General features: G+C 39.2%; 34 protein-coding genes and 5 pseudogenes. 14 read left to right on the top strand and 25 right to left on the bottom strand.

All coding sequences use genetic code 11. From position 1 onward, the window contains the following. Nucleotides 1–134 precede the first annotated feature (134 nt). The 4 genes from FIM44_RS02680 to hopE all read right to left on the bottom strand — a co-directional run bounded on the left by FIM44_RS02680 (nt 135) and on the right by hopE (nt 3,573). Nucleotides 135–1,037, bottom strand: coding sequence for an SAM hydrolase/SAM-dependent halogenase family protein (locus tag FIM44_RS02680; RefSeq protein ID WP_140578989.1), 903 nt, complete (start codon nt 1,035–1,037; stop codon nt 135–137). A 245-nt stretch (nt 1,038–1,282) separates the two neighbouring features. Next, a complete protein-coding gene (locus tag FIM44_RS02675; RefSeq protein WP_140578988.1) occupies nt 1,283–1,627 on the bottom strand; it encodes a hypothetical protein in 345 nt (114 codons plus the stop codon). 19 nt (nt 1,628–1,646) lie between these two features. Then, a complete protein-coding gene (rsmH, locus tag FIM44_RS02670) occupies nt 1,647–2,573 on the bottom strand; it encodes a 16S rRNA (cytosine(1402)-N(4))-methyltransferase RsmH (RefSeq protein WP_140578987.1) in 927 nt (308 codons plus the stop codon). A gap of 178 nt (nt 2,574–2,751) precedes the next feature. Further along, nucleotides 2,752–3,573 (bottom strand): Hop family outer membrane protein HopE, encoded by an 822-nt coding sequence (gene hopE, locus FIM44_RS02665; RefSeq protein ID WP_029567863.1) that lies wholly within the window; start codon nt 3,571–3,573, stop codon nt 2,752–2,754. 174 nt (nt 3,574–3,747) lie between these two features. Between hopE and uvrA the strand changes: the two genes are divergently transcribed. Next, complete coding sequence (gene uvrA, locus FIM44_RS02660) at nt 3,748–6,573, top strand: excinuclease ABC subunit UvrA (protein WP_194148681.1); 2,826 nt, start codon at nt 3,748–3,750, stop codon at nt 6,571–6,573. 368 nt (nt 6,574–6,941) lie between these two features. Here uvrA and FIM44_RS08795 read toward each other — a convergent pair. The 16 genes and pseudogenes from FIM44_RS08795 to FIM44_RS02575 all read right to left on the bottom strand — a co-directional run bounded on the left by FIM44_RS08795 (nt 6,942) and on the right by FIM44_RS02575 (nt 24,875). Next, nucleotides 6,942–7,382: pseudogene (locus tag FIM44_RS08795) on the bottom strand (hypothetical protein). A gap of 299 nt (nt 7,383–7,681) precedes the next feature. Continuing rightward, entirely contained in the window at nt 7,682–8,827 is a 1,146-nt protein-coding gene (flgR, locus tag FIM44_RS02645; protein ID WP_127922477.1) for a transcriptional activator FlgR, read from the bottom strand. Next, the gene (locus tag FIM44_RS02640; RefSeq protein WP_194147476.1) at nt 8,824–9,297 is read right to left on the bottom strand and encodes a hypothetical protein; all 474 of its coding nucleotides are present in this window, start codon (nt 9,295–9,297) and stop codon (nt 8,824–8,826) included. Before FIM44_RS02640 ends, flgR begins: the two co-directional genes overlap by 4 nt. Beyond that, nucleotides 9,297–11,783 (bottom strand): DNA topoisomerase (ATP-hydrolyzing) subunit A, encoded by a 2,487-nt coding sequence (gene gyrA / locus FIM44_RS02635; RefSeq protein WP_140578985.1) that lies wholly within the window; start codon nt 11,781–11,783, stop codon nt 9,297–9,299. The genes FIM44_RS02640 and gyrA overlap by 1 nt, the downstream gene beginning before the upstream one ends. Before the next feature lie 19 nt (nt 11,784–11,802). Further along, nucleotides 11,803–12,189, bottom strand: coding sequence for a diacylglycerol kinase (locus FIM44_RS02630; protein WP_121295108.1), 387 nt, complete (start codon nt 12,187–12,189; stop codon nt 11,803–11,805). Further along, entirely contained in the window at nt 12,182–13,210 is a 1,029-nt protein-coding gene (locus tag FIM44_RS02625) for a hypothetical protein (protein WP_140578984.1), read from the bottom strand. The genes FIM44_RS02630 and FIM44_RS02625 overlap by 8 nt, the downstream gene beginning before the upstream one ends. 9 nt (nt 13,211–13,219) lie before the next feature. Then, nucleotides 13,220–13,411 carry a DUF262 domain-containing protein gene (locus FIM44_RS02620; RefSeq protein WP_140578983.1) on the bottom strand — a complete coding sequence of 64 codons (192 nt, stop codon included), beginning with the start codon at nt 13,409–13,411 and terminating at the stop codon, nt 13,220–13,222. A gap of 185 nt (nt 13,412–13,596) precedes the next feature. After that, nucleotides 13,597–14,097 carry an acetone carboxylase subunit gamma gene (locus tag FIM44_RS02615; RefSeq protein ID WP_024948422.1) on the bottom strand — a complete coding sequence of 167 codons (501 nt, stop codon included), beginning with the start codon at nt 14,095–14,097 and terminating at the stop codon, nt 13,597–13,599. A 16-nt stretch (nt 14,098–14,113) separates the two neighbouring features. Continuing rightward, nucleotides 14,114–16,411, bottom strand: coding sequence for a hydantoinase B/oxoprolinase family protein (locus FIM44_RS02610; RefSeq protein WP_140578982.1), 2,298 nt, complete (start codon nt 16,409–16,411; stop codon nt 14,114–14,116). An 11-nt stretch (nt 16,412–16,422) separates the two neighbouring features. Then, a complete protein-coding gene (locus FIM44_RS02605) occupies nt 16,423–18,564 on the bottom strand; it encodes a hydantoinase/oxoprolinase family protein (RefSeq protein WP_033582727.1) in 2,142 nt (713 codons plus the stop codon). 205 nt (nt 18,565–18,769) lie between these two features. Then, nucleotides 18,770–19,771 carry a lipid A deacylase LpxR family protein gene (locus FIM44_RS02600; protein ID WP_140578981.1) on the bottom strand — a complete coding sequence of 334 codons (1,002 nt, stop codon included), beginning with the start codon at nt 19,769–19,771 and terminating at the stop codon, nt 18,770–18,772. A gap of 121 nt (nt 19,772–19,892) precedes the next feature. Next, a complete protein-coding gene (locus FIM44_RS02595) occupies nt 19,893–21,257 on the bottom strand; it encodes a TIGR00366 family protein (RefSeq protein ID WP_140578980.1) in 1,365 nt (454 codons plus the stop codon). Between the two features lie 18 nt (nt 21,258–21,275). Beyond that, nucleotides 21,276–21,899: a 3-oxoacid CoA-transferase subunit B gene (locus FIM44_RS02590; RefSeq protein WP_120878937.1), complete on the bottom strand. Its 624-nt coding sequence runs from the start codon at nt 21,897–21,899 to the stop codon at nt 21,276–21,278. Next, complete coding sequence (locus tag FIM44_RS02585) at nt 21,896–22,594, bottom strand: CoA transferase subunit A (protein ID WP_021307285.1); 699 nt, start codon at nt 22,592–22,594, stop codon at nt 21,896–21,898. The genes FIM44_RS02590 and FIM44_RS02585 overlap by 4 nt, the downstream gene beginning before the upstream one ends. Before the next feature lie 10 nt (nt 22,595–22,604). Then, nucleotides 22,605–23,780 (bottom strand): acetyl-CoA C-acetyltransferase, encoded by a 1,176-nt coding sequence (locus FIM44_RS02580; RefSeq protein ID WP_140578979.1) that lies wholly within the window; start codon nt 23,778–23,780, stop codon nt 22,605–22,607. 282 nt (nt 23,781–24,062) lie between these two features. Then, the gene (locus FIM44_RS02575; protein WP_140578994.1) at nt 24,063–24,875 is read right to left on the bottom strand and encodes a 3'-5' exonuclease; all 813 of its coding nucleotides are present in this window, start codon (nt 24,873–24,875) and stop codon (nt 24,063–24,065) included. Between the two features lie 143 nt (nt 24,876–25,018). Here FIM44_RS02575 and feoB (FIM44_RS02570) point away from each other — a divergent pair, with 143 nt between their 5' ends. Together feoB (FIM44_RS02570) and FIM44_RS02565 are read left to right on the top strand one after the other, a co-directional pair. Next, the gene (gene feoB / locus FIM44_RS02570; RefSeq protein ID WP_140578978.1) at nt 25,019–26,947 is read left to right on the top strand and encodes a ferrous iron transport protein B; all 1,929 of its coding nucleotides are present in this window, start codon (nt 25,019–25,021) and stop codon (nt 26,945–26,947) included. A 246-nt stretch (nt 26,948–27,193) separates the two neighbouring features. Next, complete coding sequence (locus FIM44_RS02565; protein ID WP_140578977.1) at nt 27,194–29,497, top strand: TonB-dependent receptor family protein; 2,304 nt, start codon at nt 27,194–27,196, stop codon at nt 29,495–29,497. Nucleotides 29,498–29,535: 38 nt separating this feature from the next. On the opposite strand, the pseudogene FIM44_RS02560 reads toward FIM44_RS02565, so the two are convergent. After that, a pseudogene (locus FIM44_RS02560) lies at nt 29,536–29,808 on the bottom strand (flagellar type III secretion system pore protein FliP); the annotation flags it as partial. On the opposite strand from FIM44_RS02560, the pseudogene feoB (FIM44_RS02555) reads away from it, so the two are divergent. Beyond that, nucleotides 29,805–31,523 (top strand): annotated as a pseudogene (feoB, locus tag FIM44_RS02555) (ferrous iron transport protein B); the annotation flags it as partial. The pseudogenes FIM44_RS02560 and feoB (FIM44_RS02555) sit on opposite strands and share 4 nt — an antisense overlap. 246 nt (nt 31,524–31,769) lie before the next feature. Further along, entirely contained in the window at nt 31,770–34,073 is a 2,304-nt protein-coding gene (locus FIM44_RS02550) for a TonB-dependent receptor family protein (protein ID WP_140578977.1), read from the top strand. 38 nt (nt 34,074–34,111) lie between these two features. Here FIM44_RS02550 and fliP read toward each other — a convergent pair whose 3' ends face one another. Both fliP and FIM44_RS08790 read right to left on the bottom strand, forming a co-directional pair. Beyond that, nucleotides 34,112–34,858 carry a flagellar type III secretion system pore protein FliP gene (gene fliP, locus FIM44_RS02545; protein WP_001210287.1) on the bottom strand — a complete coding sequence of 249 codons (747 nt, stop codon included), beginning with the start codon at nt 34,856–34,858 and terminating at the stop codon, nt 34,112–34,114. Nucleotides 34,859–34,893: 35 nt separating this feature from the next. After that, nucleotides 34,894–34,989, bottom strand: a pseudogene (locus FIM44_RS08790) (flagellar biosynthesis protein flip); the annotation flags it as partial. Here FIM44_RS08790 and glmU point away from each other — a divergent pair. The 9 genes from glmU to FIM44_RS02495 all read left to right on the top strand — a co-directional run bounded on the left by glmU (nt 34,946) and on the right by FIM44_RS02495 (nt 43,489). Continuing rightward, the gene (gene glmU / locus FIM44_RS02535) at nt 34,946–36,247 is read left to right on the top strand and encodes a bifunctional UDP-N-acetylglucosamine diphosphorylase/glucosamine-1-phosphate N-acetyltransferase GlmU (protein WP_140578976.1); all 1,302 of its coding nucleotides are present in this window, start codon (nt 34,946–34,948) and stop codon (nt 36,245–36,247) included. The pseudogene FIM44_RS08790 and the gene glmU sit on opposite strands and share 44 nt — an antisense overlap. 201 nt (nt 36,248–36,448) lie before the next feature. Beyond that, nucleotides 36,449–36,829 (top strand): pantothenate kinase, encoded by a 381-nt coding sequence (locus FIM44_RS02530; protein ID WP_194148604.1) that lies wholly within the window; start codon nt 36,449–36,451, stop codon nt 36,827–36,829. A gap of 39 nt (nt 36,830–36,868) precedes the next feature. Next, entirely contained in the window at nt 36,869–37,363 is a 495-nt protein-coding gene (locus tag FIM44_RS02525; RefSeq protein ID WP_140578975.1) for a hypothetical protein, read from the top strand. 307 nt (nt 37,364–37,670) lie between these two features. After that, entirely contained in the window at nt 37,671–38,021 is a 351-nt protein-coding gene (locus tag FIM44_RS02520; protein ID WP_194148682.1) for a pantothenate kinase, read from the top strand. A 23-nt stretch (nt 38,022–38,044) separates the two neighbouring features. Further along, nucleotides 38,045–38,527: a hypothetical protein gene (locus FIM44_RS02515; RefSeq protein ID WP_100956595.1), complete on the top strand. Its 483-nt coding sequence runs from the start codon at nt 38,045–38,047 to the stop codon at nt 38,525–38,527. A 186-nt stretch (nt 38,528–38,713) separates the two neighbouring features. Next, nucleotides 38,714–41,080, top strand: a complete 2,367-nt coding sequence (locus tag FIM44_RS02510) for a ribonucleoside-diphosphate reductase subunit alpha (RefSeq protein WP_140578973.1) — start codon at nt 38,714–38,716, stop codon at nt 41,078–41,080. A 61-nt stretch (nt 41,081–41,141) separates the two neighbouring features. Then, nucleotides 41,142–42,089, top strand: coding sequence for a Gfo/Idh/MocA family protein (locus tag FIM44_RS02505; protein ID WP_140578972.1), 948 nt, complete (start codon nt 41,142–41,144; stop codon nt 42,087–42,089). 122 nt (nt 42,090–42,211) lie between these two features. After that, complete coding sequence (locus FIM44_RS02500; RefSeq protein WP_140578971.1) at nt 42,212–42,979, top strand: sulfite exporter TauE/SafE family protein; 768 nt, start codon at nt 42,212–42,214, stop codon at nt 42,977–42,979. A 3-nt stretch (nt 42,980–42,982) separates the two neighbouring features. Then, on the top strand, nt 42,983–43,489 hold the full coding sequence (locus FIM44_RS02495; protein WP_140578970.1) for a methylated-DNA--[protein]-cysteine S-methyltransferase: 507 nt from the start codon (nt 42,983–42,985) through the stop codon (nt 43,487–43,489). Between the two features lie 62 nt (nt 43,490–43,551). Here the strand turns inward: FIM44_RS02495 and xerH are convergent, their stop codons facing one another. Together xerH and FIM44_RS08565 are read right to left on the bottom strand one after the other, a co-directional pair. After that, nucleotides 43,552–44,622: a tyrosine recombinase XerH gene (gene xerH, locus FIM44_RS02490; RefSeq protein ID WP_140578969.1), complete on the bottom strand. Its 1,071-nt coding sequence runs from the start codon at nt 44,620–44,622 to the stop codon at nt 43,552–43,554. Nucleotides 44,623–44,703: 81 nt separating this feature from the next. Then, nucleotides 44,704–45,747 (bottom strand): annotated as a pseudogene (locus tag FIM44_RS08565) (hypothetical protein); the annotation flags it as partial. Nucleotides 45,748–45,988 lie beyond the last annotated feature (241 nt).

Below are 45,988 nucleotides of genomic sequence, written 5' to 3'. Positions count from 1 at the left end.
TAGTGTTTCATATTGAAACAAAATTTTAAAAACAAGCGTTTGTTTTAGGGTTTATTTAAAATTAATCAGGCTGTGTTAATGAAAGTTTGATAGTTGAAATCTTTAACTCCCCCTTAATTTTTCTCAAAAACGCTTTACTTAGTGCACTTTTTTATATCAATATTCCAGTCAGCACCGGATTTAATTTGATATTTTTGCGCGAAATTATCCCTATTCAGCGCCACGGAAACATTCAACAAGCTGTTTAAATAGACCAACGGCTGGCCTTTTAAAACACCGCCAAAGCTCGCAACATACGGCATTTTCCCTTCGTATTTTTTCTTGGAACCTTTAGAAATGGTTACACACAATATATCGTTGCGTTTGATTTTTGCTTGATTAAGCAGTTTATCGCTGATATTGCTCCAAACATTGCCGTATTGAATATCAAGAATCGGGATATTACCCTTCACCTCCCCTTTTGTTGCTTTCGCTTTTTGGTAAGGAATTTCAACAACTTTTGCGGGAAGCTCTGGCCCGACCTGCTCGAATGCGATCGCTCCAGAAGCCAAGCGCGCCCCAGTGTAAGCATACACATCACGACCATGGAAAGTATAGGATTTTTCAGAACCTTTCAAGCGGTTAGCTTTTTCATCAATTTCACGCACGCTATCAATCCCAAAAGTTTGCGCCACCAAAGTCAGCGTGCCGTTATCCGGCGAGACGAAATACTGGCCGTTTTTAGTTTTCAATACCACCGATTTACGCTTAGTGCCTACGCCCGGATCAACTACGCTCACAAATACCGAACCTTTTGGCCAATAACTAGCGGTCTGATACAAGCGGTAAGCGCCTTCCCAGATGTTATACGGGGGGATTTCGTGCGTTAAATCAAAGATTTTAAGATTGGAATTAACGCTGAAAGCGACACCTTTCATCGCCGAGACAGCCCCATCTTTTAGGCTAAAATCGGTTTGTAAAATCAAAGCGTTATCTGCATAAACAGACGATAACCCTATGCACGCTGATAAAAACAACGCTGAAATCGTTTTTTTCATCTATATTATTTCCTGAATAACAAAAATGGAGTGAATCGTTTTCTCATGGTTATCCTTTGTTGGCTTAAAGTGTTTTTATTATACAATTTAAGGGGATTGTTTGCTTGTTTTTTGAAATTTAAAGTTTTTACAAGGGATTAAAATTTCATATTGAAACAAAATTTTAAAATAAGTCTTTATGTTAAAATAATTTAAAATGATTTACCATTAATTAGGCTCTCTTAAGGGGATAGGGGGGTTTTCACTTAAAACGCAATATCGCCAATATTTTCACTATTCTCTATATAGTATTTAAAACGCTCTTTTTCTAATTCGTTTTTTAGGATTTGTTGTTCTTCTAAAAGCAGGCGTTTTTGATCTTCTAGGGTGTTGATTTTACGGCTAATATAATAGATATTATTGCTTAAATAGATTTTAGGCGCTAACAGAGCTAAAAACGCACCCCCAAAAACCAACACCCCTATTAAAGCCATTAAAGAAAGGCCGTGCGAATTTTCATTGGTAGTTCCAGCAAATAATTCTTTCTTTTCGTCCTCTTCTATGCGCGCAAAGCGTTCTTTTTCATTTGAAGAATGGCTTTTTATACTCATGGCTTACTCATTGGCTTATTCATGGTTTGAATTGAAAAACCCTCATTTTAGCACTTCGTGAACGCCTGTTGTTTTTAATTTCTTCTAGGCTTGGAGTGATGGGCTTTTTGGTTAAAATTGCGCCTAAAGCGTGGTTGTTAGAGCAAGTGCATTTGAAACTTGAAGGATCGCAAATGCAATTTTTAGCGTAATCTTTGAAGGCGTTTTTCACTAACGCGTCTTCTAAAGAATGAAAAGAAATCACGCATAGAATCGCTCCCTTAAGGTTTCTAGCACATTGTAAAAACTCTTTTAACTCTTCTAATTCGCTATTGACTTCTATGCGGATGGCTTGAAACACCAAAGTCGCTGGATGGATTTTTTTATTTTTAGAAAAAGAGCTTAAAAACTCGCTCAAATCCTTAGCGTCTTTAAAGGGTTTTTTAGCGCGCCTTTCTGCAATTTTGTGGGCGATTTTTTTGTATTCTTTGATCTCGCCATAGTCTCTAAAGATTTTTTCTAACGCTATTACAGGATAAGAGTTGATGACTTTTTGAGCGTTTAAATCGCTCTCCAAATCCATGCGCATATCCAAAGCGTGCGAATGGAAATTAAACCCTCTGTTATCATCATCAAGCTGTAAGGAGCTCACCCCTAAATCCACTAAAACCCCCTTGATTCGATCGTCATGAATTTCTAGGGCTTCTTTAAAGCGTTTGGCAAACCCTCCACTTAAGAGATTATAACGCCCTTCAAAGGCTTTCAATCGTTCTTTAGCGATTTCTTGAGCGAACTTATCTTTATCAATGCCAATGAGTTTCAGGTGCGGTTTTTGGGATAAAAGGGCTTTAGAATGCCCCCCTAACCCTAAAGTGCAATCAATCAAAACCCCTTCTTCTAAAGGCGTGAACGCTTGCAAAACTTCTTGCAACAAAACGCTTTGGTGCAGATTTTCTATTTCTTGCAAACAACCCCCTTAAAACCCCTAGATGAATTTTCCAAATGCCTACTCAATGGTATTGGTTTTGTTGGTTACGCTCAAAAGTTTCTTTATAATCAATTTTAGCTTTTTAAGGTGTGAAAATTCAAACCAAAACCCTTTTCATAAAGACTAAAAAGGGCTTAAAGACACCCTTTTAAAGGGTTTAAAAAGTGTAGTTATACCCCAAATAAAGCGAATAATCCCGTTTCAAATGGTAATAAAGATTAGTAGCGTTAGGACCCGCACTCAAAAATTTATTGATGAGTAGCGGCACTCTCACGCCAAACTCTACGCCATTATGCTTGTAAATATTGGCTCTCACCCCAAAGTTCAACCATACCTGAAAAGCGACGGTTGAAGTTTGGGTGCTATAAGGAGCGTTAGGGTTACAATAAGTAGGGGTACAAACATCAGGACCTTTAGCTTGAATGATTTGCTCTTTCCAATAGTTTGCCGCTGAGCTTTTCCAAGTGTTACCGCCGATAGCGACCCCACCAAAAATACCAAAAGAAGCGTTGTCTTTATCAATAATATCAGCTAACAAATCGCTCCCCACACCCCAAGAAACCATATCCAACTGGATTTTATTAGGTGCATAAACTTGCTTACCTAAAGTGGCATGCCCATAATCAAAAAGCCCATACACTCTGAAACCAAACCACTTGCTTGTCATATCCAATGACTTGAACTGGAAGAACTTCTTATAACCCACATTCAACCCAAAACCATTCAAAGCCCCATTAGCGTATTTGGAGTGCCAATTGATATTGGTGCCTCCTGGATTATGCTTATTAGCGGTAAGACCTGGGGGGCAACCTACAACACTCCCTGTGCAATCCCCTGTATTATAAATATTACTATTCAAACGGGCTTGCCCAAGCTGATAATTAGTCCCTATATAAACACCATCACCTTCGGCCAACAACGAAGAGCTTAAAACTGCGGATAGAAGCCCTAAAGCTACAAACTTTTTCATAAATTCCATTCCTTTACATTCCTATCTTTAAAATTTTCTCACAAAATAATAGCATGTTTATCCTTAATCAAGCAAATATTTTTAACTCTTATGAATAAGAAATGATAATAAAACCATTCTTTTTTGAAGTATAATAGCTCCTTTTAATCCACTTTCTTATTTTAAGGAATTTTAAGGAAACTCTTGCAACATAAAACCATTATGGATAAGATCATTATTCAAGGGGCTAGGGAAAATAATCTCAAAAATATTTTTTTAGAAATCCCTAAAAACCAATTTGTTGTTTTTACCGGATTAAGCGGTTCGGGTAAATCCACTCTGGCGTTTGACACTTTATACGCTGAAGGCCAAAGGCGCTATTTAGAGAGTTTATCCAGCTATGCGAGGCAATTTTTAGACAAAGTGGGTAAGCCTAATGTGGATAAAATTGAAGGCCTAACCCCAGCGATTGCTATTGATCAAAAAACCACTTCTAAAAACCCTAGATCCACTGTGGGGACGATCACTGAGATTTATGATTATTTAAGGTTGTTGTTTGCAAGGGTTGGGGAGCAATTTTGCCCCACATGTTTAGAGCCTATTAGTTCTATGAGCGCGAGCGATATTATTTCTCAAATCTGTCATTTAGAAGAAAATTCTAAAATCATTATTCTAGCCCCCATTATTAAAGATAAAAAAGGTTCGTTTAACGATAAATTAGAGAGCTTGCGTTTAAAGGGGTATGTGAGGGCTTTTGTTGATGGGGTGATGGTGCGTTTAGATGAAGAAATCCATTTGCACAAAACCAAAAAACACACCATTGAAGCGGTGGTGGATAGGGTGGTTATCAATAGCGAAAATTCTTCACGGATCGCTAGCGCAATAGAAAAAGCCCTTAAAGAAAGCTATGGGGAATTAGAAGTGGAAATCTTGCAAGACAACGCGCCAAGTATCAGGAAGCATTACAGCGAGCATAAGGCATGCTTTAAATGCAAGATGAGTTTTGAAGAATTAGAGCCTTTGAGTTTTTCATTCAATTCGCCTAAAGGGGCGTGCGAGAGCTGTTTGGGTTTGGGGACAAAATTCAGCTTAGATATTAGTAAGATTTTAGATCCTAACACGCCTTTAAATCAAGGAGCGATTAAAGTGATTTTTGGGTATAACCGCAGTTATTACGCTCAAATGTTTGAGGGCTTTTGCGAATATAATGGCATTGACAGCGCGCTTTGTTTTAACGAATTGAATAAAGAGCAACAGGACGCTCTTTTGTATGGGAATGGCACTGAAATCAGCTTTCATTTTAAAAACAGCTCTTTAAAACGCCCTTGGAAAGGCATTATCCAAATCGCTTATGACATGTTTAAAGAGCAAAAGGATTTGAGCGATTACATGAGCGAAAAAACCTGTTCTTCATGCAAGGGGCATCGTTTGAAAGCTTCAAGTTTGAGCGTCCAAGTCGCTGGCTTGAAAATGGCGGATTTTTTAACTAAGCCTATTGAAGAGGTTTATCATTTTTTTAATGATCCCACGCATTTTAGCTATCTTAACGAGCAAGAAAAAAAGATCGCTGAACCCATTTTAAAAGAGATTTTAGAAAGGGTGTTTTTTTTATACGATGTGGGGCTAGGGTATTTGACTTTAGGGAGGGATGCGCGAACGATTAGTGGAGGGGAGAGCCAAAGGATACGAATCGCTAGTCAAATTGGGAGCGGTTTGACGGGGGTTTTGTATGTTTTAGACGAGCCTAGCATTGGTTTGCATGAAAAAGACACGCTCAAACTCATCAACACCCTTAGGAATTTACAAAAAAAGGGGAACACGCTCATTGTCGTAGAGCATGATAAAGAGACGATTAAGCATGCGGATTTTGTTGTGGATATTGGGCCAAAGGCTGGAAGGCATGGGGGTGAAGTGGTTTTTAGCGGGAGCGTAAAAGATTTATTGCAAAACAACCATTCTACCGCTTTGTATCTCAACGGCACTAAAAAGATTGAGCGCCCTAAATTGGAACTCCCTAAAGAAAAGCATTTTTTAGAAATTAAAAATGTCAATATCAATAACATTAAGAATTTGAGCGTTCAAATCCCTTTAAAACAATTGGTGTGCATTACTGGGGTGAGCGGGAGCGGTAAAAGCTCGCTGATTTTACAAACCCTTTTACCCACCGCTCAAACCCTTTTAAACCATGCTAAAAAAATTCAAAGCTTGAATGGGGTGGAGATTGTAGGGTTGGAACATTTGGATAAAGTGATTTATTTAGACCAAGCCCCCATAGGCAAAACCCCACGAAGCAACCCTGCCACTTATACAGGAGTGATGGATGAAATCAGGATTTTATTTGCCGAGCAAAAAGAAGCTAAAATTTTAGGCTATAGCGCGAGCCGTTTTAGCTTTAATGTTAAAGGGGGGCGGTGCGAGAAATGCCAAGGCGATGGGGATATTAAAATAGAAATGCACTTTTTGCCTGATGTGTTGGTCCAATGCGATAGCTGTAAGGGCGCTAAATACAACCCCCAAACTTTAGAAATCAAGGTAAAAGGCAAATCCATTGCCGATGTGTTGAACATGAGCGTGGAAGAAGCCTATGAATTTTTTGCTAAATTCCCTAAAATCGCTGTGAAGTTAAAAACCCTTATAGATGTGGGCTTGGGCTATATCACTTTAGGGCAAAACGCTACGACTTTAAGCGGGGGGGAGGCTCAAAGGATCAAATTAGCTAAAGAATTGAGCAAAAAAGACACAGGCAAAACCCTTTATATTTTAGATGAGCCTACCACCGGTTTGCATTTTGAAGATGTGAATCACCTTTTACAAGTCTTGCATTCTTTAGTGGCGTTAGGCAATTCCATGATAGTGATTGAGCATAATTTAGACATCATCAAAAACGCTGATTACATTATAGACATGGGGCCTGATGGGGGGGATAAGGGCGGGAAAGTCATTGCGAGCGGCACGCCTTTAGAGGTGGCAAAAAATTGCGAAAAAACCCAAAGCTACACGGGAAAATTTTTAGCTTTGGAATTGGAATAGCTTGCATGGGGTTTGCTTGTAGAAACGATGTATGGCTGAATAAAATAACAGATAGCTAAACATTAGAGATTAGAAACATTAGCGTCATTGTCTTAAAATCACAAGGCTAGCGGCAATAATAGCCGCTTGATCATGCAAGAGTTAGCAAAGAAGCCATGCCTTTAAAACCCTCGCATGAAAGTTTGAAAGAACGGCTTTATTATCATTAAGTGTTGATCATAAATTATAAAAAATGCTAAAAAACATTTTTTATAATCAATAGTAAAAAACTTGATTTTAATGGAGCGATAATTTTTGTAGTGCGGTCTTAGGGTTTAAAAAATGACTTTTAATTTAAAAAAATAAGAAGATTAAAACCCAACAAGATTTTATTTATTATTGTTTTCCTTCCGCATGATAATCGCCTGAATGGGCAGAGACCCCTTCAACAACTCGTAAAACACCTTGCTTGTCATTTTAACGGCTGCCTTTTTTGAGTCTTTAAGATATTTGGGGAATTGCCTTTTAACTTCTCTATCAATCACAGATCCCCACTTTTTATAGCGGAATTTGATCACAAATTCCGTTCCTTATATCCGCTCTACCTTACAACTCCTAAACCCAACCCCCAAACACTTCCTCATCAACCACTCAATGTTGTAAGACCCTCTATCCAAAAAACGCCTGATATTTGCAGAATTGGCTTCATAATATATCGTAGGCTCATCATTTTCAAGCAAATCAGCAAGAGTGGTGTTGTTATTACCAATCACAGTAGGCGCATAAAACCCCAAACACTCATCAACCCCTAATTCCTTAACGATAAACAATCTGCAATTGATAAAATCACCATCTTTATTGTTAAGAACATCAATGATTTTATAAGAGCTACCATTGCAGAATGTAAAGCGGTTTTGCTATTCAATCTAACCATCGTTTCTTTATTCAATTGAACAATAACTCCGTTAGTTTCCTTATCCACTCCAACACCAATCGCTCTATAGCCAAATCTATCCACTTTTTTACTCAATTTGTTACACAACAAACCATGTAACTCCATGAAATTATAGCGTGATGGCTAAAATTTATTAAACTTATTCTAGTTGCGATTACAAAGAAGTTCTACAAACTACCTTTCCAAAAACAAATCTTTTTCTTGGATTTCTGCTCCTTCGCTTAAAATCGCCGCTCTTTCCACGACTCCTAAAAGCTCTCGCACATTCCCATGCCAAGAGTATTCTAAAAGGCGTTTGGCGGCGTTTTTTGAAAAAGATTTTGGCCCCAAATGATAAGCCTCGCACACTTCTTTAAGCTTGATTTCAGCAATGGGTAGAATCTCTTCTACTCTCTCTCTTAAAGGCGCGATAGTTATAGGCACGATTTGCAAGCGGAAAAACAAATCTTCTCTAAATTCTTTTGAAGCGATTTTTTCTTTCATGTTAGCGTTGGTAGCGGAAATGAAACGAACATCAATTTTAACGCTCTTATTATCCCCAAGGCGCGTGATTTCTTTTTCTTGAACCACTCTTAAAAGTTTGCTTTGCAATTGAAGGGGCATTTCAGCGATTTCATCTAAAAAGATCGTGCCTTTATTCGCGCTTTCAAAAAGCCCCATTTTAGGCGCTGTGGCGTCCGTGAACGCCCCTTTTTGATACCCAAAAAGCTCGCTTTCTAATAAATGCTCTGGGATAGCGGACATGTTGATTGCGATAAAAGGGTGCTTGGAGCGCTGAGAATGCTGGTGGATGAAATGAGCAAAAACCTCCTTACCCACCCCGCTTTCGCCTAATAGCATGACATTAGCGTCCGTGCTTGCGACTTTTAAGGCCTGTCGTTTGCTCTCTTCTAAAGCTTTTGAAGTGGCTAAAAAGCTGTGTTTGTGTGGTTTTTTTAAAGGTTTTTCTAGAGGGTGTTTTTTTTGAAATTCTAAAACTTTTTTGGTGCGATAAATAGACTCTAAAAGCAATTCTGGTTTAAAAGGCTTTTGGAAAAAATCTTTCACGCCTAAACGAATGGAATCAATGGCTTTATTCAAGGTCGCATTACCGGTGATCACAATGGATTCATACTTGCCCTCTAAAAGGCGTAAAAATTCCAAGCCGTCCATATGGGGCATGTTAATATCCGTGATGACTAAATCAAAGCTTTCATCAAGTTTGGCTAAAGCGTCTTTAGGGTTTTTAAAACTCACAATCTCTAAATCATCCTGAAGCTCAAAAAAAAGCTCCAGGCTTTTACGCATGTTAATATCATCTTCTACAATGGCGATTTTCATTCTTCTTCCTTTCTAAAAATATCTAAAGACAGCATATCCCCCTCTAAACTCGCTTTAACGCTTAAAGCTTTGAGGTTAAGAATGCTCGTGGTAGTGGTGCCGTTTTTATAGCTATGATCATAATGCGTGATAGCGACTTGGCTTTTTAAAATACAATCAATGACTCGCTCTTTTTCTTTTTTTAACGCTATTTCTAAAAGGAAGCGTTCTAGTTTGGTTTGGAGCAAGGGGTTTTTCAAATCGGGTAAGTTGCGAGCAATGATAGAGCAATGATAGTCTAAGACATAGGGGGCTGTTTTGATGCGGCTAACGATAGGTTTAGAAACAGAATACTCTTCACCCATCACCCTGGAATCAACGATTTTCAAGCGGTACGAAATTAAAAATTCTTGTTCTTCTAGGGGGCTTAGGGCATGTAAAGAAACCCCTAAAAAATAAAATAAAAAATAACAGAATGAAAAGAAACGCATCACTCAAACAAATTTTGCGCCGAAGAGGTTTCTAAATTTTCTGGCTCTTCTTCTTTAGGGCAAGAATTGACATACACGACTTTATCAGCGGTGTTTATGAGTTTTACTCCACTGGCATTTCTTCCGGTTTCTCTAATGTCTTTAATGGAAACTCTAATCATTTTCGCGCTCGCAGTAAGGATCATCAAATCCAGGTTTTCATCATCCACGCTGATAACGCCCACCAAATTACCAGTTTTTTGAGTGAGCTTCATGCCAATGACCCCCTTACCTCCACGAGATTGCTCCCTATACGCTTCAGCTAAGGTTTGTTTGCCAAGCCCGTTCTCGCTCACGCTCAAAAGCTTGTTGCTGTCATCGCTAATGACGACCGCGCTGACAACAAAATCATTTTCATTCAGCTTAATCCCTCTAACCCCACGAGTAGTTCTTCCAATCTCGCGCACATCTTCTAAAGGGAATTTAATGAAAATACCCAAATGCGATGCGATGAGCAAATGCTTAGCGTTTTTATCCACAACTTTTGCGCCCACTAATTCATCGCCTTCATCCAAAACAATCGCTCTGATACCGCTATAACTCCTATTACCGCCAAATTCGCTCAAATTGGTGCGCTTCACCACGCCATTTTTCGTGAAGAAAGCTAAAGAGCGTTCATCGCTAAAGTCTTTAGTGCTTAGAGTCGCCATGATTTTTTCATCCGGAGCGAGCGAAATTAAATTCACAATGGCTTTACCCATAGCGATCCGGCTCGCTTCTGGGATTTTATAGACTTTCAAATGATACAATTGCCCCTTATTGGTGATAAAGAGCAAAATATCATGCGTGTTAGCCACAAAAAAGTTTTCAATGAAATCGTCTTCATAAGTGCTGCCTGAAAGCTTGCCTTTACCGCCACGATTTTGCTTTTCATAAGCTTTTAGATCCACTCTTTTCACATAGCCTTTATGGCTCATGCTCACCACCATAGGCTCATTAGCGATCAAATCTTCTGTGTCAATACTTTCATACGATTCTTGAATTTCAGTGCGCCTTGGAGAAGAAAACTGCTCTTTGACTTCTAAAAGCTCTGTTTTGACGACTTCATTCAAGCGATCTTCGCTCTTTAAAATGCCATTGAGATCATCAATAAGCTCTAGCAGGTTTTGGTATTCTTCTTTGATCTTATCCCTTTCAAGGCCTGTTAAGCGTTGCAAACGCATTTCTAAAATGGCTTTGCTTTGGATCTCGCTCAAAGTAAAACGCTCCATTAAGGTATTTTTAGCCGCTTCTGGGCTTGGGCTTGTTTTAATGAGTTGTACGATTTCATCAATATTGTCCAAGGCGATCAAATAGCCCTCTAAAATATGCGCTCTGGCCTTAGCCTTTTCTAATTCAAAAATCGTGCGTCTTATAATAATGGTTTTTCTGTGGTTTAAGAAAAGGCGCAACAACTCTAAAAGCGTGAAAATCTTAGGCTCTTTATTATAAATAGCGAGTAAAATGATGCTAAAAGTGGTCTCCATAGTGGTGAGTTTGTAGAGGTGGTTTAAGACAATTTCACTCATCGCGTCTCTTTTTAATTCAATCACCACTCTAATTCCCTCTCTATCGCTTTCATCGCGCACTTCGCTAATGCCTTCAATTTGCTTTTCTCGCGCTAAATCGCTGATTTGTTCCACTAATTTGGCTTTATTGGTTTGAAAAGGCATTTCATCTAAAACGATGATTTCTTTATTTTTTGTTTTTTCCACATGCACTTTAGCCCGCACTTTCACACGCCCTCGCCCCATTTTATAGGCTTCAACAATGCCAGTCTTGCCATAGATGATCCCACCAGTAGGAAAATCAGGCCCTTTGACAAATTCCAAAATTTCATCTAATTCAGCGTTAGGGTTTTCTAAGACATGCACTAAAGCGTCTATGATTTCATCAATCCTGTGAGGGGGGATAGAAGTCGCCATGCCTACGGCGATCCCATTAGCCCCATTGACTAAAAGGTTAGGCAGACGGCTTGGTAAAATATCTGGCTCTTTTAAGGTGTCATCGTAATTAGGCACAAAATCAATGGTGTCTTTATCAATATCCCTTAAAATTTCTTCACTCGCCTTAGTCATTCTGGCTTCAGTATAACGCATCGCTGCAGCGTTATCGCCATCAATAGAGCCAAAGTTGCCCTGCCCATCCACTAATTCCAAGCGCATAGAAAAATCTTGCGCCATTCTCACTAACGCATTATAAACCGCGTTATCGCCATGGGGGTGGTATTTACCAATCACATCACCCACGATCCTAGCGCTTTTTTTATAAGCGACTTTGGAAGTAAGGCCTAATTCATGCATCGCATACAAAATACGCCTATGCACAGGCTTTAAGCCATCTCTAGCGTCCGGTAAAGCGCGCCCTATGATCACGCTCATTGAATAAGCTAAATAGCTCTCTTCAATAGAAGAATCAATCCCCACTTCTACAATATTTTTTGTTTCATTGATTAAATTATCTTGCATGTGTCTCCCTAAAATTTAATTACTTCAAATAAAGCGTTAAAAGATAACGCCCCCAAATGAAAGCCCAAAAAATAAGCCCTATCAGTTGGGCTGAACTGGCCATGTCTTTAGCCTTTTTAGCTAAAGGGTGGAACTCTTTGCTGGTAAAATCCACAGCCTTTTCAATAGAGCTGTTGATCAATTCAATGATCACCGATAAAAAACAAGGCAAGATCAATAACCCCCATTCTAAAAAATCTTTAGTCATATAGCTCGCTAGAATGATACAAAAAAGAGCCAAGATGGCAATTTGCCTGAACGCGCTCTCTTCAGCCCATGCGCATTTAAGCCCGTCTTTAGAATAAAAAAGGGCTTTAAAAAGGCGTTTAAACCCTTTAGCTTTGGAGGGGACTTTGAAATCACTCATGGCTTATTTTATAAGATTGAAAGAAATTCACGCTAAGGCTTTCTAACAAGGCGTTAAAAGTAAGCTTGGCGTTGTCTTTAGCTTGGGCGTTAAGAGCGATTTGGGATCGTTTGTCTTTAGCCATAGAAACAAAGGCTTGCAACAATCCTTTAAAATTTTGTTGGAGCTTTACATCGTCTTTAAAATGGGATTGGAACAAGGCCATAAAATAGTTTTCTAAAGAAGCTAACGCGCTTTCATAAGAGACGCTAGGGGTTTGAGAACGCAAGCTAAAATAAGGGGAAAAAAAGCCCAAACTCTCTTTATTTTGGTGATAAAAGGCTTCTAAAAGATTTTTAAGATGGTGCGCTTGGATAGAAACACCCAACTTTGGCGCTAAAAAACGCAGTTTGTCTTGCAACTCTTCTATGGCTTTAGCGTCTTTAGAACTCAAGGTTTTAAAAATATTTTTAAGAGAGAGATTTTCTTGCACCTCCATTAAACCCTCTTGAAAAAAAGTGTAAGCAAGGATATTCTCTGCATTAGTCAAATCGCATTTTAAATGGTCGTTTAAGGTTTTTTCATCTAAAGCGTTGAATTTTAAAGAGCAATTCAAGCGCGTGGGTTTAATTTTTTCCAATAAGGCATTCAAGTCTTTTAGAGGGATTTGGCTGATTTTTTGCTGAATGGATTGCTCTAAAATAGGGGATTTGATTTGAGAATGGACAGAAAGGACAAGAGAGCTCTTATCTAAGGAATTGAGCTTAATGCTCAAATTTTTAAAATCCACAATAGGGGAGTTTTGAGAATCTAAAAAACTGAGCTCTTTAGAAGTGCATGCAATTTTAAAAAACCCTTCGCATTCAAAAGGAGTGCCCACAATCCCCACGCCCTTAATCTGGGGGCGTTGTTCTAAATAAGCGTTAAGATAAGTGCTTAAAGATTTTTTAACCGACATGCTAGTAAAGAAGATAAACACCCCTAAAAGCACGCAAATTAAAGCCCCGATGATCACCACCCAAGACATGAATTTTTTAGTCAAAAACACCCTTTATTTTATTGAAAGTATAGTGATAGAACCCATAAAATGCGTTTTCTTATTTTTAGAGATATTGACAATATCTTGCAGTAATTTTCCACAATTTTCTTCTTCCCAAGTGTGGTTTCGCTGGTGTACAAGGACAGAAAATATCATGTTTGTTAGGGCAAAAAAGTCGTTAATGATGCCTTGTGTTACTTTCATAGCTTTTCCTTTTAGGTGGACTAAGATTATACCGAGTATTAAATCAAAAAAAAAGAAAAAAGCTTAAATTTTTTAATTTGTAGCCAAATTTGTTAGGATTGAAGAAAATTTGCTTGAGTTAAATGAACCCAAGCTTTGTAGGCCAAGAGGCATAAAGCCTCTCTAATAAAAAGGATTGAGCGATCTTAGTGTCTTTCTGGGGGCTGTATGCCTAGCCAATCTTTATAAAACGCCTCTATATCAGGCTCAAAATCATGAATCACAGGATACCAAGGAGTTGGGGCTTCAACATCTAAAAGGATGCCACAATCCGGGCAAATATACTCTCGATACACTTGCCAGTTAGTATCACTGGCTAAGAGTTTAGGATACACCTCTTCCATTTTTTCTGCTGTATCGCGCACATAGATGTTTGCATGCAATTTCCAATTCTCCTCTGGAGTGCAAAACGCATGACCGCATGAACACTTAATAACCCACTTTTTTTGAGAATCTTGCACCACAAACAAATGTGGCCCCAAGGGTAGGACAATCTTGTCATCAAAACCTACCTTATCTTGCAACACCTTCAAATACATTTGGAACCTTTCATGATCTTTAGGCATGCTCAGCATTTTTAAGACAGTGTTCCAATCCAAGTTCCCCTCTACCAAATTTTTGATTTGTTCTTGTGTGTATTTTGACATAACCATTCTCCTTTTTTTATTTCTCATCAACCAACACAACCGTGCGCACATCAGGCAATTTGCTTAAATCCATCCTGTATTTAGATCCATAGGTGAATACGCCAAGCTCATCTTCTTTCACAGTCCAATTCTTTGGCAAGTTCCAAAATGTTTTAAAATCGCTTAAAAACTTAGGCGAGAGATCAAAGCTAGTCGCATACATGTGCTTAACCTGTTTGGAAGCCTCTTTTTCAAGGATAGCGTTTCTTTCTTGCTCCATCCATTGTTTTACCGGTATGGATCTAGCCTTTCTGTTTTCAAGAATTTCTTTTCTTCTAGCTTTCGTTTTGGCTTCATCTCCTACCCAAATGCCGTCTTTATTTTGACTCACCACCGCACCATAAACCTTGTAAGCGTATTCTGGCAATAGCTGTTTGCTGTTGAGATCTTCTAAAATCGCATTCAAATCCCTTTCAATCGGATCACCAAATCCAGGACCGCCTTTGATGTAGTTCAAATACAAGTCATAATTGTCAAAGCAGTTCTCGGTGGTGATGCATTGCTTATCCCTTTTGACTTGAGACGCATGAGAAATGTGCTTTTCATAATCTCGATCAGTTGGGTTAAAATCGCCCCCCAAAGGCAAGCTAGCGTTATTTTTAATCCTATTTTCTAAGTTGGTGTTATGCGCTTCAAACCTATAACCACTAGCCGCTGGATAACCACCCATCATACCCCAATCGCTATTCATGTAGCCATTACCCATAAAGAACATGGTCCAATCATGCGCGCCCCACACCATTCTTAAGGTTTCAAACCCGTTACCGCCTCGATATTTCCCATACCCACCGGTATTGGCTTTGACATTCCTGCCCAAATAAAGAAGAGGCTCTGCCATTTCCCAAATTTCAACATCGCCCATATCGCCCTCTGGATTCCAAATAGCTGCTGCGTGATTTAGGCCGTCTTTTATCGCACAAGCTCCAGTCCCACAAGAACTCGTCTCAAAGCTATTCACCGCATGGATTTCTCCATCCTGGTTGATACCACCGCCTTGCAACCAATTGGAAGTGTTAGCGTTTCCAGAATTGACCTCTTCTAAATACCCTCGGCTGTAATACGCTTGAGACAAGCCTCTCCACAAAGCGCTCCAGCCTGATACCAAGAAGTGCCACGCATAAGCATGCCCGGTGCGCCTGTCATCTGGATTCATCCAAGTCCCTTTTTTGAGTCTGAATTGAGTCGCAAAATAAGCGCCATCATTGATGCGAGAAGTGGGTATCAGCGTTTGAGTCATCATCACCCAAATACCGCTAGTGAAAGACACTTGGTTGCAATTGAAAGAGTGCCATCCCCACCTAGACGCGCCATCAAAATCCAATTTCCATGTAGCGTCTTTATTGATAGTGATTTCCACAGGAGAGTGCATGATTGTGTCTAGCTTAGCAAATTCAGAGCACACGCCAATATCCTTATGCGCATAAGGTACATCCACAAACGCTACCTTTCTATACTTGCCGGGTATGGTCATGGATTTGATCCTAGAGATAAGGCCTCTCCTCCCTTCTTCAATCACCTCATCAATAAATCGCATGTAAGAATCAATGCCGTCTTCTTTAATGACTTCCATCACTAAATCCCTAATCATATGGCATCCTGCAATCCTAGTCCTTTCATCCAAAATCCAATATTTAGGCGTTCTTACCGATCTTTGAGATTCATGCAACCAATCCTTAAAGCTTTCATCATTCGCTCCTGTTTTACGGCAAGTGATCATGTATCCATCCCCAAATCTTTGAACCTGTCCAGTGCTCATCGATCCTGGAGTAACCGAACCGGTATCAATCACATGCGTAACACCGCCTACCCATCCAATCAATTTTTCATCGTGGAAAATAGGCACAAGAGTCATAATATCGCATGGGTGCACATTCCCAATCGCGCAGTCGTTGTTGGTGAAAATATCCTTATCGTTGATACCGGGGTTGTCTTCCCAATTATTCTCTACCATGTATTTGATAGCCGATCCCATAGTGCCTACATGGATAATGATACCCGTAGAAGTCAGCACGCTATCGCCTACAGCGTTATAAAGCGTGAAGCACAATTCCCCCTCTTGCTCAACAATAGGGCTAGCCGCAATCCTTTTAGCCGTTTCTCTGGCATGCACGATACCGCCCCTTAGTTTAGAGAACATCTTCTCATAACCGATCGGATCTCTCTCTTTAAACTCTAGTTTTTTGAGACCATTATAATGCCCTGTTTTTTCTGTCCTAGCTAGGATTTCATCTCTAGCTTGTTTTAAAGTTTTGCCGTTTTTCAATAAATTTGCCATTTTGAACTCCTTTATTTAATTTCTTTCAAGTGGAATAATCGGTGTTTGTCTAGTCTTGTCGCAAAGCCTTTGGGTATCACGAAAGTGGTCGCATCTGATTCCACGATCGCAGGCCCTATGACTTCATTTCCAGGCAATAATTTTTCCATTTGCCACACATCTGCATCCACCCATTTTTTATGCCGATAGAATTTTCTAACGCCTATTTTGGCTTCTTTTGGGGGCGTAGCACCATGCTCTTTTTCAACCGGAATCACAGGTTTTTGCGTAGCCACAACACCACGCATGATCACGCCGGTCACGCTAAAACCAAGCTCTGGAGAACATGCTGATTCAGAATAAACACGAGCGTAGGTTTTTTCATATTCTTTGACAATCTCTTCCCAATCAGCCACGCTTGCAGCTTTTGACACAGGAGAAGTGATCTCTAAATCATTCAATTGCCCCATATACTGCATCCTGTATCCAGGTCTTAAGATCACATCTTTTTGAGAAAACCCATTGATCTTGAACTCTTCAATCACTTTGAGAGTCAATTCATCCCATGCGTCTTGAATGATTTTGCATGCTTCTACTTTTGACTTGTCTGAAGAATACTGCGGAATGGCAATATCCACGCTCTTATCGTATCTGTATTCAAAATCAGCGCAAGCGCAACCAAAAGCGCTAAATCCAGCCGCCCACGCAGGCACTACCACATCCTTAAACCCTAATCCTTCTGTATAGCCATAGGTATGCACAGGCCCTGCACCACCATACGAAAAGCACACAAAATCAGACGGGCTATACCCTTTAGCACTAATGTTGGATCGCAAGTACTCTTTAAGCTCCAAATCAAGCAACTCAATCACACCCGCAGCCGCATCTTCTACGCTAATGCCTAGCGGATCAGCGATTTGTTCTTTAATGTGTTTTTTAGCCCTATCCACATCTAATTTAATCAAACCGCCTAAGAAATTATCCGGGTTCAAATAGCCTAAAACAATATGGCAATCGGTTACTGAAACCGTGTCTAATCCGCTGTCTTTCCAACAAGTGCCAACTCTATACCCCGCGCTGTCAGGCCCTAGTTTGACAGATCGGCTGTGCGGATCAATGCGCACAAAACTCCCCGCACCTGCACCAACGGAATCCATAGCCACAAGCGGTAGAGATAAAACAAGGCGTGCCATATCAGGGTCAGAAGCGATGTTGAAATTGCTCTTAACGATAAGCGCCATATCAAAGCTCGTGCCACCAATATCGCTGCATGCAATATTGTCATAACCAAGCGTTTCGCCTAGCAATTTAGATCCGATCACGCCTCCAATAGGGCCGCTCACGATCGTTCTGGCAAGCTCTTTAGCTTTCCAACTGATAGTGCCTCCATGCGTTGCCATCACTCTAAGATCGAATTTAGCACCATGCTCTTTGAAGCGGTTGCTGACTTTAGAGAGAGTTTGCCTGCTTGGCTCAGCCGCATAAGCTTCTAAGATAGTGGTGTTCATTCTGTGGCTTTCTTTTCTTTGAGGGTAGTAATCCACCGAAGCGAATACGGGAACATTTTTACCCAATTTTTCAATCTCTTTTAACGCTATATCTCTAACGATCCTCTCACTTTCAGCGTTTTTATGAGATTGCAACAAGCAAATCACAATGGCCTTTGCACCTGCTTCTAAAAGCTCCTTAACAGCAACTTTAACCTCTTCTTGACGCACCGGGATAACCACTTGCCCCTTGACATCGGTTCTTTCTGTAACGCCTCTAATCCTTTTTAGAGGAATCAGCGGATCATCATACTTGTGCGTGTTGATGTGTAGCCTTTCTTCTAGCGCATACCCCAAATAGGATTGCAACGCCCTACCCATAGAATGCATTTGCTCAAAACCCTTATTGCAAATCAGGCCCACTTCCATCCCACGCCTTTGGACGACCCGATTGAGCATCGCCGTGCCTGAGTACACGCAAGTGACCAACTCTGGATAAACCTTATTCACATCTGATTGCCAGTGCGATAAAGCGTCCTGTGAGCTATTGTAAATAGCTAAGCTCTCATCTTCTGGGTTGCTTTGGGCTTTACCAACTACGAAACTGCCATTTTCTTTCACAAAAAATGTGTCCGTCATGGTGCCGCCGGCATCAATACCCATCACCTGAACTCTTGCGTCTTTCATTGTTTAGACTCCTTATCATTAAAGTGTTGCTCAAGGTAACCTATCAAGGTAACCTGTTTGGATTATAGGACAGATTTTAAAATGGAAATCGTTTTTTTTTTTTTTTTAAAGCCAATCAGTGAAAATTTAGTGTGTGAAGTGAATAATAGTAATAAGTTCATTCAAAAAAATATCATATAGGAAGAAAAATATTAAACCTATTAAATCAAAAAGCGAAATTCAATTCTAAAGTGCCGATTTGGTGGTGTTTAGGCTGGGATTGAAAGGTTTTACTAATATCGGTAATCGTAAAAGCCACCCTAAAGCTGCGCCACATCATAGCCGCTCCTATTTCACTGGCATAAACAAAGTATTCCAAATTAGCAATGCCCCTAGTTTCAGGGCTATTGCCTTGAATGAAGATGTTAAGGGGTTGGAAGCGCCCAAAAGCCCCTGCAAAAAAATAGACGGAAAATTTATCGCTATAAGGCATGCCTCCATCAAAAGCGGTATTGACCTTATTGACCCCATAATCAGCGTCTAGATTATACCCAGCCCTAAAGAGCGAGCCGAGTTGGAAATAATCCCTCGCATTACCCAATTCCACATTAAACCCAGGCATTAACTCCATAGAAAAAAAACGAGTCTTTAAAAGGGGGACTTTTTTGAGCAATTGGTAGTGCAATTCAAAGATAAATTCGTTTTTGAGCTGCGTGTTCCAGCCATAAAATTGGGGGTCATGACCCCATTTATGAATGAGACGCTGCGTTTGAGCGGCCAAAGAATCTTGCCCTGTTGCGCCTAAAGAAAGCGTGAATAACTCCATAAAAGTTTGATGGCGGTTATACACATTCAAATTCACCCTCAAATACCCCCCATAAGGGTGGTTGTCATGCAAATGCACCAGTTTTCTGTTTTCAAGTGAAGGGGTATACATGTCTTGGGCGAGAGAAATGCCAAAACGAGTAACCCTAGGGCTTTTATTGAAAAATCCTAAATACGAAGTCCATTTCATCGCTTTATTTTTAGAAAAATCAAACTCTTTAGTAGAAAAGCCTATTTGGTTGCCTGCGGTATAATACTCATCAATGTAAGGGTTGATATAACCATCATTTTCAGTCATCAAATTGATAGAATAGCGTTTAGAGGGCGTTAATGGGGTAAGAATATCCTCTTTTGCCCATGCAAATGTTCCTAATAATAAACATAAAATAAATTTGAAAAACAAAACACTTCCTTATTATGGGGTTGGCTATTGTAACGAAATAAGGCTTAATTACAAGAGCGTTTAAAGGGTAAAAGAGAAATTCTACCCCATTGAAAAGAGCGTGGTTTTAGGCATAAAAAACTCACACTAAAAAATAAAAAACCCCACACACGACTAAGCCTACAAAAATTAAAGTCAAAACGCAATAGCCCATAATATCTTTAGCGCCCAAACCCGCAATGGCCAAAGCGGGCAAAGCCCAAAAAGGCTGTATCATATTCGTCCAAGCGTCTCCCCAAGCGATAGCCATAGAAACCACGCCCGGATCCACCCCCAAGCTTTGCCCTGCAGGGAGCATGATAGGAGCTTGAATCGCCCATTGCCCTCCGCCAGACGGGATGAAAATATTGACAATCCCTGCGCTCAAAAAAGTCATGAGCGCGAAAGTTTTTTCATTAGCGATGTGCGTGAAGGCTAAAGAAAGCATTTGCGCTAAAGAATGACCCCCCACGCTATGGCTTGCCATCATCCCCATAATCCCAGCATAAAAAGGGAATTGCAATAAAATCCCAGCCACGCTCCTAGCGGAACGATCGATCGCTTTCACATAAGCTAAAGGGGTTTTATGGAGCAAAATCCCTAAAAAAAGGAAAATCGTATTGACAATGTTTAAACTAAGCCCTCCTCCTTTAAAAAAATAAATACCAAGATACCCAAAACCCAAAAAAACCAAAAGATAAGAAAGCAGAGTGCTGTTTTCCAAAAAATGCGCGATCGTTTTGTCTTGTTGGTGATCAATGAGTTCTGTTTCCTTGTATTCGTCTTTTAAAAGCTTTGCGTCAATCTCAATGATTTCTTCCTTCTTAGGGTGAATCATTGCCATTAAAAAGGGTAACCCTACAAGAATGATCCCTATGATGATTAAATTATATGCAGAAAAAATCGTCTGACTGATAGGAATAGCTTTTTCAATCACCCCAGCGCTTATTTTGGATAGATTTTCATTTTGGGTGGCAACGCTTAAAGGGATAGAGCCTGATAAACCCCCATGCCAGATGACAAAACCCGAATAAGCGCTAGCAATAAGCAGCCTGTAATCCATCCCTTTAACATTCTTGGCGATCTCTTTTGCAAAAATCGCGCTGATCACTAAGCCAAAACCCCAGTTGATCCAATTAGCGATTAACGATAGAAAAGTAACCAACAATAAAGCCGTATAATACCCTTTAGGTAAAGACGCTAGATATTTTAAAAGTTTTTGGACTAATTTAGCGCTAGCCAAAGCCTGACCCAACACCAAAATAAGAGCCATTTGCATAGAAAAACCTAAAAGCGTCCAAGCGCCATTCCCCCAACTAGAAATGACAGAAGAAGCGTCTTGCCCTGTCAAACCATAAACAAGAACAAACACGACAAACGATAAAAGAGTGACCAAGACAAAAGAGTCCGGCAAACATTTAGACGCCAAAAACACGCACGCTGAAGTCAAATGCCTTAATAAAAACATCAACACCCCTTTTATAAGCTATAAGTGCACTTCAAATTCAGCTTCTGTTTTTTCTTTCACTTGATCAAGGCTGACACCCTCTTGCAATTCCACTAATTTCATGGCGTTATTGGAAAACTCAAACACCGCTAAATCCGTTATCAATTGATGCACCACGCCTTTTCCTGTTAAAGGCAAGAAGCATTCTTTTTTCACTTTAGACTCCCCGTATTTGTTGCAATGCTCCATGATGACAATCACTTTTTTAGCGCCATGCACCAGATCCATAGCCCCTCCCATGCCTTTTATGAGCTTTTTAGGGATCATCCAATTAGCCAAATCCCCATTTTGCGAGACTTCCATCCCTCCTAAAATCGCTAAATCAATATGCCCCCCACGAATCATTGCAAATGAATCCGCGCTGTTGAAAAACGAAGCGCCCGGCACCACGGTTATGGTTTCCTTTCCTGCATTAATGAGATCCGCATCAACGCCCCCCTCTAAAGGGTAAGCGCCAATCCCTAACAGCCCGTTTTCGCTTTGGAAAACGATATTCATCCCGCTCACTTCATTAGCCACAAGCGTGGGCAAGCCTATCCCTAAATTCACATACATGCCCTCTTTTAATTCCTTTGCCGCTCTTTTAATGATAGCCTCTCTCATTTCGCGCTCCTTGTCGTGATTTTTTCTATCCGTTTTTCAAATTTCTCGCCCTTATAGATGTGTTGCACATAGATTCCTGGCAAGTGTATTTCATCTGGGTCTAATTCCCCGGCCGGGACAATTTCTTCCACTTCAGCGACGCATATTTTTGCCGCCATCGCGCACAGGGGATTGAAGTTTCTAGCCGTTTTTCTAAACACCAAGTTCCCAAGAGTATCGCTTTTATAGGCTTTGATAAGCCCGTAATCGCCCGTGATCGCTTTTTCTAAAATATACTCTTTGCCGTTAAATTCCCTTGATTCTTTGCCTTGAGCGATCAAAGTCCCAACCCCGGTTGGGGTGTAGTAAGCGGGTATCCCAGCCCCTCCAGCGCGCAAGTTTTCAGCCAGCGTGCCTTGCGGTGTCAAAACGACTTCAATTTCTCCGTTCAGCATTTGCGATTCAAAAATCTTATTCTCCCCCACATAGGAAGCGATGATCTTTTTAATCTGCTTTTTTTCTAACAGAATGCCAAGCCCAAAGTCATCAACGCCGCAGTTATTGCTCACGACAATCAAATCCTTGATGCCTTTCTTGTAAATGTAATCAATGGCGTATTCGGGTATCCCGCACAGCCCAAAACCGCCCACTAAAATAGTGTCTCCGTCTTTTAACCCGCTCAATGCTTTGTCTAAATCGGTTACAACCTTGTTCATCTCATTCTCCTTATTTTTGTTCCACTATTACTGATAGCCCTTGTCCGCCGCCCACACACAATGACGCGCAACCCACGCTATGAGCACTTCTTTTCATTTCATGCAATAAAGTTACCAAAATCCTAGCGCCGCTCGCGCCAATAGGGTGGCCAATGGCTATCGCGCCTCCATTCACATTCACGATATTAGGGTTTAATTCAAGCTCTTTTAACACGGCTATGCTTTGCGCGGCGAAGGCTTCATTGAGTTCAAAAAGATTGATGTCATTGAGATTCATTTTGACATTTTTAAGATTGTTTTTAATAGCGATGCTAGGGCATATCCCCATTATATCCGGACTGCAACCACCCAAACCAAACCCTTTGATAGTTGCCATTGTTTTTAACCCCAATTTTTGCGCTTTTTGAGCACTGCATAAAATGATAATACTCGCGCCATCATTGATTCCTGATGAATTTCCTGCCGTTACCGATCCGTCTTTTTTGAAAGCGGGTTTGAGCTTTGCAAGGGATTCTAGCGTCGTTTCTCTAGGGTATTCGTCTTCTTTAAAAACCACCACGCCTTTTTTATTCGCTATTTCAATGGGTGTGATTTCTTCTTGGAATTTCCCTGCATTAATGGCGGCTCTTGCTTTGAGTTGCGATTGGAGTGCGAATGCGTCTTGATCTTCTCGGCTTATGTGGTATGCTTGAGCCACATTATCAGCGGTGATCCCCATGTGGTAATCATTGAACGCATCCCATAGCCCGTCATGTATCATGGAATCTATCATGTTCGCATTCCCCATTCTTTTCCCCTCTCGCATGTCAAACGACAGATAAGGCGCTGCGCTCATGTTCTCCACGCCACCGCACACCACCACCTCATCGTGCCCAAGCACGATGCTGTCATGCGCTAACTGAATAGCTTTCATAGACGATCCGCAAACCATATTGACGCTAAAAGCGTTTCTGTCATTAGGGATACCGGCGTCCAGTTGGATCTGTCTGGCGATATTTTGACCCAAACCAGCGCCTAAAACATTGCCTAAAATGACAGAATCCACATCGCTAGGCTTAAGAGAACTCGCATTCAAAGCGTCTTTAAGCACACAAACGCCCATTTCTCTAGCGCCCACATTCTTTAGAGAGCCTAAAAAACTCCCTACAGCGCTACGCTTTGCCGCCACTATAACCACTTCATTCATGTCTTTGCCTTTAAGTTGATTTACTCATCATAGTATCACTTTTAAGTGATTGAAACCCTAATAAGTTTTATTCTGTTTTAGGTTTTGTTTTAGATTGAGGGAGATCCGTTTATTTTTTTCTCAAAAATATTATTCTTATCGTTCAATGGTTATTGCACAATTTAGCTTTCAAGTGGGGATCTAAAATCAAGCAGATACGCACTTTAGGCTCATGTTTCTCTAACGCTTTAAAAAATTTCTTTCTAAGCAGTCTTTACCTAGTTTCAGGGTTTTAATAAAGTTTTAAGCAAACTCCCTAATCTCTTTCTCTAAAGCGTTAGTAAAAACGCTTGAATAGGATTTTTCCTTAGGGAATTTGGCTAAAAAATCATTCAATAGCCCAAGGTATTGCTCCTTATTTAAAGCCCCTTTTAGCACTTCGTATTTTAAAAAAAGCCAATAAGTGTTAAGCGCATCGCTTTGGCAATAGCTGTCAATCTTCTCCTTTTTCTCCTTTTGACTTAAATTAGGGTTGTAATAAATCGCATGCACTAAATCCCCGCTCACATCAAATTTACCAGGAATATTCGTCATAGAGCAAATGCCATTCAAATTCAACCCCCTAACGGATCCATAATGGCTCAAGCTATCCATTAAATCCAAATGAAACTGCTCGCTATAACGCGCGCGGTAATTTTCCCATTTGTTTTCTTGGCTGTAAAAAGCGTCTAAAGTTAAATTGTATTTAAGGGCTTTGAGCGTGAGTAGGGGCATATCAAAACCTCTGCCATTGAAGCTTATTAAGCGCGGTTGCTTTTCGTTAAAGTATCTAAAAAAGTCTTCTAAAAGCTCTTTTTCGCTTGTAAAGCCCTCTTTATTCTCGTGTTTTTGACCAAAATTCCCCACTTTGACAAACTGCCCGTAATCATCGCCAATGACCGCTGCAATAGAGATAATTTCATGCAAATAAAGGGGCAAAAACTCGCTCCCGCTTTTTTCTTTTTGCTTTTCAAAACTACATTCACAGATTTTTAGCACATCGTCTTCTTTTAATTGAAAATGCTCTTTACACAAGTTCACGCTAGGAATGGTTTCTATATCAAACACGCACAACATCACACGCCCCTTTCGCATTTTAACATTCTTGTCTCGCTTTTATTATATAACAATTAGTCTTATAGCGCTATAGTGCTAACTTTTAATCTAAAAACGATATAACCAAAAATTAAAAAAACTTTAATGCGGAGCATTCAAACCCAATGAAAGAAATCACTATCGCCCTTGTGGGCCAGCCTAATGTGGGGAAATCGTCCTTAATCAACGCTTTGAGTAACGCCCATTTGAAAGTGGGGAATTTTGCCGGGGTTACCGTAGATAAAATGGAAGTGAGTTTGATCCATAAAGAGCATCAAATCACTATCATTGATCTACCTGGCACTTACGCGCTCAATGACTTCACCACTGAAGAAAAGGTTACTAAAGATTTTTTAGAAAAAGGGCAATACGATCTCATTCTTAATGTGGTGGATTCCACCAATTTAGAGCGTAATTTAGCCTTAAGCACGCAGCTGTTAGACACGAATAAAAAAATGCTTCTTGCGCTCAACATGTGGGATGAGGCACAAAAAGAAGGCATTAAAATCAATACAGAAAAGCTTTCTCAAGAATTAGGGGTTGTGTGCGTTCCTACAAGCGCAAGATCCAAAGAAGATCGCTTGAATACAGAGCTTTTATTAGATGAAATTGTCAGGCTTTATTCTCAAAATACTACAAACAATGAAAGCATAAAAGTCCCGTCTCAAAGTTTTAAGGAGTCTTTAAAATACAGCCAGAGTGCTCAAAGAATCGCTCAATTAGTGATCAGTGAAAACAAACAAAATGCGAGTTTTGAACACACTTATAAGATTGATAAGATTTTAATGCACAAGCGTTATGGGATTTTCATTTTTTTAGGGTTTATGTTTATCATTTTTTCTTTGAGCTTTTTGATAGGGGGCGGAGTGCAAAAAGCGCTTGAAGCAGGGTTTAAATTTTTGAGCGATAGCGTTAAAGAAAATGTGGCTAATGAAGATTTAGCGTCTTTGGTGGGCGATGGTATTATTGGGGGAGTGGGAGCGACGGTTTCATTCTTGCCTTTAATTGTGGTGTTGTATTTTGGGATTTCTTTACTAGAAACGACAGGCTATATGAGTAGGGTAGCGTTTTTATTAGATGGGATCTTGCATAAATTTGGCTTGCATGGGAAGAGTTTTATCCCTTTAATCACCGGTTTTGGCTGCTCTGTGCCCGCTTACATGGCGACAAGAACCTTACAAAACTATAACGAACGATTGATCACGCTTTTTGTGATAGGCTTTATGAGCTGCTCGGCAAGACTCCCTATTTATGTGTTGTTTGTAGGCTCGTTTTTCCCTTCTTCAAGCGCGGGGTTTGTGCTGTTTTGTATTTATATTTTGGGGGCGGTTGTGGCGTTAGTGATGGCCAAATTACTCAAATTAAGCGTGTTTAAAGGACAGACTGAATCCTTTATCATGGAAATGCCCAAATACCGCTTGCCCAGTTGGAGAATGGTCTATTTCAGTATCTATACCAAATCGCTTTCTTACCTTAAAAAGGCCGGGACTTATATTTTAGTGGGAGCGATTTTAATCTGGTTTATGTCTCAATACCCTAAAAGCGATGTGGCCATGAAAACTTATAAACAAGAAAGCTTATTAGTGGATAAAGACACCACCCTTTCAAGCGAAGTTAAAGAAGAAAAATTAAAAGAATTAAAAGCCAAACTGGATCAAAAGAATTTAAAAAATAGCATCGTAGGAAGAGGCGGGGCGTATTTGGAAAAAGTCTTTAGCCCTATGGATTTTGATTGGCGTTTGAGCGTCTCGCTTGTAACCGGATTTATGGCTAAAGAGGTGGTGGTTTCTACTTTGGGGGTGTTGTTTTCTTTAGGGGATCAAAATGAAAAATCTGACGCTTTTAGAGAGATTTTAAGAAAAGAAGTCAGCGTGCCAAGTGGGATCGCTTTTATCGTGTTTGTGATGTTTTATATCCCTTGTTTTGCAGCGACCATTACTTTTGGTAGGGAAGCTGGGGGGATCAAGTTTGTAGCGTATTTATTCATCTTCACAACCGTTGTAGCGTATGTATTTTCCTTGATAGCTTTTTATGCGACTCAAATTTTGGTTTAAAGGCTAAAAGGGTTTAAAACCCTTTATTTGTTTAAAATTCACCCTATTAGAAATATTAAAAAATTTTTATTTTTCTTTATATCTTAATCTTTTCTATAAACATTCGCATTAATCGGCATTTTTGACAAAAAAAGCTATTAATTTAATTTAAATAATAATTGTCTCAAAATTTAAGCTAAAACTAATAATGGTTATTATAAATTACACCTTGTTGTAAAAATGAACATTTTTCATAAAAGGTGGTAAATGAAAAGAATTTTAGTCTCTTTGGTTGTTTTGAGTCATAGTGTGCATGCTGTCAAAACTCATAATTTGGAAAGGGTAGAAGCTTCAGGGGTGGCTAACGATAAGGAAGCGCCTTTAAGCTGGAGGAGCAAGGAAGTGAGAAACTATATGGGATCTCGCACGGTGATTTCTAACAAGCAACTCACTAAAAGCGCCAATCAGAGCATTGAAGAAGCTTTGCAAAATGTGCCGGGCGTGCATATTAGAAACGCTACGGGTATTGGAGCTGTGCCTAGCTTTTCTGTTAGAGGATTTGGTGGGGGGAGTTCAGGGCATTCCAATACGGCTATGGTTTTAGTCAATGGGATCCCTATTTATGTTGCGCCCTATGTTGATATTAGCATTCCTATTTTTCCTGTAACCTTTCAATCTGTAGATAGAATCAGCGTAACCAAGGGCGGGGAGAGCGTGCGTTATGGCCCTAATGTTTTTGGCGGTGTGATCAATGTGATCACTAAGGGCATTCCTACCAATTGGGAGAGTCAGGTGAGCGAGAGGGCCACTTTTTGGGGCAAATCTGAAAATGGGGGCTTTTTCAATCAAAATTCTAAAAACCTTGACAAGAGCTTAGCCAATAACATGCTTTTTGACACTTACTTAAGAACAGGGGGCATGATGAATAAGCATTTTGGAATCCAAGCTCAAGCTAACTGGCTTAAAGGGCAAGGGTTTAGATACAACAGCCCTACGAACATTCAAAACTACATGCTAGATTCCTTGTATCAAATCAATGATAGCAATAAGATCACTGCTTTTTTCCAATACTATAATTATTTCATGGCAGACCCCGGAACTTTAGGTATAGACGCTTACAATCAAAATCGTTTTCAAAACAACCGCCCTAATAACAATAAAAGCGGGAGAGCGAAGCGATGGGGAGCTGTGTATCAAAACTTTTTTGGGGATACGGATAAAATAGGTGGGGATTTCACTTTTAGCTACTATGGGCATGACATGTCAAGGGATTTCCAATTTGATTCTAATTTTTTGAATGTCAATACCAATCCTAAATTAGGCCCTGTTTATACCGATCAAAATTATGCAGGATTTTTTATCTTTGATCATTTAAGGCGTTATATAATGAACGCATTTGAGCCTAATTTGAACTTAGTTGTCAATACCAGTAAAGTTAAGCAAACTTTTAATGTGGGTATGCGTTTTATGACAATAGATATGTATTTTAGATTGGATCAAAGCACATGCGAAAAATTAGATATTATTGATGGGGTGTGCCGCATGCCTCCTTTTGTTCTTTCTAAAACACCCAGCAACAATCAAAACTTGTTTAACAACTATACAGCGGTATGGTTGAGCGATAAAATAGAGCTTTTTGATTCTAAATTGGTGATAACTCCAGGGATTAGATACACTTTTTTGAACTATACCAACAAAGAGCCAGAAAAGCATGATTTTTCTGTATGGAATACTACCAAAAAGCGTCAAAACGAATGGAGTCCCGGCCTTAACATTGGCTATAAACCTATGGAAAATTGGATATGGTATGCGAACTACCGCCGCAGTTTTATCCCCCCACAACATACAATGCTAGGCATTAGTAGGACCAATTACAACCAAATTTTTAATGAAATTGAAGTAGGGCAACGCTATAGTTATAAAAATCTATTGAGCTTTAATACCAATTATTTTGTGATTTTTGCCAAGCGTTACTATGCGGGAGGCTATAGTCCGCAGCCTGTGAATGCTAGGAGTCAAGGGGTGGAATTAGAATTGTATTACGCGCCGATTAGGGGTTTGCAATTTCATGTGGCTTACACTTACATTGATGCGCGCATCACTTCTAATGCTGATGATATTGCTTATTATTTTACAGGCATTGTCAATAAACCCTTTGATATTAAAGGGAAACGTTTGCCTTATGTGAGTCCTAACCAATTTATATTTGACATGATGTATACTTACAAGCACACGACTTTTGGTATTAGTAGCTATTTTTATAGCCGCGCTTATAGTTCTATGCTCAATCAGGCCAAAAGCCAAACCGTGTGCTTGCCCTTAAACCCAGAATACACAGGGGGGCTAGAGTATGGTTGTAATTCAGTGGGGTTATTGCCCTTGTATTTTGTGTTGAACGTTCAAGTAAGCTCCGTTTTATGGCAAAGCGGTAGGCATAAAATCACCGGGAGTTTGCAAATCAATAACCTTTTTAACATGAAGTATTATTTTAGGGGAATTGGCACAAGCCCTACAGGAAGAGAACCCGCACCAGGGCGATCCATTACAGCGTATTTGAATTATGAGTTTTAAACTGGTTTCAAGCTTTTATAGCTTGAATGTTTTTAATATCAAACCATTTTAAAACTCGCTACTAAATTTTCGGTCAATAAATTAAACCCATCTACCAGAATAAACACTAAAATTTTAAAAGGCAGAGAAATCATTACAGGCGGGAGCATCATCATGCCCATCGCCATTAAAATAGAGCTGATAACCATATCAATCACCAAAAAAGGCAAGTAGAGTAAAAAACCGATTTGAAACGCTGTTTTCAATTCGCTTATCATAAATGCTGGGATCAAAACGCTCAAACTCACCTCATCAGGGGTTTTAGGGTAAGGTTACTAAAGATTTTTTAGAAAAAGGGCAATACGATCTCATTCTTAATGTGGTGGATTCCACCAATTTAGAGCGTAATTTAGCCTTAAGCACGCAGCTGTTAGACACGAATAAAAAAATGCTTCTTGCGCTCAACATGTGGGATGAGGCACAAAAAGAAGGCATTAAAATCAATACAGAAAAGCTTTCTCAAGAATTAGGGGTTGTGTGCGTTCCTACAAGCGCAAGATCCAAAGAAGATCGCTTGAATACAGAGCTTTTATTAGATGAAATTGTCAGGCTTTATTCTCAAAATACTACAAACAATGAAAGCATAAAAGTCCCGTCTCAAAGTTTTAAGGAGTCTTTAAAATACAGCCAGAGTGCTCAAAGAATCGCTCAATTAGTGATCAGTGAAAACAAACAAAATGCGAGTTTTGAACACACTTATAAGATTGATAAGATTTTAATGCACAAGCGTTATGGGATTTTCATTTTTTTAGGGTTTATGTTTATCATTTTTTCTTTGAGCTTTTTGATAGGGGGCGGAGTGCAAAAAGCGCTTGAAGCAGGGTTTAAATTTTTGAGCGATAGCGTTAAAGAAAATGTGGCTAATGAAGATTTAGCGTCTTTGGTGGGCGATGGTATTATTGGGGGAGTGGGAGCGACGGTTTCATTCTTGCCTTTAATTGTGGTGTTGTATTTTGGGATTTCTTTACTAGAAACGACAGGCTATATGAGTAGGGTAGCGTTTTTATTAGATGGGATCTTGCATAAATTTGGCTTGCATGGGAAGAGTTTTATCCCTTTAATCACCGGTTTTGGCTGCTCTGTGCCCGCTTACATGGCGACAAGAACCTTACAAAACTATAACGAACGATTGATCACGCTTTTTGTGATAGGCTTTATGAGCTGCTCGGCAAGACTCCCTATTTATGTGTTGTTTGTAGGCTCGTTTTTCCCTTCTTCAAGCGCGGGGTTTGTGCTGTTTTGTATTTATATTTTGGGGGCGGTTGTGGCGTTAGTGATGGCCAAATTACTCAAATTAAGCGTGTTTAAAGGACAGACTGAATCCTTTATCATGGAAATGCCCAAATACCGCTTGCCCAGTTGGAGAATGGTCTATTTCAGTATCTATACCAAATCGCTTTCTTACCTTAAAAAGGCCGGGACTTATATTTTAGTGGGAGCGATTTTAATCTGGTTTATGTCTCAATACCCTAAAAGCGATGTGGCCATGAAAACTTATAAACAAGAAAGCTTATTAGTGGATAAAGACACCACCCTTTCAAGCGAAGTTAAAGAAGAAAAATTAAAAGAATTAAAAGCCAAACTGGATCAAAAGAATTTAAAAAATAGCATCGTAGGAAGAGGCGGGGCGTATTTGGAAAAAGTCTTTAGCCCTATGGATTTTGATTGGCGTTTGAGCGTCTCGCTTGTAACCGGATTTATGGCTAAAGAGGTGGTGGTTTCTACTTTGGGGGTGTTGTTTTCTTTAGGGGATCAAAATGAAAAATCTGACGCTTTTAGAGAGATTTTAAGAAAAGAAGTCAGCGTGCCAAGTGGGATCGCTTTTATCGTGTTTGTGATGTTTTATATCCCTTGTTTTGCAGCGACCATTACTTTTGGTAGGGAAGCTGGGGGGATCAAGTTTGTAGCGTATTTATTCATCTTCACAACCGTTGTAGCGTATGTATTTTCCTTGATAGCTTTTTATGCGACTCAAATTTTGGTTTAAAGGCTAAAAGGGTTTAAAACCCTTTATTTGTTTAAAATTCACCCTATTAGAAATATTAAAAAATTTTTATTTTTCTTTATATCTTAATCTTTTCTATAAACATTCGCATTAATCGGCATTTTTGACAAAAAAAGCTATTAATTTAATTTAAATAATAATTGTCTCAAAATTTAAGCTAAAACTAATAATGGTTATTATAAATTACACCTTGTTGTAAAAATGAACATTTTTCATAAAAGGTGGTAAATGAAAAGAATTTTAGTCTCTTTGGTTGTTTTGAGTCATAGTGTGCATGCTGTCAAAACTCATAATTTGGAAAGGGTAGAAGCTTCAGGGGTGGCTAACGATAAGGAAGCGCCTTTAAGCTGGAGGAGCAAGGAAGTGAGAAACTATATGGGATCTCGCACGGTGATTTCTAACAAGCAACTCACTAAAAGCGCCAATCAGAGCATTGAAGAAGCTTTGCAAAATGTGCCGGGCGTGCATATTAGAAACGCTACGGGTATTGGAGCTGTGCCTAGCTTTTCTGTTAGAGGATTTGGTGGGGGGAGTTCAGGGCATTCCAATACGGCTATGGTTTTAGTCAATGGGATCCCTATTTATGTTGCGCCCTATGTTGATATTAGCATTCCTATTTTTCCTGTAACCTTTCAATCTGTAGATAGAATCAGCGTAACCAAGGGCGGGGAGAGCGTGCGTTATGGCCCTAATGTTTTTGGCGGTGTGATCAATGTGATCACTAAGGGCATTCCTACCAATTGGGAGAGTCAGGTGAGCGAGAGGGCCACTTTTTGGGGCAAATCTGAAAATGGGGGCTTTTTCAATCAAAATTCTAAAAACCTTGACAAGAGCTTAGCCAATAACATGCTTTTTGACACTTACTTAAGAACAGGGGGCATGATGAATAAGCATTTTGGAATCCAAGCTCAAGCTAACTGGCTTAAAGGGCAAGGGTTTAGATACAACAGCCCTACGAACATTCAAAACTACATGCTAGATTCCTTGTATCAAATCAATGATAGCAATAAGATCACTGCTTTTTTCCAATACTATAATTATTTCATGGCAGACCCCGGAACTTTAGGTATAGACGCTTACAATCAAAATCGTTTTCAAAACAACCGCCCTAATAACAATAAAAGCGGGAGAGCGAAGCGATGGGGAGCTGTGTATCAAAACTTTTTTGGGGATACGGATAAAATAGGTGGGGATTTCACTTTTAGCTACTATGGGCATGACATGTCAAGGGATTTCCAATTTGATTCTAATTTTTTGAATGTCAATACCAATCCTAAATTAGGCCCTGTTTATACCGATCAAAATTATGCAGGATTTTTTATCTTTGATCATTTAAGGCGTTATATAATGAACGCATTTGAGCCTAATTTGAACTTAGTTGTCAATACCAGTAAAGTTAAGCAAACTTTTAATGTGGGTATGCGTTTTATGACAATAGATATGTATTTTAGATTGGATCAAAGCACATGCGAAAAATTAGATATTATTGATGGGGTGTGCCGCATGCCTCCTTTTGTTCTTTCTAAAACACCCAGCAACAATCAAAACTTGTTTAACAACTATACAGCGGTATGGTTGAGCGATAAAATAGAGCTTTTTGATTCTAAATTGGTGATAACTCCAGGGATTAGATACACTTTTTTGAACTATACCAACAAAGAGCCAGAAAAGCATGATTTTTCTGTATGGAATACTACCAAAAAGCGTCAAAACGAATGGAGTCCCGGCCTTAACATTGGCTATAAACCTATGGAAAATTGGATATGGTATGCGAACTACCGCCGCAGTTTTATCCCCCCACAACATACAATGCTAGGCATTAGTAGGACCAATTACAACCAAATTTTTAATGAAATTGAAGTAGGGCAACGCTATAGTTATAAAAATCTATTGAGCTTTAATACCAATTATTTTGTGATTTTTGCCAAGCGTTACTATGCGGGAGGCTATAGTCCGCAGCCTGTGAATGCTAGGAGTCAAGGGGTGGAATTAGAATTGTATTACGCGCCGATTAGGGGTTTGCAATTTCATGTGGCTTACACTTACATTGATGCGCGCATCACTTCTAATGCTGATGATATTGCTTATTATTTTACAGGCATTGTCAATAAACCCTTTGATATTAAAGGGAAACGTTTGCCTTATGTGAGTCCTAACCAATTTATATTTGACATGATGTATACTTACAAGCACACGACTTTTGGTATTAGTAGCTATTTTTATAGCCGCGCTTATAGTTCTATGCTCAATCAGGCCAAAAGCCAAACCGTGTGCTTGCCCTTAAACCCAGAATACACAGGGGGGCTAGAGTATGGTTGTAATTCAGTGGGGTTATTGCCCTTGTATTTTGTGTTGAACGTTCAAGTAAGCTCCGTTTTATGGCAAAGCGGTAGGCATAAAATCACCGGGAGTTTGCAAATCAATAACCTTTTTAACATGAAGTATTATTTTAGGGGAATTGGCACAAGCCCTACAGGAAGAGAACCCGCACCAGGGCGATCCATTACAGCGTATTTGAATTATGAGTTTTAAACTGGTTTCAAGCTTTTATAGCTTGAATGTTTTTAATATCAAACCATTTTAAAACTCGCTACTAAATTTTCGGTCAATAAATTAAACCCATCTACCAGAATAAACACTAAAATTTTAAAAGGCAGAGAAATCATTACAGGCGGGAGCATCATCATGCCCATCGCCATTAAAATAGAGCTGATAACCATATCAATCACCAAAAAAGGCAAGTAGAGTAAAAAACCGATTTGAAACGCTGTTTTCAATTCGCTTATCATAAATGCTGGGATCAAAACGCTCAAACTCACCTCATCAGGGGTTTTAGGGTTAGGCAGGTTTCTGATCCTAAAAAAAAGCGCTAGATCCTTTTCTCGTGTGTTTTTAAGCATGAATTCCTTGAAAGGCAGAGCGCTTTTTTCAAACGCTTCGGTGTAAGAAATCTTTTTATCCATATAAGGCTTAATCCCTGTATCATAGGCCTTTTTTAGGCTAGGTTCCATGATGAAAAAAGTCAATATCAAAGAGAGCGAGACTAAAATTTGAGTGGGTGGGGTTTGTTGCGTGCCTAAAGCGGTCCTTAAAAAAGAAAACACCACGATCAAACGGGTGAAACTCGTCATCACTAAAATCAATGATGGGGCTAAAACTAAAAGCGTGAGCAGGGCGATGACATTAAGGGTGGTTACAAGCTGTTTAGGATCATTAGGAGCGTTTAAAGAGAGATTGACGCTAGGCAAAGCACTATCAGCGCTCATTAAAGGGCATATTAAAGGGCAAATGAGGATTAAAAAAATGAAAAAACGCACAATTCTAGCCTTAAATCTTTGATGAAACAAAGTCAAATTATAAGATAAGGCATGTTAAAATTCCCTAAAATAAGTTTAAGGATTTTAATGCTTTCTGTAATCATACTGGCCGCTGGTAAAGGCACTCGCATGCATTCTAGCCTGCCTAAGACTTTACACACCCTTTGCGGAGAGCCTATGTTGTTTTACATTTTAGAAGTGGCTTTTTCAATCAGTAATGATGTGCATCTTGTCTTACACCACCAGCAAGAACGCATTAAAGAAGCGGTGTTGGAGCGTTTTAAGGGCGTGGTTTTTCACACTCAAATCGTGGAAAAATATTCAGGGACGGGTGGGGCTATCATGCAAGAAGATAAAACGCCTATTTTCACTCAACATGATCGGATTTTGATTTTGAATGCGGACATGCCCTTAATCACTAAAGACGCCCTCACCCCCTTATTAGAAAGCCAGAATAACGCCATAGGCTTACTGCATTTAGCTGACCCTAAAGGTTATGGGCGCGTTGTTTTAGAAAACCATCAGGTTAAAAAGATTGTAGAAGAAAAGGACGCTAATGATGAAGAAAAAACCATTAAAAGCGTGAACGCTGGCGTGTATTTTTTTAAAAGGAAGTTTTTAGAAAGATACTTACCCAAGCTTAATGACCAAAACGCCCAAAAAGAATACTATCTCACGGATTTAATCGCTCTAGGGATCAATGAAAACGAAAAAATTGACGCTATTTTTTTAGAAGAAGAGTGTTTTTTAGGGGTGAATAGCCAAACAGAAAGAGCGGAAGCTGAAGAAATCATGTTAGAAAGACTGCGAAAAAACGCCATGGATTTGGGGGTAGTGATGCAATTACCAAAGAGTATTTATTTGGAAAAAGGCGTGAGTTTTAAGGGGGAGTGCGTTTTAGAGCAAGGGGTTCGTTTGATTGGGAATTGTTTGATAGAAAACGCGCGCATTAAGGCTTATAGCGTGATAGAAGAGAGCCAAATTATTAATAGCAGTGTGGGGCCGTTTGCCCATGCGCGCCCTAAAAGCGTGATTTGTAACAGCCATGTGGGGAATTTTGTAGAGACTAAAAACGCCAAACTTCAAGGCGCTAAAGCAGGGCATTTGAGCTATTTGGGGGATTGTGAGATAGGGAAAAACACAAATGTGGGGGCTGGCGTGATCACTTGCAATTACGATGGTAAAAAGAAACACCAAACGATCATCGGTGAAAATGTCTTTATAGGGAGCGATAGCCAACTAGTCGCCCCCATAAATATCGGCTCTAATGTCTTAATCGGCAGCGGCACCACCATCACTAAAGACATTCCTAGCGGTTCATTGAGCCTTTCACGCCCCCCTCAAACTAACATTGAAAACGGGTATTTTAAGTTTTTTAAGAAACCTTAATTTGTTTAAATAATGAAAAATCCTAAAATATTATAATCATTTACTTTAATCCTGTAATTTGTGTAAAAACAAAACACTTATTGAGATTTTTGTGATATTTTATTGATTTGTAACAATGCTTTGAATGCGATTGTGGTATAAATATTCTTATCAAGGTGCGTTAGACATGCCTTGAAACTCAATTTTATGAAAGGATTTGTTATGAGTGGATTAAGAACATTTAGTTGTGTAGTGGTTTTATGCGGTGCAATGGTTGATGTGGCTATAGCTAGTCCTAAAATAGAGGCAAGGGGTGAATTAGGCAAACTTATAGGGGGTGGTGTTGGGGGTTTTGTTGGTGATAAAATTGGAGGAGCAATTGGGGTTCCTGGAGGTCCAGTGGGTATTGGATTAGGGAGATTTCTTGGTAGCACAGCAGGAGGATATATTGGGTCTGAAGTAGGCGATAGGGTAGAAGATTTTATCCGTGGCGTTGATAGAGAGCCTCAGACTAGAGAGCCTCAGACTAGAGAACCACAAGCCCCAAGAGAACCTATCCGTGATTTTTATGATTACGGCTATAGTTTTGGGCATGCTTGGTGATCTTAAATGAGCCAAGGTGATGGGGGGGAAGGAAATAACATGGATACTACAAAAGAGAACTTGAATGGCTCAAAAAAGCGTTTGAGCGACTGGGAATATCAATGGGCAGTGGCCATAGTCTATGCGGGATGCATATCCACATTCCCTTATAGCCTAGGTGCTAGCGATCCACTTTTTAGCCCTAAAGATAGTTATTATGCATGGCTAACAGTCTTAATAGCGGCTTTGTTGTCTAACCTTTTATTTGACCCACGAGGCAGGGATCGTTATAAATCTTTCCAAGTAAGATATCCTAGGTTTCTCAAAGCCATTTTTAAGGCTAGGTTTTTTGGCGCGTTTCATGACGCTGTGTTAGGATCAAGGCTAAGAGATTTTTATATGGCGCTTTTAACGATGCCCTTTATTGCCGCTATCCATGAAATTTCAGCGTATTGCGGGCATCCTAGCAACTTACTTGTAGAGGGTTTGGTCATTCTTAGCTTTGTGTGTGTTTTTGGGCTTTGTGTTAGGCTTTGTGCTAAATTAGGGTGGTGATTTAACCCAAATGTCATTAAATGGAGGGGGTATAAAAAAATTAAAAAACCTTAAAACCCATTCTCATTATTGAAAACGGGTATTTTAAGTTTTTTAAGAAACCTTAATTTGCTTCAATAATGAAAAATCCTAAAATATTATAATCATTTACCTTAATCCTGTAATTTGTGTATAAACAAAACATTTATTGAGATTTTTGTGATATTTCGCTGATCTGTAACAATGCTTTTAATAGGGTTGTGGTATAAATATTCTTATCAAGGTGTGCCAAATACGCCTTGAGTCTCAATTTTTGAATCTCAATTTTATGAAAGGATTTGTTATGAGTGGATTAAAAGCATTTAGTTGTGTAGTGGTTTTATGCGGTGCAATGGCTAATGTAGCTGTAGCTAGTCCTAAAATAGAGGCAAGGGGTGAATTAGGCAGATCTTGGGGGGAAGCTGTTGGAGCTGGAATGGGTGGTGCAATGGGTGGAATGATTGGGTCTCTTGTAGGTCCGTGGAGTACTGTGTTTGGTGCAGGCATTGGTGGTGGAATAGGGGCATATTCTGGAGCTGAAATAGGCGATAGGGTAGAAGATTTTATCCGTGGCGTTGATAGAGAGCCACAAACCCCAAGAGAACCCACCTATGATCGTCATTTTGTGTATGATAGGTAGTTTTGGGTGAGGAAGGAGTAAGCATGAATATCAAAGAGCGTTTGAGCGATTTGGAATATCGATGGGCAATGGCTCTAGTCTATGGAGGATGTATCTCCATAACCACTAGGATTTTTTATGACATAAATGGTTCAGCTAGCGATCCGCTTTTTGACCCTAAATACAGCTATTATGTGTGGTTAGTGGGTCTAATAGCGGCTTTGTTGTCTAACCTCTTGTTTAATCCTAAAGGCAGGTCGGTAGGTTATTTAATGATTGAAACTTGGCAAGGATTCCCCAAGTTTTTTAAAGCCATTTTTAAGGCTAGGTTTTTTGGCGCGTTTTATGACGCTGTGTTAGGAGCAAGACTAAGGGATTTTTATGTGATGCTTTTAACGATACCCTTTATTATCGCTATGCATGAAATTTCGGCGTATTGTGGGCATCCTAGCAATCTCCTTGTAGAGGGTTTGGTCATTTTGGGGTTTCAAGGTTTTCTTAAGCTTTGCGCTAAATGGGGGTGGTGATTTAACCCAAATTATTAAAAAAGCACTCTTAAGGGTTTAGTTGGGGGTTGTAAGGGGGATTATTTCAAAATACCCTCTTATCCCCTTAAGAGTTTTATCTTTGAACTTTTCTTTTTCTTAAGTTTTTTATTGATACAATGCCAAATTTAAAAAACAAACGATTTAATTCAAATTTAAGGAAAAATTTTGATTACGGTGGTTAAACGAAACGGGCGCATTGAGCCTTTGGACATTACAAAAATCCAAAAATACACTAAGGACGCTACGGATAATTTAGAGGGCGTGAGCCAAAGTGAGCTGGAAGTGGATGCGAGGTTGCAATTTAGGGACAAGATCACTACTGAAGAAATCCAACAAACTTTGATTAAAACCGCTGTGGATAAGATAGATATTGACACGCCTAATTGGAGTTTTGTCGCTTCAAGGCTTTTTTTGTATGATTTATACCATAAAGTAAGTGGTTTTACAGGGTATAGGCATTTGAAAGAGTATTTTGAAAACGCTGAAGAAAAGGGCCGCATCCTTAAGGGCTTTAAGGAAAAATTTGATCTAGAGTTTTTAAATGGCCAGATCAAGCCTGAAAGGGATTTTCAATTCAATTATTTAGGGATTAAAACCTTGTATGATCGCTATTTGTTAAAAGACGCTAACAACAATCCTATTGAATTGCCCCAACACATGTTTATGAGCATTGCGATGTTTTTAGCACAAAACGAACAAGAACCCAATAAAATCGCTTTAGAATTTTATGAAGTTTTGAGCAAATTTGAAGCGATGTGTGCGACCCCCACTCTGGCGAACGCACGCACCACCAAGCACCAGCTAAGCTCATGCTATATTGGCAGCACGCCGGATAATATTGAGGGGATTTTTGACAGCTACAAGGAAATGGCGCTGTTGTCCAAATACGGCGGAGGGATTGGCTGGGATTTTTCTTTGGTGCGCTCTATTGGGAGCTATATTGATGGGCATAAGAATGCGAGCGCTGGCACGATCCCGTTTTTAAAAATCGCTAACGATGTGGCGATTGCGGTGGATCAATTAGGCACACGAAAGGGCGCGATTGCGGTGTATTTGGAAATTTGGCACATTGATGTGATGGAGTTCATTGATTTAAGGAAAAATAGTGGCGATGAAAGGCGAAGAGCGCATGATTTATTCCCGGCTCTTTGGGTGTGCGATTTGTTCATGAAAAGGGTTTTAGAAGACGCGATGTGGACTTTGTTTGACCCTTATGAGTGTAAGGATTTGACTGAGCTTTATGGGCAGGATTTTGAAAAACGCTATTTAGAGTATGAAAAAGATCCCAAAATCATTAAAGAATACATTAACGCTAAAGATTTATGGAAAAAAATCTTAATGAATTATTTTGAAGCCGGCTTGCCGTTCTTAGCCTTTAAAGATAACGCCAATCGGTGCAACCCAAACGCTCATGCAGGAATTATTCGATCCAGCAATCTGTGCACGGAGATTTTTCAAAATACCGCGCCCAACCACTACTACATGCAAATAGAATACACCGATGGCTCAATAGAGTTTTTTGAAGAAAAGCAGTTGGTAACGACAGATAGTAATATCACTAAATGCGCCAACAAGCTCACTAGCACGGATATTCTAAAAGGCAAGCAAATCTATATCGCTACTAAAGTCGCTAAAGACGGGCAAACGGCGGTATGTAATCTGGCAAGCATCAATTTAAGCAAGATCAACACCGAAGAAGACATTAAAAGGGTTGTGCCGATCATGGTCAGGCTTTTAGACAATGTGATTGATTTGAATTTCTACCCTAACCGCAAAGTCAAAGCCACTAATTTACAAAATAGAGCCATAGGGTTAGGGGTTATGGGTGAAGCGCAAATGCTCGCAGAACACCAAATCGCCTGGGGGTCTAAAGAGCATTTAGAAAAAATTGACGCTTTAATGGAGCAAATCAGCTACCATGCGATTGACACGAGTGCGAATTTAGCGAAAGAAAAAGGGGTTTATAAGGATTTTGAAAATTCAGAATGGAGTAAGGGGATTTTCCCTATTGATAAAGCCAACAATGAAGCCTTAAAGCTCACCGAAAAAGGGCTTTTTAACCACGCTTGCGATTGGCAAGGTTTGAGGGAAAAAGTCAAAGCCAACGGCATGCGTAATGGCTATTTAATGGCGATCGCTCCCACAAGCTCCATTTCTATTTTAGTGGGCACAACCCAAACGATTGAACCCATTTATAAGAAAAAATGGTTCGAAGAAAATTTGAGCGGGCTAATTCCAGTTGTAGTGCCTAATTTGAATGTAGAAACCTGGAATTTTTACACATCAGCCTATGATATTGACGCTAAAGATTTGATTAAAGCAGCGGCCGTGCGCCAAAAATGGATCGATCAAGGCCAAAGCATCAATGTGTTTTTACGCATAGAAAACGCTAGCGGTAAAACCTTGCATGAAATCTACACGCTCGCTTGGAAATTAGGGCTCAAATCCACTTATTACTTGCGCAGCGAAAGCCCTAGCATAGATGAAAAAAGCGTGTTGGATCGCTCGGTGGAGTGTTTTAATTGCCAATAATATAAGCTTAAATAAGCTAATCTTTGCTAAAATGAGATTTAAAATTATTTAAGGAAGATGAATGCTTTTTGCGATGATTGGTTCAGGGGGGTTTATCGCTCCCAAGCACTTGCAAGCGATTAGAGATACAGGGCATTTTTTGGATTGCTCTTTTGATATTCACGATAGCGTGGGGGTTTTAGATGAGTATTTCCCGCAATCAGAGTTTTTTACCAATATTGAAGATTTTGAAAAGCATTTAGAGCAATCTAAGGCTATGGGTAAAGAAATCAACTATTTGAGTGTTTGCACGCCCACACACACGCATTTTGATCACATCCGTTTCGGGTTGAGAAACGGCATGCATGTGATTTGTGAAAAACCCTTAGTTTTAGACCCTGGCGAAATACAAGAATTGAAAGATTTAGAGGTGAAACACCAAAAAAGGGTGTTTAGTCTTTTGCCCTTGCGCTTGCATTGCGACACGCTGGCCTTAAAAGAAAAAATCAAGAGCGAATTAGACAAAAACCCTAGCAAGGTGTTTGACATCACGCTCACTTATATCAGCGTTCAAGGGAAATGGTATTTTTCTTCATGGCGAGCGGATGTGAATAGGAGCGGGGGGTTGGCCACTCAAATGGGAGTGAATATTTTTGACACTTTATTGTATTTGTTTGGAGGCGTTAAAGAGAAGGTTATCAATAGAGAAGAGCCTGATTGCGTGTGCGGAATACTCTTTTTAGAGCATGCCAAAATAAGATGGTTTTTTTCCATCAATCCAGAACACATGGGAGTGGCTAAGGAAAAAGTTTATCATAAAATGATCCTAGAGGGCGAAGAAGTCAATCTCACGCAGGGCTTTGATAATCTGTATATAGAAAGCTACAAACAGATTTTAGCTCAAGGGGGGTTTGGATTAGATGAAGCTACGGCGTCTATCAAATTGGCTTATGAATTAAGAAACCTCTCAGTCAGCGAACCCAATGAAGATTCGCATGTTTTGTGTTGCAAAAACAAAACAGACCAATAAAGGCACCACTTTTAAAAGCGTTGTTTAGGAGGGTTTGGTATTAGCGTTTGATTAGAATAGGGTTGTTTTTAATTTTCTTTTAGAGAGATTTATAGGGGGTTTTTACTTTTTTAAGGGTTTTTATGGATATTTATGCGTTATACATAGCGATAGGGCTTTTTACTGGCATTCTATCAGGGATTTTTGGCATTGGTGGGGGGTTGATCATTGTCCCTATCATGCTCGCAACCGGGCATTCTTTTGAAGAATCCATTGGTATTTCCATTTTGCAAATGGCGCTTTCATCGTTTGTGGGATCTGTTTTGAATTTCAAAAAAAAATCGCTTGATTTTTCTTTAGGCTTGTTGATAGGGGCAGGGGGGCTGATAGGGGCGAGTTTTAGCGGATTCATTTTAAAGATCGTTTCCAGTAAAATTTTAATGGTTATTTTCGTGCTTTTAGTCGTGTATTCTATGATCCAATTTGTTTTGAAACCCAAAAAAAAAGATTTTACAGCGGACACTAAACGCTACCATTTGCAAGGTTTAAAATTATTTTTAATTGGCGTGCTCACAGGGTTTTTTGCCATCACTTTAGGGATTGGTGGGGGGATGCTCATGGTGCCTTTGATGCATTATTTTTTAGGGTATGATTCTAAAAAATGCGTGGCACTAGGGTTATTTTTCATCTTGTTTTCTTCCATTTCAGGAGCTTTTTCTTTAATCTATCACCACATCATCAATAAAGAGGTGCTAGTAGCAGGGGCGATTGTGGGATTAGGCTCTGTTATGGGCGTGAGCATTGGGATTAAATGGATCATAGGGCTTTTGAATGAAAAAATGCATAAAGCTTTGATTTTAGGGGTGTATGGTTTGTCGTTATTGATTATTTTATACAAACTCTTTTTTTAATTGATGGTTTTATACCACTACTATTTCAAAACCCCTAAGAGTTTCCCTTTAGAGTATTTGCATTTGTGCGCTAATGAGAGCCATTTGTTGAGATTGGATTTTGATGCGGCCAATTTTTCTCATAATACCCCTATGAATACCCCATTAAAACTCAGCATTCAAGCCTTAGAGCGTTATTTCTTGGGACAACTTTTTGAATTTGATGCACCTTTAGATTTGATAGGGACTTCTTTTCAAAAACAAGTTTGGTCTGCGTTAATGGCTATCCCTTATGGCAAGACAAAAAGTTACGATGAAATCGCAAAGCTCATCAATAACCCTAAATCTTGCAGAGCTGTTGGCAACGCTAATCATAATAACCCTATTTCTTTGATCGTGCCTTGTCATAGAGTGGTGCGTAAAAATGGCGCTTTAGGGGGGTATAATGGGGGCATAGAAGTCAAAAAGTGGCTGTTAGAATTTGAAAGCAAAATTTTAAATGAGCAAGCTAAAAATTTTTTAATTTCTTAAAAAATGGGGTTTTAGTTGTTTTATGGTAAAAATCCTTTTTTTAAGGGAGTAGGGGGGTGTTTTCAATTTTCTTCCCAAATGCTCGCCGCTTCTTCTAAACGCTGCTTGTCAAAATGCGTGTAAATCCTACTGGTATTCAAGCTCGCATGCCCTAGAGCTTCTTGGACTAAAATCAAATCATGGCGTTTTTGATAAAGCAAGGTCGCAAAAGAATGCCTTAACATGTGCGCCCCATTTTTCTCTCGCCTGAGTCCGGCAAAATTGATGATGCGCTCCACTTGCTTATACAAATACGCTTGCGTTAAAGCACTGCCTTTTTGGTTGCAAAACAATAAATCATTTTTAACAGGATACAATTCCCTTTCTATGAGCCATTCTTTCAAAAGGCTCTCAATGTGGAAAGCTTTGAGCATCACCGCTCTGTATTTATCGCCCTTACCTTTAATCAAAATCGTATAACAGCCATTTTCTAAAGTAAAATCCTTTATTTTAAGCTGCAAGGCTTCATTAGAACGCATGCCTGTAAAAACGATGATTTTAATGAGCAAGCGGTTTCTGGCGCGCACTTTAGCGGACATTTCTATTTTATCAATGCTCTCTAAAAATTTTTCTAATTCTTCATTATTCAAATGAGTAGGGAGCTTGTTGCCTGCGCTTTGATTGACTCCGCTGATGTTTTTAAGCGTGATATTATAGATATAAGATTTTTCATTTTCATCTTGATTTTGCTTGTCTATATAGCTAAAAAGCCCGAGTAGGGCGATCCGGTAATTTTTCTTAGTGGCTAAACTCAAACCACCGGTATAAATACTCAAAAATTCAGCCAACATGACTTCGTCTATGCTTTTGAGCGATTTTAAAGAAAGCTTTTGAGCGTATTCGTAAAATTTGAGTAGGGGCAGTGCGTAGGTGTTGATACCTAGTAATCCAACATTACGGGCTTTTTTGCAAACTTTTTCTAATTGGCTTGAGCTGATGAACGCTTGATTGAATTCGTTCAAGCATTCAAAAACCTTGTTTTGGTCTTTCACTTGGGAATTAGACAGGCTCGTGCATTTGTAACGCAAAAAGCGCCCAATCCATAGCAAAAGATTTTCTGTAGGATCTTTTAATTCTTCTAGGAGATGTTTCATTGGGGTTTAGTCATCTATTAAATGCAGATCAATGATATAAGGAGCCTTCAGAAATATGATACACGAAAGAACCTTGACTATAATCATTTTATACTTGATATCGTTTATTAGAGCGTAATCGAGTGCTACTCCCTCTTCTTTTTTATTGATAGCGTTAGTAATAATATCTGATAATGAAAATGCTTGAGTTTTTAATTGCCCCAACAAATCCTCAAGATTTAAATCATTGATAGTTTTATCGTTTTCTAAAAATGAACTTTCATCATCTTCTAAAAATGAACTTTCATCATCAATACATGTATGGATACTTCTTATCAATCTGTTGAATATATTTTTTTTAGTGTTAGGTAATTCATCATTTTCTAAATATTTTCTAGGCACTTTAATAGCTAATTGAGAAGGATTGCCAATATCAAAGATAAAATAAAACGCACTATCAAGCACATTATACTGGATGTCATCTATGTGAGCATGATCGAGTGCGACTCTCTTTTTTTGCTTGATAGCATTGATAATACCTATAAGTAATCGTTCTTTTAAATTCTTTAAGTCATCAGGAGTAATAAAACAATATCTAGCATTTAGATCGAACGCATTAGCAATAATCTTTTTACCAATTATCTTACCACTTTTTAAACCCTCAGCAATTTCATTGATCTTACGGTTTTGTTCAGAGCTTACTCTATGATCACAAAAAGAAGGATTTATCTTAATTTCTTCATTCGCTTGCTCTTTTATTTTGGCTATCCTTTTCTCCTGTGGAATTTTAGAATAACCATGCCACCAATAGCGTTCAAAAATATCTCTTATTCTTTTTTTAAAATATTCACATAATTTATTTGGAGAAATTGATGGATATTTTTCGGTGGCAGAAAATAAAATTTCTTTATTGGGGATTTTTGAATTTTTAAAGTTTGTAAGAAATTGTGATATTTCATTAGGGGCTTTTGGTATATTCTCTGAAAATTCAAGCAATACCCCTTTAAAATCAGAATCATTACCAATCAATTCAATTTTGTGTGTGTTTGCGTTTTCGCAATAGAAAATACCCATTGACTCAAACCCTAACTTTGTTGCCAACGATGAATATAATCCCAATAAATAGTTTTTCAAATTGAATGTCATATTTGATTTTTTTATGAATACCACAAAGATACAAATTCGTATTATGTCAATACTACCAAGACCTATGATGTTTACCATTACTTCTTCGCTCAATTAATCTTAATTTCTCTATTAATTTGTCGTTATCAGCGATAAAGATAACCCCAAAAGGCGAGCCGTCATTGATCAAATCAGCCATTACATTTTCATTTGCCATATTTTTCATTTTAAATCTATATTAGTTATGAAAACTGCACTTCTC

This window comes from Helicobacter pylori (assembly GCF_006440215.1).
GTDB lineage: Bacteria > Campylobacterota > Campylobacteria > Campylobacterales > Helicobacteraceae > Helicobacter > Helicobacter pylori_CS.
This window is presented reverse-complemented; position numbering and strand designations above follow the sequence as displayed.

What these genes read in the sequence shown, in the direction of transcription:
- FIM44_RS02680 (WP_140578989.1), bottom strand. Translation starts at nt 1,037, where the DNA reads ATGAAAAAAACGATTTCAGCGTTGTTTTTATCAGCGTGCATAGGGTTA.
- FIM44_RS02675 (WP_140578988.1), bottom strand. Translation starts at nt 1,627, where the DNA reads ATGAGTATAAAAAGCCATTCTTCAAATGAAAAAGAACGCTTTGCGCGC.
- hopE (WP_029567863.1), bottom strand. Translation starts at nt 3,573, where the DNA reads ATGGAATTTATGAAAAAGTTTGTAGCTTTAGGGCTTCTATCCGCAGTT.
- flgR (WP_127922477.1), bottom strand. Translation starts at nt 8,827, where the DNA reads ATGAAAATCGCCATTGTAGAAGATGATATTAACATGCGTAAAAGCCTG.
- FIM44_RS02640 (WP_194147476.1), bottom strand. Translation starts at nt 9,297, where the DNA reads ATGCGTTTCTTTTCATTCTGTTATTTTTTATTTTATTTTTTAGGGGTT.
- gyrA (WP_140578985.1), bottom strand. Translation starts at nt 11,783, where the DNA reads ATGCAAGATAATTTAATCAATGAAACAAAAAATATTGTAGAAGTGGGG.
- FIM44_RS02630 (WP_121295108.1), bottom strand. Translation starts at nt 12,189, where the DNA reads ATGAGTGATTTCAAAGTCCCCTCCAAAGCTAAAGGGTTTAAACGCCTT.
- FIM44_RS02620 (WP_140578983.1), bottom strand. Translation starts at nt 13,411, where the DNA reads ATGAAAGTAACACAAGGCATCATTAACGACTTTTTTGCCCTAACAAAC.
- FIM44_RS02615 (WP_024948422.1), bottom strand. Translation starts at nt 14,097, where the DNA reads ATGTCAAAATACACACAAGAACAAATCAAAAATTTGGTAGAGGGGAAC.
- FIM44_RS02610 (WP_140578982.1), bottom strand. Translation starts at nt 16,411, where the DNA reads ATGGCAAATTTATTGAAAAACGGCAAAACTTTAAAACAAGCTAGAGAT.
- FIM44_RS02605 (WP_033582727.1), bottom strand. Translation starts at nt 18,564, where the DNA reads ATGAAAGACGCAAGAGTTCAGGTGATGGGTATTGATGCCGGCGGCACC.
- FIM44_RS02595 (WP_140578980.1), bottom strand. Translation starts at nt 21,257, where the DNA reads ATGTTTTTATTAAGGCATTTGACTTCAGCGTGCGTGTTTTTGGCGTCT.
- FIM44_RS02590 (WP_120878937.1), bottom strand. Translation starts at nt 21,899, where the DNA reads ATGAGAGAGGCTATCATTAAAAGAGCGGCAAAGGAATTAAAAGAGGGC.
- FIM44_RS02585 (WP_021307285.1), bottom strand. Translation starts at nt 22,594, where the DNA reads ATGAACAAGGTTGTAACCGATTTAGACAAAGCATTGAGCGGGTTAAAA.
- FIM44_RS02580 (WP_140578979.1), bottom strand. Translation starts at nt 23,780, where the DNA reads ATGAATGAAGTGGTTATAGTGGCGGCAAAGCGTAGCGCTGTAGGGAGT.
- FIM44_RS02575 (WP_140578994.1), bottom strand. Translation starts at nt 24,875, where the DNA reads ATGTTGTGCGTGTTTGATATAGAAACCATTCCTAGCGTGAACTTGTGT.
- feoB (WP_140578978.1), top strand. Translation starts at nt 25,019, where the DNA reads ATGAAAGAAATCACTATCGCCCTTGTGGGCCAGCCTAATGTGGGGAAA.
- FIM44_RS02565 (WP_140578977.1), top strand. Translation starts at nt 27,194, where the DNA reads ATGAAAAGAATTTTAGTCTCTTTGGTTGTTTTGAGTCATAGTGTGCAT.
- FIM44_RS02550 (WP_140578977.1), top strand. Translation starts at nt 31,770, where the DNA reads ATGAAAAGAATTTTAGTCTCTTTGGTTGTTTTGAGTCATAGTGTGCAT.
- glmU (WP_140578976.1), top strand. Translation starts at nt 34,946, where the DNA reads ATGCTTTCTGTAATCATACTGGCCGCTGGTAAAGGCACTCGCATGCAT.
- FIM44_RS02530 (WP_194148604.1), top strand. Translation starts at nt 36,449, where the DNA reads ATGAGTGGATTAAGAACATTTAGTTGTGTAGTGGTTTTATGCGGTGCA.
- FIM44_RS02525 (WP_140578975.1), top strand. Translation starts at nt 36,869, where the DNA reads ATGGATACTACAAAAGAGAACTTGAATGGCTCAAAAAAGCGTTTGAGC.
- FIM44_RS02520 (WP_194148682.1), top strand. Translation starts at nt 37,671, where the DNA reads ATGAAAGGATTTGTTATGAGTGGATTAAAAGCATTTAGTTGTGTAGTG.
- FIM44_RS02515 (WP_100956595.1), top strand. Translation starts at nt 38,045, where the DNA reads ATGAATATCAAAGAGCGTTTGAGCGATTTGGAATATCGATGGGCAATG.
- FIM44_RS02505 (WP_140578972.1), top strand. Translation starts at nt 41,142, where the DNA reads ATGCTTTTTGCGATGATTGGTTCAGGGGGGTTTATCGCTCCCAAGCAC.
- FIM44_RS02500 (WP_140578971.1), top strand. Translation starts at nt 42,212, where the DNA reads ATGGATATTTATGCGTTATACATAGCGATAGGGCTTTTTACTGGCATT.
- FIM44_RS02495 (WP_140578970.1), top strand. Translation starts at nt 42,983, where the DNA reads ATGGTTTTATACCACTACTATTTCAAAACCCCTAAGAGTTTCCCTTTA.
- xerH (WP_140578969.1), bottom strand. Translation starts at nt 44,622, where the DNA reads ATGAAACATCTCCTAGAAGAATTAAAAGATCCTACAGAAAATCTTTTG.